This window comes from Arthrobacter sp. Soil_N43, assembly GCF_057655195.1.
The window spans coordinates 1-57,030 of record NZ_JBDGML010000107.1; the positions used below are offsets into that span (position 1 = coordinate 1).

At 66.3% G+C, this 57,030-nt stretch carries 53 protein-coding genes (1 of these 53 only partly in view); 31 read left to right on the forward strand and 22 right to left on the reverse strand.

Translation table 11 applies throughout. The features are described from left to right. On the forward strand, positions 1-612 hold a 612-nt coding region (locus AC3A3W_RS15320; RefSeq protein ID WP_487443881.1), incomplete at its 5' end, for a cytochrome c oxidase subunit I. A 70-nt stretch (positions 613-682) separates the two neighbouring features. Here the strand turns inward: AC3A3W_RS15320 and AC3A3W_RS15325 are convergent. After that, positions 683-1,024: a hypothetical protein gene (locus tag AC3A3W_RS15325; RefSeq protein ID WP_487443882.1), complete on the reverse strand. Its 342-nt coding sequence runs from the start codon at positions 1,022-1,024 to the stop codon at positions 683-685. A gap of 601 nt (positions 1,025-1,625) precedes the next feature. On the opposite strand from AC3A3W_RS15325, the gene AC3A3W_RS15330 reads away from it, so the two are divergent. Next, a complete protein-coding gene (locus AC3A3W_RS15330; protein ID WP_487443883.1) occupies positions 1,626-3,866 on the forward strand; it encodes a S9 family peptidase in 2,241 nt (746 codons plus the stop codon). A gap of 3 nt (positions 3,867-3,869) precedes the next feature. Here AC3A3W_RS15330 and AC3A3W_RS15335 read toward each other — a convergent pair whose 3' ends face one another. After that, positions 3,870-4,292 carry a YkvA family protein gene (locus AC3A3W_RS15335; protein ID WP_487443884.1) on the reverse strand — a complete coding sequence of 141 codons (423 nt, stop codon included), beginning with the start codon at positions 4,290-4,292 and terminating at the stop codon, positions 3,870-3,872. A 145-nt stretch (positions 4,293-4,437) separates the two neighbouring features. Here AC3A3W_RS15335 and AC3A3W_RS15340 point away from each other — a divergent pair, with 145 nt between their 5' ends. From AC3A3W_RS15340 to AC3A3W_RS15350, 3 genes are all read left to right on the forward strand, one after another. Next, on the forward strand, positions 4,438-5,115 hold the full coding sequence (locus AC3A3W_RS15340; RefSeq protein ID WP_487443939.1) for a peptidoglycan-binding protein: 678 nt from the start codon (positions 4,438-4,440) through the stop codon (positions 5,113-5,115). A 7-nt stretch (positions 5,116-5,122) separates the two neighbouring features. Beyond that, complete coding sequence (locus AC3A3W_RS15345) at positions 5,123-7,597, forward strand: hypothetical protein (protein ID WP_487443885.1); 2,475 nt, start codon at positions 5,123-5,125, stop codon at positions 7,595-7,597. A 71-nt stretch (positions 7,598-7,668) separates the two neighbouring features. Beyond that, a complete protein-coding gene (locus AC3A3W_RS15350; RefSeq protein WP_487443886.1) occupies positions 7,669-8,472 on the forward strand; it encodes a class I SAM-dependent methyltransferase in 804 nt (267 codons plus the stop codon). 16 nt (positions 8,473-8,488) lie between these two features. On the opposite strand, the gene AC3A3W_RS15355 is transcribed toward AC3A3W_RS15350, so the two are convergent. Continuing rightward, positions 8,489-8,863, reverse strand: a complete 375-nt coding sequence (locus tag AC3A3W_RS15355) for a DUF7793 family protein (RefSeq protein ID WP_487443887.1) — start codon at positions 8,861-8,863, stop codon at positions 8,489-8,491. A 137-nt stretch (positions 8,864-9,000) separates the two neighbouring features. On the opposite strand from AC3A3W_RS15355, the gene AC3A3W_RS15360 reads away from it, so the two are divergent. Beyond that, entirely contained in the window at positions 9,001-10,653 is a 1,653-nt protein-coding gene (locus AC3A3W_RS15360; RefSeq protein WP_487443888.1) for an ATP-binding response regulator, read from the forward strand. A 107-nt stretch (positions 10,654-10,760) separates the two neighbouring features. On the opposite strand, the gene AC3A3W_RS15365 is transcribed toward AC3A3W_RS15360, so the two are convergent. Then, positions 10,761-10,919 carry a hypothetical protein gene (locus AC3A3W_RS15365; protein ID WP_487443889.1) on the reverse strand — a complete coding sequence of 53 codons (159 nt, stop codon included), beginning with the start codon at positions 10,917-10,919 and terminating at the stop codon, positions 10,761-10,763. Positions 10,920-11,125: 206 nt separating this feature from the next. Here AC3A3W_RS15365 and AC3A3W_RS15370 point away from each other — a divergent pair, with 206 nt between their 5' ends. From AC3A3W_RS15370 to AC3A3W_RS15380, 3 genes are all read left to right on the forward strand, one after another. Continuing rightward, positions 11,126-12,175 carry a hypothetical protein gene (locus tag AC3A3W_RS15370; RefSeq protein ID WP_487443890.1) on the forward strand — a complete coding sequence of 350 codons (1,050 nt, stop codon included), beginning with the start codon at positions 11,126-11,128 and terminating at the stop codon, positions 12,173-12,175. Between the two features lie 105 nt (positions 12,176-12,280). Beyond that, positions 12,281-12,601: a DUF7793 family protein gene (locus AC3A3W_RS15375; RefSeq protein ID WP_487443891.1), complete on the forward strand. Its 321-nt coding sequence runs from the start codon at positions 12,281-12,283 to the stop codon at positions 12,599-12,601. A gap of 8 nt (positions 12,602-12,609) precedes the next feature. Beyond that, positions 12,610-14,145: a putative bifunctional diguanylate cyclase/phosphodiesterase gene (locus AC3A3W_RS15380; protein ID WP_487443892.1), complete on the forward strand. Its 1,536-nt coding sequence runs from the start codon at positions 12,610-12,612 to the stop codon at positions 14,143-14,145. Between the two features lie 80 nt (positions 14,146-14,225). On the opposite strand, the gene AC3A3W_RS15385 is transcribed toward AC3A3W_RS15380, so the two are convergent. Then, positions 14,226-15,392 (reverse strand): acetate kinase, encoded by a 1,167-nt coding sequence (locus AC3A3W_RS15385; RefSeq protein WP_487443893.1) that lies wholly within the window; start codon positions 15,390-15,392, stop codon positions 14,226-14,228. Between the two features lie 8 nt (positions 15,393-15,400). Next, on the reverse strand, positions 15,401-17,521 hold the full coding sequence (gene pta / locus AC3A3W_RS15390) for a phosphate acetyltransferase (protein WP_487443894.1): 2,121 nt from the start codon (positions 17,519-17,521) through the stop codon (positions 15,401-15,403). A gap of 175 nt (positions 17,522-17,696) precedes the next feature. Between pta and AC3A3W_RS15395 the strand changes: the two genes are divergently transcribed. The 5 genes from AC3A3W_RS15395 to AC3A3W_RS15415 all read left to right on the forward strand — a co-directional run bounded on the left by AC3A3W_RS15395 (position 17,697) and on the right by AC3A3W_RS15415 (position 22,154). Then, complete coding sequence (locus tag AC3A3W_RS15395) at positions 17,697-18,551, forward strand: CPBP family glutamic-type intramembrane protease (RefSeq protein ID WP_487443895.1); 855 nt, start codon at positions 17,697-17,699, stop codon at positions 18,549-18,551. Between the two features lie 36 nt (positions 18,552-18,587). Then, entirely contained in the window at positions 18,588-19,172 is a 585-nt protein-coding gene (locus AC3A3W_RS15400; protein WP_487443896.1) for a hotdog fold thioesterase, read from the forward strand. Beyond that, on the forward strand, positions 19,169-20,542 hold the full coding sequence (gene paaK, locus AC3A3W_RS15405) for a phenylacetate--CoA ligase PaaK (RefSeq protein WP_487443897.1): 1,374 nt from the start codon (positions 19,169-19,171) through the stop codon (positions 20,540-20,542). Before AC3A3W_RS15400 ends, paaK begins: the two co-directional genes overlap by 4 nt. A 106-nt stretch (positions 20,543-20,648) precedes the next feature. Continuing rightward, positions 20,649-21,266, forward strand: a complete 618-nt coding sequence (locus AC3A3W_RS15410; protein ID WP_487443898.1) for a TetR/AcrR family transcriptional regulator — start codon at positions 20,649-20,651, stop codon at positions 21,264-21,266. A 57-nt stretch (positions 21,267-21,323) separates the two neighbouring features. Further along, positions 21,324-22,154: a DUF427 domain-containing protein gene (locus tag AC3A3W_RS15415; protein ID WP_487443899.1), complete on the forward strand. Its 831-nt coding sequence runs from the start codon at positions 21,324-21,326 to the stop codon at positions 22,152-22,154. Positions 22,155-22,286: 132 nt separating this feature from the next. Here the strand turns inward: AC3A3W_RS15415 and AC3A3W_RS15420 are convergent, their stop codons facing one another. Next, positions 22,287-22,694 (reverse strand): VOC family protein, encoded by a 408-nt coding sequence (locus AC3A3W_RS15420; RefSeq protein ID WP_487443900.1) that lies wholly within the window; start codon positions 22,692-22,694, stop codon positions 22,287-22,289. Between the two features lie 223 nt (positions 22,695-22,917). Further along, positions 22,918-25,029 carry a phenylacetic acid degradation bifunctional protein PaaZ gene (gene paaZ, locus AC3A3W_RS15425; RefSeq protein ID WP_487443901.1) on the reverse strand — a complete coding sequence of 704 codons (2,112 nt, stop codon included), beginning with the start codon at positions 25,027-25,029 and terminating at the stop codon, positions 22,918-22,920. A gap of 183 nt (positions 25,030-25,212) precedes the next feature. Here paaZ and AC3A3W_RS15430 point away from each other — a divergent pair, with 183 nt between their 5' ends. Then, positions 25,213-25,659, forward strand: coding sequence for a PaaI family thioesterase (locus AC3A3W_RS15430; RefSeq protein WP_487443902.1), 447 nt, complete (start codon positions 25,213-25,215; stop codon positions 25,657-25,659). A gap of 41 nt (positions 25,660-25,700) precedes the next feature. Beyond that, positions 25,701-26,450, forward strand: a complete 750-nt coding sequence (locus AC3A3W_RS15435) for an ABC transporter permease (RefSeq protein ID WP_487443903.1) — start codon at positions 25,701-25,703, stop codon at positions 26,448-26,450. 39 nt (positions 26,451-26,489) lie between these two features. On the opposite strand, the gene AC3A3W_RS15440 is transcribed toward AC3A3W_RS15435, so the two are convergent. Continuing rightward, complete coding sequence (locus AC3A3W_RS15440) at positions 26,490-28,739, reverse strand: S1 family peptidase (protein ID WP_487443904.1); 2,250 nt, start codon at positions 28,737-28,739, stop codon at positions 26,490-26,492. Further along, positions 28,736-29,452 carry a tyrosine-protein phosphatase gene (locus AC3A3W_RS15445; protein WP_487443905.1) on the reverse strand — a complete coding sequence of 239 codons (717 nt, stop codon included), beginning with the start codon at positions 29,450-29,452 and terminating at the stop codon, positions 28,736-28,738. Before AC3A3W_RS15445 ends, AC3A3W_RS15440 begins: the two co-directional genes overlap by 4 nt. Before the next feature lie 252 nt (positions 29,453-29,704). On the opposite strand from AC3A3W_RS15445, the gene AC3A3W_RS15450 reads away from it, so the two are divergent. Both AC3A3W_RS15450 and AC3A3W_RS15455 read left to right on the forward strand, forming a co-directional pair. Beyond that, complete coding sequence (locus AC3A3W_RS15450) at positions 29,705-30,577, forward strand: SGNH/GDSL hydrolase family protein (protein ID WP_487443906.1); 873 nt, start codon at positions 29,705-29,707, stop codon at positions 30,575-30,577. Positions 30,578-30,726: 149 nt separating this feature from the next. After that, positions 30,727-31,158, forward strand: a complete 432-nt coding sequence (locus AC3A3W_RS15455) for an SRPBCC family protein (RefSeq protein WP_487443907.1) — start codon at positions 30,727-30,729, stop codon at positions 31,156-31,158. Positions 31,159-31,169: 11 nt separating this feature from the next. On the opposite strand, the gene AC3A3W_RS15460 is transcribed toward AC3A3W_RS15455, so the two are convergent. The 5 genes from AC3A3W_RS15460 to AC3A3W_RS15480 all read right to left on the reverse strand — a co-directional run bounded on the left by AC3A3W_RS15460 (position 31,170) and on the right by AC3A3W_RS15480 (position 35,331). Then, complete coding sequence (locus AC3A3W_RS15460) at positions 31,170-32,057, reverse strand: 3-hydroxyacyl-CoA dehydrogenase family protein (RefSeq protein WP_487443908.1); 888 nt, start codon at positions 32,055-32,057, stop codon at positions 31,170-31,172. Continuing rightward, positions 32,054-32,863, reverse strand: coding sequence for an enoyl-CoA hydratase/isomerase family protein (locus AC3A3W_RS15465; protein WP_487443909.1), 810 nt, complete (start codon positions 32,861-32,863; stop codon positions 32,054-32,056). The genes AC3A3W_RS15460 and AC3A3W_RS15465 overlap by 4 nt, the downstream gene beginning before the upstream one ends. Next, on the reverse strand, positions 32,863-34,074 hold the full coding sequence (locus AC3A3W_RS15470; RefSeq protein WP_487443910.1) for a thiolase family protein: 1,212 nt from the start codon (positions 34,072-34,074) through the stop codon (positions 32,863-32,865). The genes AC3A3W_RS15465 and AC3A3W_RS15470 overlap by 1 nt, the downstream gene beginning before the upstream one ends. Positions 34,075-34,192: 118 nt before the next feature. Next, complete coding sequence (locus tag AC3A3W_RS15475; RefSeq protein ID WP_487443940.1) at positions 34,193-34,840, reverse strand: pentapeptide repeat-containing protein; 648 nt, start codon at positions 34,838-34,840, stop codon at positions 34,193-34,195. A gap of 32 nt (positions 34,841-34,872) precedes the next feature. Continuing rightward, the gene (locus AC3A3W_RS15480) at positions 34,873-35,331 is read right to left on the reverse strand and encodes an SRPBCC family protein (RefSeq protein WP_487443911.1); all 459 of its coding nucleotides are present in this window, start codon (positions 35,329-35,331) and stop codon (positions 34,873-34,875) included. A gap of 129 nt (positions 35,332-35,460) precedes the next feature. Between AC3A3W_RS15480 and AC3A3W_RS15485 the strand changes: the two genes are divergently transcribed. Further along, complete coding sequence (locus AC3A3W_RS15485) at positions 35,461-35,637, forward strand: CsbD family protein (protein WP_487443912.1); 177 nt, start codon at positions 35,461-35,463, stop codon at positions 35,635-35,637. Positions 35,638-35,787: 150 nt separating this feature from the next. On the opposite strand, the gene AC3A3W_RS15490 is transcribed toward AC3A3W_RS15485, so the two are convergent. Then, the gene (locus tag AC3A3W_RS15490) at positions 35,788-37,248 is read right to left on the reverse strand and encodes an amino acid permease (RefSeq protein WP_205652874.1); all 1,461 of its coding nucleotides are present in this window, start codon (positions 37,246-37,248) and stop codon (positions 35,788-35,790) included. A gap of 541 nt (positions 37,249-37,789) precedes the next feature. On the opposite strand from AC3A3W_RS15490, the gene AC3A3W_RS15495 reads away from it, so the two are divergent. Together AC3A3W_RS15495 and AC3A3W_RS15500 are read left to right on the forward strand one after the other, a co-directional pair. Further along, positions 37,790-38,089, forward strand: a complete 300-nt coding sequence (locus AC3A3W_RS15495; protein WP_487443913.1) for a hypothetical protein — start codon at positions 37,790-37,792, stop codon at positions 38,087-38,089. After that, a complete protein-coding gene (locus AC3A3W_RS15500; protein WP_487443914.1) occupies positions 38,086-39,906 on the forward strand; it encodes a hypothetical protein in 1,821 nt (606 codons plus the stop codon). Before AC3A3W_RS15495 ends, AC3A3W_RS15500 begins: the two co-directional genes overlap by 4 nt. A gap of 136 nt (positions 39,907-40,042) precedes the next feature. Here the strand turns inward: AC3A3W_RS15500 and AC3A3W_RS15505 are convergent, their stop codons facing one another. From AC3A3W_RS15505 to AC3A3W_RS15520, 4 genes are all read right to left on the reverse strand, one after another. Continuing rightward, on the reverse strand, positions 40,043-41,833 hold the full coding sequence (locus AC3A3W_RS15505) for an ABC-F family ATP-binding cassette domain-containing protein (protein WP_487443915.1): 1,791 nt from the start codon (positions 41,831-41,833) through the stop codon (positions 40,043-40,045). A 208-nt stretch (positions 41,834-42,041) separates the two neighbouring features. Next, a complete protein-coding gene (locus AC3A3W_RS15510) occupies positions 42,042-42,917 on the reverse strand; it encodes a metal ABC transporter permease (protein ID WP_487443916.1) in 876 nt (291 codons plus the stop codon). Positions 42,918-42,919: 2 nt separating this feature from the next. Continuing rightward, positions 42,920-43,786, reverse strand: coding sequence for a metal ABC transporter ATP-binding protein (locus AC3A3W_RS15515; protein ID WP_487443917.1), 867 nt, complete (start codon positions 43,784-43,786; stop codon positions 42,920-42,922). Next, positions 43,783-44,838, reverse strand: coding sequence for a metal ABC transporter substrate-binding protein (locus tag AC3A3W_RS15520; protein ID WP_487443918.1), 1,056 nt, complete (start codon positions 44,836-44,838; stop codon positions 43,783-43,785). Before AC3A3W_RS15520 ends, AC3A3W_RS15515 begins: the two co-directional genes overlap by 4 nt. 114 nt (positions 44,839-44,952) lie before the next feature. Between AC3A3W_RS15520 and AC3A3W_RS15525 the strand changes: the two genes are divergently transcribed. The 5 genes from AC3A3W_RS15525 (at position 44,953) to AC3A3W_RS15545 (ending at position 49,452) form a co-directional block, all read left to right on the forward strand. Then, the gene (locus AC3A3W_RS15525) at positions 44,953-45,714 is read left to right on the forward strand and encodes a CPBP family intramembrane glutamic endopeptidase (protein ID WP_487443919.1); all 762 of its coding nucleotides are present in this window, start codon (positions 44,953-44,955) and stop codon (positions 45,712-45,714) included. Between the two features lie 63 nt (positions 45,715-45,777). Next, positions 45,778-46,218 (forward strand): VOC family protein, encoded by a 441-nt coding sequence (locus tag AC3A3W_RS15530; protein ID WP_487443920.1) that lies wholly within the window; start codon positions 45,778-45,780, stop codon positions 46,216-46,218. Positions 46,219-46,239: 21 nt separating this feature from the next. Next, positions 46,240-47,193, forward strand: a complete 954-nt coding sequence (locus tag AC3A3W_RS15535; RefSeq protein WP_487443921.1) for a 1,4-dihydroxy-2-naphthoyl-CoA synthase — start codon at positions 46,240-46,242, stop codon at positions 47,191-47,193. Between the two features lie 93 nt (positions 47,194-47,286). Then, positions 47,287-48,462, forward strand: coding sequence for an AMP-binding protein (locus tag AC3A3W_RS15540; RefSeq protein ID WP_487443922.1), 1,176 nt, complete (start codon positions 47,287-47,289; stop codon positions 48,460-48,462). A gap of 108 nt (positions 48,463-48,570) precedes the next feature. After that, the gene (locus tag AC3A3W_RS15545) at positions 48,571-49,452 is read left to right on the forward strand and encodes a 1,4-dihydroxy-2-naphthoate polyprenyltransferase (protein WP_487443923.1); all 882 of its coding nucleotides are present in this window, start codon (positions 48,571-48,573) and stop codon (positions 49,450-49,452) included. Between the two features lie 58 nt (positions 49,453-49,510). Here AC3A3W_RS15545 and AC3A3W_RS15550 read toward each other — a convergent pair whose 3' ends face one another. Next, the gene (locus AC3A3W_RS15550; protein WP_487443924.1) at positions 49,511-49,864 is read right to left on the reverse strand and encodes a DUF4229 domain-containing protein; all 354 of its coding nucleotides are present in this window, start codon (positions 49,862-49,864) and stop codon (positions 49,511-49,513) included. Positions 49,865-50,013: 149 nt separating this feature from the next. Here AC3A3W_RS15550 and AC3A3W_RS15555 point away from each other — a divergent pair, with 149 nt between their 5' ends. From AC3A3W_RS15555 to AC3A3W_RS15575, 5 genes are all read left to right on the forward strand, one after another. Beyond that, positions 50,014-50,427 carry a PLD nuclease N-terminal domain-containing protein gene (locus AC3A3W_RS15555; RefSeq protein WP_487443925.1) on the forward strand — a complete coding sequence of 138 codons (414 nt, stop codon included), beginning with the start codon at positions 50,014-50,016 and terminating at the stop codon, positions 50,425-50,427. A 186-nt stretch (positions 50,428-50,613) separates the two neighbouring features. After that, positions 50,614-52,212, forward strand: coding sequence for a PucR family transcriptional regulator (locus AC3A3W_RS15560; RefSeq protein ID WP_487443926.1), 1,599 nt, complete (start codon positions 50,614-50,616; stop codon positions 52,210-52,212). Then, on the forward strand, positions 52,209-53,153 hold the full coding sequence (locus AC3A3W_RS15565; RefSeq protein WP_487443927.1) for a glutaminase: 945 nt from the start codon (positions 52,209-52,211) through the stop codon (positions 53,151-53,153). Before AC3A3W_RS15560 ends, AC3A3W_RS15565 begins: the two co-directional genes overlap by 4 nt. A gap of 92 nt (positions 53,154-53,245) precedes the next feature. Beyond that, positions 53,246-54,790, forward strand: a complete 1,545-nt coding sequence (locus AC3A3W_RS15570; RefSeq protein ID WP_487443928.1) for an amino acid permease — start codon at positions 53,246-53,248, stop codon at positions 54,788-54,790. A 285-nt stretch (positions 54,791-55,075) separates the two neighbouring features. After that, a complete protein-coding gene (locus AC3A3W_RS15575; protein ID WP_487443929.1) occupies positions 55,076-56,860 on the forward strand; it encodes a thiamine pyrophosphate-dependent enzyme in 1,785 nt (594 codons plus the stop codon). A 102-nt stretch (positions 56,861-56,962) separates the two neighbouring features. Here AC3A3W_RS15575 and ccsB read toward each other — a convergent pair whose 3' ends face one another. Then, a protein-coding gene (gene ccsB, locus AC3A3W_RS15580; protein WP_487443930.1) for a c-type cytochrome biogenesis protein CcsB crosses the window boundary here: on the reverse strand, positions 56,963-57,030 show its end. 1,039 nt of this gene lie beyond the right edge of the window; 68 of the gene's 1,107 nt are visible here — the last part of the coding sequence; its start codon lies beyond the right edge, outside the window; its stop codon occupies positions 56,963-56,965.

Consider the following 57,030-nt stretch of genomic DNA (forward strand, 5'->3'; position numbering starts at 1 on the left):
TCCCCGCCGCTGGACTTCCACGTCTCCGACTCGTACTTCGTGGTGGCGCACTTCCACTACGTGGTGTTCGGCACGGTGGTGTTCGCGATGTTCGCCGGCTTCTACTTCTGGTGGCCGAAGTGGACCGGCAAGATGCTCAACGAGCGCCTCGGCAAGATCCACTTCTGGCTGCTGTTCCTGGGCTTCCACGGCACGTTCCTGATCCAGCACTGGCTGGGCGTGCTCGGCATGCCCCGCCGCTACGCGGACTACATGCCGGAGGACAACTTCACCGCGATGAACCAGTTTTCCACGATCTCCTCGTTCGTCCTCGGCGCGTCGCTGATCCCGTTCCTCTGGAACGTCTACATCACGGCGCGCAGCCGCGAGCGGGTGACGGTGGACGATCCCTGGGGCTTCGGCGCCTCGCTGGAATGGGCCACATCCTGCCCGCCGCCGCGCCACAACTTCACCTCCCTGCCCCGCATCCGCTCCGAGCGGCCGGCGCTGGACCTGCACCACCCGGAAATCCGGGTACGTGAACACGAGGCGACGCACTCCCCGGCCGCCGATGTGCTCGGGGCGGCGGACATTGGGTCCCGTGACGTACGGAGCCCAAGTCCCGACGAATAGTTAGCGGCCTAGTTCTAAGGCCCGCGCTTTAAGGCCCGCATCCGTGGGCCGCGACCCTTAAGCCGCGCCCTTAAGCCGCTACAGCCAGGGGCGACCTTCGCGCGGTGGTTTCCAGCAGTTCGGCGTCGGCCGGAGCCAGGACGCGGACGTTGCATTCGGACTGCTGCGGATCGATCGACAGCGGCAGGTGGTGCGATTCGGAGCATTTACGGAGCTGCTCCAGGGCCGAGGGTTCAACGTGTGCGTGGCTGACGTCCACTACGAGCTGCAGGCCTTCCCTCAGATGGTTGGCGCGCTTCATGACGACGTAAAGAGCCTGGATGCTTCGGGCGGTTACATTTCCCTGCGCGGCCACCTGGGCTTCACCGCATTCGAGATCGAGTCGGACCAAAACCTTAAGCTTGTCGTTCAAAGAACATCTCCCCTCATGCACGGCCGCGACGCTGCGACCGGAAACCACCATAGCCCGAATGTGATTCAGGTAACAGCCAAAGACCGAATGTTTCTGAATTGCCGCACAGCGCCCTGTTTCCGGTTATGAGAAACCACGACGGCGGCTGGGCGGGCTTGTCCTCAATGGTTGCGGCAAGCTCACCCAGCCGCCGTAGGGCGGACAGCGGGCAACAAACGGACGGACTCAGTCCCTGGTGGGGTCCGGACGCAGCGGGGCCGGACCGGGGTCCGGCACGGGGAGCGGTCCCGGCGGTTCGGGCGTCGGGAACGGACTGGGCGGCGGCGTCGGGCCGGAAGGATCCGGCCCGTTCGGATTGGGCCGCATGGGATCGGGACCCGGCTCTGGCGGGAATGGTTCGGGTTCGTGCACTGGCGGAATTGTCATGGCTCCCCCTCGGCTGCTCAATTGTTTCCGGTTTGCGGGTTCCGGTTTACGGACGCGAGTTCAGGATACGCCCGCCCCCGCGGCGGAGGACAGGGTTCGGGCCGGCCGCCTCGTTCCCGCTCCCCCGGTAGCGAACGGCCGCCCAATTGTCAGTGCAGATCTATATATTGAGGGAATGACCCAGACTCCACTGCAGCACCCCGCAGACAACCCCGCCGCGGCCACTCCTGCGCCTCCCGTCGCCAGGAAAGTGCCCGCCGAGCGCACCCACCACGGCGACACGTTCGTGGACAACTACGAATGGCTCCGGGAGAAGGAATCCGACGAGGTCGTGGCCCACCTAAAGGCCGAGAACGCCTACCAGGAAGCCGTCACCGCCCACCAGGAACCGCTGCGTGATGCCATCTTCCAGGAGATCAAGGGCCGCACCCAGGAGACAGACCTGTCCGTCCCCAACCGCAAGGACGGCTGGTGGTATTTCAGCCGCTCGGTGGAAAGCAAGGAGTACGGCATCCAGTGCCGCGTGCGCGCCCAGGACACCGGTGACAGGGTGGCCGACTGGACACCCCCGGCGGTGGAGGCCGGCGTCGAAATTCCGGGCGAGGAAGTCCTGCTGGACTGCAACGTGGAGGCCGAAGGCAAGCCCTTCTTCGCGGTGGGCGGCTCGGCCGTCACCGTGGACGGCAACCTGTACGCCTACGCCGTGGACAACTCGGGCGACGAACGCTTCACGCTGCGCATCAAGGACCTCCGCACCGGAGAATTGCTGCCGGACATCATCGAGAACACCTTCTACGGCGTCTCCTTCTCCCCGGACGGCACCCGCCTCTTCTACACCGTGGTGGATGATTCCTGGCGCCCGTACCAGGTCAAAGCCCACGTCCTGGGCACGCCGGTCACCGAGGATGAGGTGATCTACCAGGAGGACGACGTCGCCATGTGGCTGGGCTTTGAGCTTTCCTCCGACCGGCGCCACCTCGTGCTGGGGATCGGCTGCTCCGAGTACAGCGAAACGCGGATTCTGCGCTTTGACGACCCCTCTGCCACCCTCACCACCGTGATCCCCCGCGGCGAGCGCGTCCTCTACGAGGCCGAACCGTTCCTGCTCGAGGGTCCGGACGGGCAGAAGACTGAGCGCATCGTCGTCACCCACAACCGGAACGCAGTGAACTCGATGGTCTCACTGGTGGACCCGGCCGAACTCGCCAAGCCGCTGGCCGAGCAGCAGTGGACCACCGTCGTCGAGCATTCCGACGACGTCCGCATCAACGGCGCGGGGGTCACCTCCACGCATCTGGTGGTCTCGGTCCGGAAGGACACCATCGAGCGCGTGCAGGTGATTTCCCTCGCAGGACTCGGTACGGCCGCCCAGGAGCCCCCCGTTGAGCCGGCGTTTGACGAGGAGCTGTACACGGCCGGGGTTGGCGGCTCCGATTACGAGGCCCCGGTGATCCGGCTGGGCTATACGTCCTACTTCACCCCGTCACGGGTCTATGACTTCGTGCTGCCCACCCCGGAGCGGCCGGCCGGTGAACTGCTGCTCCGCAAGGAGAGCCCGGTGCTCGGCGGCTACAACGGGGACGACTATGTGGCATCGCGGGAATGGGCCGAGGCCGCGGACGGGACCAGGATTCCGCTCTCGGTCCTGCGGCACAAGTCGGTTGCCCGCGACTCCACCGCGGCGGGCCTGGTCTACGGCTACGGCTCCTACGAGCTGAGCATGGATCCGGGCTTTGGCATCGCCCGTCTGTCGCTGCTGGACCGCGGGATTGTCTTCGTCATCGCGCACATCCGCGGCGGCGGCGAACTCGGCCGGCACTGGTACGAGAACGGGAAGAAGCTCAGCAAGAAGAACACATTCACCGACTTCATCGCCGCCACCGACTGGCTGGCTGCCTCAGGCTGGGTTGCGCCAAACCGGATCGCTGCCCTTGGCGGCTCGGCCGGCGGGCTGCTCATGGGTGCCGTGGCCAACCTCGCCCCGGAGAAGTACGCCGCCATCGTGGCCGAAGTGCCGTTCGTGGATGCGCTGAACACCATTCTTGACCCGGAGCTGCCGCTGTCGGCGCTCGAATGGGAAGAATGGGGCAACCCCATCACCGACCCCGCGGTGTACCAGTACATGAAGTCGTACACCCCCTACGAGAACGTCCGCGAGGCCGCTTACCCGAAGATCGCCGCCGTGACGTCCTTCAACGACACCAGGGTGCTCTACGTGGAACCGGCCAAGTGGGTGCAGGAGCTCCGCAACAAGACCACCGGATCCGAGCCGATCGTCATGAAGATCGAAATGGACGGCGGCCACGGCGGCGCCTCCGGCCGGTACGTGCAGTGGCGCGAACGGGCCTGGGACTACGCTTTCATCGCCGACTCCCTCGGCGCCACCGAGCTCCTGCCGGGCGCCGGGCTGAAGTAAGCCTCAGGGCTGGCTGTCGCTTGTGCCGGCCAGGCGCTGGACCAGCGCCAGGCCGGACGGGCTGCCCGGCCAATGGCGTTCCAGCGGTTCGTTGCCGGCCCTGCGGATGACTGAGCGGAGCACCAAGGCCACGATGATGACATCGTCGGCATAGCCGATGACGGGCAGGAAGTCCGGGACCAGATCGATGGGCATCAGGAGGTACCCCAGCAGCAGAACGAGCCGCACGCGGATTCCCCGGTGCAGGGTCCGGTCCGCGGCCAGGCGGCGCAGCAGGGTGACCAGGTCCGGCAGCAGCCGCAGGGCGTCCTTCATGCCGACCGTTTCCGGGTGACGACGGGCGTAGAGGGCCAGCAGGACCAACAACGCGGCGTAGATCAGGGCGATCCCGCCGATGACGGCAATCAATGCCTCCCACCAGTTCATGGGGCGGCCTCCTCGCAGCACGTCGGGTTCACGGAGATACTCATCATGCTTACTATTGTGCAATGGGCATGTTCGGAGCACCTGTCCGCTGGGGGCAGGGAACCCGGTGCCGGAACTGGAGCATACCGTGAACAATGAACAGGGAATGACGCCGCTGTCCGATGACGAGCTCCTCGCTCAGGCAGGCACTCCCCTGCCTGACAAGGAAGTGGCATCCGTACTCGATCTCAATGCCGACCTCGACCTCGGCATCAGCGCGGCGGCGCCGATCGACCTCGCCGTCGCCGCGAACGCCAACGTCGCTGCCCCCATTGACGCGGCGGCTTCCGCCAACGTCCTCTCCTTCGGCTCCGAGTCGCAGGCCCTCGCCGACCAGGGGGTCATCATCAATCAGGGAATTACCGCCGACGCCACGGCCGAATCCACCCAGGACAGCACCATCAGCCAGGGCGGCAGCACTGCGGACGGCACGGCGGACGGCGGCGCCGGGGCAGTGGACGAGACACTGCCCGACGGCACTCTTCCTGACGGGACGCTGCCCGACGTCGGTGCGCTTCCCGTGGACCCGGCAGGCGCCCTGGACGGCGACCTCCTGAACGTGAACGTGGATCTCGCCGCCGACGCCGACATTGCCGCGCCGATCAATGGCGCCGTCGCAGCCAACGCAAACGTAGCCGCGCCGATCGATGCCGCAGTGGCAGCCAACATCGGATCCATCGACAGTGATGCCTTCGCCGTGGCACAGCAGGACGCCATCATCACGCAGAATATCGACGGCTCGGCCACGGCCACGGCCGACCAGCAGTCCGACCTCGAACAGTAAATCCCCAATGAGTATTGCGCCTGGCGGACCGTCCCACATGGACGGTCCGCCAGCTCCCTCTGCGTCCACAGGGACCTCGACAGCGCCTGTCCGCGCGGATGGCGTCCAGCTGATCGGCGAGGCCAAAGGCTCCGGCTACCGCGCCACCCCGTTCCTGGTCCGCCGCGCCGATGGGCAGACCATCCAGCTGACCCGGTTGCTCTTCCTCGTCCTGGAGGGCATTGACGGCGAGCGGGACGCCGCCGAAATCGCGGAATACGCCGGCATCCGCTACGGGAAGCTGGTCAGCGCCGACAATGTACAAACGCTGGTCGAGGGCCAGTTGATGCCGCTGGGGCTGCTGCGGCTGGCCGACGGCTCGCAGCCCGGCGTCCGGAAGTCGGATCCCTTGCTTGGCATGCGCTTCCGCTACACGGTCACTGATCCGGAGCGCACGCGGAAGCTGACGGCGCCTTTCGCCGGACTCTTCCATCCGCTGATCGTGGCGACCGTGACGGTAGCATTCCTGGCCTCGTGCTGGTGGGTCCTCATGGTCAAGGGACTGGGGTCGGCCACCCACGACGCCTTCGCCAACCCCGGCCTGCTGCTGCTCATCTTCGCCATCACTGTTCTCTCTGCGGGCTTCCACGAGTTCGGCCACGCTGCAGCTGCGCGCCGGGGAGGAGCCACGCCGGGCGCAATGGGAGCCGGCCTGTACCTTGTCTGGCCGGCCTTCTACACCGACGTCACCGACTCGTACCGCCTGGGACGCGGGGGCCGGCTGCGGACCGACCTCGGCGGCCTGTACTTCAACGCGATCGTCTCCGTCGCCATCATGGGCATCTGGTGGGCCAGCGGCTACGACGCGCTGCTGCTCGTGGTGCTCACCCAGATCCTGCAGATGGTTCGCCAGCTCCTGCCCCTGCTCCGCTTCGACGGCTACCACATCCTTGCCGACGCGACGGGCGTGCCGGACCTCTTCCAACGTATCCAACCCACGCTGCGTGGCCTCCTGCCGTGGAACTGGCGCAAGCCGGAACCCGAAGCGCGGGCCCTCAAGCCTTGGGCGAGAGTGGTCATCACGGCCTGGGTCCTGATCACCGTGCCGCTGCTGCTGGCCAGCCTGGTGCTGATGGTCCTCGCCCTCCCGCGGCTACTGGGCACCGCGTGGGCGAGCCTTGAGGAGCAACAGGGCATGCTCGCCGGCAGCCTCGCGGGCGGCAACTTCGCCGATGCCGCCGTGCGCGTCCTGGCAATTGCCGCCGTCCTCCTTCCGCTGCTGGGCATCGGCTACATGCTGGTGCGGCTGGCGCGCCAGGTGGCCGTGGGCCTCTGGAAGAAGACCCGCGGCGGGCCGCTGCAGCGCGGCACGGCCGTGGCCGCCACCGCCGCCATCCTGGCCGGGCTCGCCTGGGCGTGGTGGCCGTCGCCGGACACGTACCGGCCGGTGCAGCCCTACGAACGGGGGACGCTGTTCGATGCCACGGCCACCATCCACCCTGCCCTGTCAGGAGGTTCAGCCGGGGCAGTCCTGCAGGAAGGACGCGGGGGCCGGACGGTGGCATTGTGGCCCGAAGGCACGGAACTGCCTACCCGCGACAAGCCCCAGCTCAGCATGGTGCTCGTGCCCCGGCCGGTTGCAGCATCTCAGGCGGATGCCGGTGAACGGCAGGTCCCCGCTCCCGGGTCTCCCCTGCCGCCTTCGTGGGTTTTCCCGTTCGACAAGCCTCCGGCACCTGAGGAGGACGGCAACCAAGCCCTGGCGGTGAACACGGCGGACGGGTCTGTGACGTACGACGTCGCATTTGCCCTCGTCTGGGCCGAGGACGGGCCGGTGGATACGCGCAATGAGGCCTATGCCTTCGCCAGCTGTGCCGACTGCGCAGCGGTGGCTGTCGGCTTCCAGGTGGTGCTGATCATCGGCCAGGCCGACGTGGTGGTGCCGGAAAATCTCTCGGCCGCTGCCAACTACAACTGTCTCCGGTGCCTGACCTACGCCTTGGCCAGCCAACTGGTCCTGACCCTGGACGGCCCCCTGAGCACCGACGGCATGGCACGGCTCACCGCACTGTGGGAAGAGATTTCGGAATTCGGCCGCACGCTGCAGGGCGTCCCCCTGTCAGAGATCCAAGGGCGGATCGAGGCGTACAAGCAACAGATCATTGACATCATCCGGAGCGACCCCAGCGCCTCGCCCGGCACGGCCCCCGGCGCGAGCCCGACGCCGACGACGGGAAGCGGGCAGACGCAGGCGCCGCCGTCCGGAGCCGCCACTGCAATCCCAACCCCGAGGGGCTCTGGATCTGATCCGGCGGCCCCTGCCCCGGCGCCATCCGGCATAGCCCCCACTCCGCCAAACCCGGCTCCTGCGCCAATGCCCGCCGTCCCGGCACCAGCCCCCGCGCCGACGGACCCTGCCCCCACAGCGGCACCTAGTGAACCCGCGGAGTCCGAACCGACTCCGGCAGGTGCAGCCCCCGCGACCAACGAGCAGGCTCCATAGCCGCCACTGGATGGAGCAACGATTACGGCACATGACAACGGCCGCCGCCGTTCGCACCCTATATTTGGACGGTGCTCTCATCCCTGAAGAAATACTTGCTGGTCCCCAAGCTCGTGAGGCTGTCCTCCGAGGCGCCGAAGGATCCCCACACGGCCTGGGACCAGTACTGGGGCAACGTCAACAGCACCGGTGCCCAGGGAGACGTTTTGTGGGACGCGGGAGACGACCACGAACTGCTCGGCTACCTGGAACACCTGAAGCGGCAGATGCATCCGGACCTCCCCATCGTGGATATCGGCTGTGGCAGCGGGGCGTTCAGCCGGCGCCTGGCTGCCCATTTTCCCCACGTTCTGGGCGTGGACGTGGCCCCCAATGCCATTGCCCGGGCCCGCGCTGATTCCGAGGGGATTGAGGGCATCTCCTTCCTGGCTGCCGACATGACAGCCCCGGGAGCGGCACGCTCCGTTGCCGCAGCCCTGGCCTCCGCCGACATGCCCGGGGAAGCCAACATCTTCATCCGCGGCGTCCTCCACGTGCTGAAACCCCGTTCCCAGGCGGCTCTGGCCGAGCAGCTGCACCCTCTCGTGGGCAAACGCGGGCGCATCTTCCTGGCCGAAACAGATTTCCGGGGCAACGCCGTCGAGTATGTCAGCCATCTTGGCGCCACCCGCCACTTCATTCCGGCGCCCCTCGCGGCTGCGATCCGCGGTCTGCCCATGCCCGGCCGCTTCGGTGCCGCCCAGCGCGTGCGGGCCTTCCCCGAGGACCGCTGGGATGTGGTGGAGGACGGGCCGGCCGTCATCGAAGCCCGCCCGCTGACCTCCGCTGAGCCTGAACGGATTCCGGGATACTTCTCGGTGCTCCAGGCCCGCTGACGGAGGCAACCTGCAGTTACGTGGCCTTCAGCCAGGCCAGGGCGTCGTGCTCCGAGGTGAAGAACTTCGTGGGGCACGGGACCTTGTTGATGCCGAGAAAAAAGTTGGCGAGCACCCGATCCACGGGCGAAGAGCCGAGCAGTGCGATCCTCGATGCCTGGCAGGGGCGCCCGAAAACGGATCGCGCTCCCCGGCTCACATCGGCGGTAGTGGCCATGTCCACGAGCATGGGATGGCGGCTTGCGCCGCAAAGCGTATTCACCTCTCCCATGGCGGACTCCGCATCCGATTCCGTGATGCTGGCACCACGGGCCCAGGTCAGCCGAAGCAGGCCTTCGGCCTCCAGGGTGAGATCAAACAGCGTGTTCCGGCCGCTGACATCGGCATTCATTATCGAGACCTCCGGTGTTGACGAGACAGTTATCAAGCTACCGTTCCCCGCGGCCGCGGCCAATGCGGTCCAAGGGCTGATAATGTGAGTCCAAAATCACGGGTAGCCGCACGGCGACGCGCAACACGGGGGGCATAGTGGTACAGGCACCGGCGGAGAGTGTTTCGGCACCGCGGGTAGCTGTGGTTGCAATTCCCGAGGCGGACCGGTTGGCCGCAACGGGAGGCGTCCTCACGGCTGCCGGGTTTACCGTGCATTCAGCGTCCGACGGCGGGACGCTCGCGGTCGAGCTGGAACGGAACCACGCCGCCGTCGTACTTCTTGATGCGAGCATGGTCGACGGAATCCCGTGGGAGGGCACGCCCGTGCTGCTCCTCGTGGACCTCGCGGATGACATTGACCTGGCGCGGCTCGAGCCGCAGGGCGTCGCCGACTACGTCTCCCGTGACGCCTCCGCGCAGGAACTCGTCTACCGCGTGGAAACGCTGATTGCACGTGCCCGGGAGCGCCGCCGGCTCCGCGCGCACGCCGAATTCCTCCGCGAAAGCCTCCGAAACGTTTCCGCAGCCATCCGCGGCACCAACAGCCCCCAGCAGATGGCAGGGCACCTGGTCCGGGGCTTCGGAAAGTCACTCGGCGCGGACCATGTCTGGTTCACCACGTTCCAGGATTCACGCGTGCCGCGGATCAGCGCCCAGTGGTGCAGGCCGGGACTTTCTGCGCTGCCTGACGGGCTCGGGACCTATGAGGAAGCGGCCCGCGGACTGGCCACGTCCCTGTGGTCCGAGGCAGACGTCCTGGCGGTGGCCGACCACCAGGCGGAACCCGCCTCTCCCCTCACCGATGGACTCCAAGGCTGGTCCGGACTCACTGACGCCCGCTCCTCCGTGGTGGTCCCCGTAGGCGATGGAGAATCCGCGCTCGGGATTGTCTGGATCGCCAAGCTGGACACCCCCCACGAATGGACGCGGGCCGAGATCGCCCTCATCCAGCACGTTGCAGGAAACCTTGCCCACAGCCTCATCCAGGGCCACCTCATCAGCGCACAGGTCCAGGTGCTGCAGCAGCTCCGGGAACTGGACAAGGCCAAAACGGACTTCCTGGCCACCGTGAACCATGAGCTCCGCACCCCGCTGACCTCCATCACCGCTTACCTGGACATGATCCGCGACGGCGCCGGCGGTCCGGTGCCGGCAGGCATCGAGTCCATGATGGAGGTCATTTCGAGGAACTCGGACCGGCTGCGGCGGCTCATCGAGGACATGCTCACCGTTTCACAGCAGGACGGCTCCGGTAACCTGCACCTCAAACAGGTGGAGCTGGGGCAGGTCATGCGGATTGTGGTCGCCGCGCTGCGGCCGCTGGCTGAAGCCCGGAATGTCGCCATATCGGGCGCAGATTCCCACGAGGACGTCAAGATCCAGGCCGACGAGGCCCAACTCGAGCAGGTATTCACGAACATCGTGGCCAACGCCATCAAATTCACGCCCGACGGCGGCCGGATCAGCATCGAGGTCATGCTCGACCCCGCCGGGGACGGCAGCCAGTCGGCGGTCGTTAGGGTGGCGGACACGGGCGTCGGAATTCCCGAGCAGGAAATTGCCCAGGTATTTACCCGCTTCTACCGGGCGTCCAACGCGTCCTCGGCGGCGGTGCCGGGCAGCGGCCTTGGTTTGGCAATAGCCCATGACATTGTGCGGCGCCACAATGGCTCGCTGGAGATGAAGTCATCACTCGGCTCGGGCACCACGGTGTCGGTTTACCTGCCGGTGGCCGGGCCGCAGCAGTAGTACGGCGGGAGTGGGGGACCACAAACAGCATATTGGATGCAAATTAAAACTGCCCCGGGACCATTAGGCCCGGGGCAGTTTTGGGTCGTCTTACTCAGAGACCAGAATTAGTTGGGCCAGGAACCGACATATGAGTAGTTGACGGTTGTCTGGGAAGAGGAGGACGTGGTGGTGCTCTTGTCCTTCGGTGCGGCGTTGGCAGGAGCAGCGAATCCCGCTACCGCCAATATGCCGGTCATTAAGAGTGTTGCGGCAAATTTCTTCATCCGCTGATCCTTTCCTATAGTTAGGTGCATAACGGTTACGGGCCACAGTATACGGTTCTTTCCTCAAGTTTCTGCAAGGTTTTTACAAGGAATACCTGCTAGGGAAAATCCACCCTTTTTAGTTATCCGAAAAGCCGTAACAAGGCCTCAGCACCGGTGCCCGCAATGACCTATGGCGCAGTCCGTGGATAATTGTCATCATGCCGATGTCTCAAGATTTATCGCCCTTTGTGATTGCCGAGCTCGAGGCCCGTGAAAGCTGGAAACGGCGGGACTACAGGGCCGGCTACACGCAGGCAGGCCACGCCGCGGAACTTGCCATTGCAGCGGGCGACGAACACCGGTGGTGGAAGATGGTGTTGCTGCAGGCTGAATGCCTGCGGGACCAGGGATCCTTCGAGGAATGCCAGCAGCTCGCAGCCACGCTGGCCGCTCATCCGGTTTCTGCGTCTGCTCCGGATCTTGGCGCGCGCGCCCATATCTTGCATGCCCAGTCATTGCAGGCCTTGGGCAGACTCCCGGAAGCTGTCGACTCGGCGTCGGCAGCTGCGGACCTGGTGGCCGGTGACTTCGAAAACGTATACCTTCACATCCAGGCCCAGCAGGCCCTCATCGCCGCCCTCGCCGAAAGCGGCCGGTTGCCCGCGGCCTGGCGGGAGTGCCTGGTGCTGAAGTCCCTGCTCACCGACGTCATTGATGAGGACACGGCCGGCAAGGCTTACTGGGTGATCGGCAACGTCGCCTTCCTCACCCAACGGGCTGCCGAGGGCAGCCAATACCACGATCTGGCCGCAGAAAGGCTCTCCCCCTCCCGGGATGTGGACCTGTGGGCGCGCTTCAACCGCGGCTCGGCAGATATGCGGCTGCGGGCACAGCTCAGCGACGGCGCCACGCTCCGCTGCATCGAACGTGCGGAACTGGCCACCGAGGTGGTGGGCGGCAGTGAGCGCGACCTCCTGGAGATGGCTCTGGTCCGCGGCCACTGGTATTACATCACCGGAGACCTGGATGCTGCGATAAAAATCCTGGCACCCGTCCGCAGCAAGTTCCACATCCTCGCCAGCCAGACAGCGGCAGAGGCCGCCTTTGTCCTTGGCAAAGCCATGATGGAGCAGGGAAACGACACCGAATCACTGCAGATCCTTGAAGAGGCGGCTACGCTGTTCGATACGGCTGCCGCAACGGAGCGGAGCGCCACGGTGCGGGACTACCTCGCATCCGTCCAGCGTCAACAGCGGTTCCTTCAGGGGGGATAAGTGTCAGAAGCAACGACGGTTCCCGTCGCACGGTCCAGAACGCCGGACACATCAAATCATCCAATGCCTGCCGGCGTTACCTGCACAGTGCTGCCGAATCTGGCCGTGAGGGCCGTACTGCCCCTAGGTGTGGATCTCACGGCCACCACGATCGCCCAGCTGAGCCACGAGATCGGTGAACTGGTCGGAGATCGGAGGGCCGCCGTCGTACTTCATCTCACCGGCATTGCATCAGTGAGCCGCACGGCGCGTGCCGCCTTCGCGGCCATTGACAATGTATCCTCGTGGGCGCTCGTCGGCGAAAGCCCCGTGGACCGGTTGCTTGGGAATTTTCTCCTCGGCGCAGAATTCCGTTCAGCCCGGGCAGAATACTTCATGTCGGACCGAGAAGCCCTGGACTGGTTGGCCGGTCCGGACGCGGCTTAGTGACGAAAATGTTTGATGACCGCGATCCCCGGCTCGGGCAGCTCCTCGACGGCATTGTCCGGCTCGCGGCGGGTGAGCTGCATTCACGTATTGCAATCTCGGAAGCGAGGGACGAGCTCGACGCGGTGATCATGGGCACCAACCTGCTCGCCGAGGACCTCCAGATGATCTACCAGGAGCTGGAGCAGCGCGTGGAATCGCGGACCGAGATGCTCGAGGCGGCCCACCGGGAGCTGCAGCGGATGGCCCTCACCGATTCCCTGACGGGCCTCTACAACCGCTCCGCACTGGTCAGCGCAGTCAACGAGGCCCAGGCCCAGGCGGAGAACAGCGGGATGCCGCCGGCGCTGCTGCTGCTGGACCTGGACGCCTTCAAGAGCATCAATGATTCCCTGGGCCACTCGATCGGTGACCACGTATTGATCGAAGTGGGGAAGCGGATCCGTGCCTGCGTCCGCGAGGAGGACATGGTGGCCCGGCTGGGCGGGGACGAATTTGCCGTGCTGCTGCCCGCGAGCACTCCCGCCCAGGCAACGGTGGTGGGAACCCGGATCCTGGACGCCCTCCGCGGAACCATTGAGGTGGACGGCAAGACCATCCGGTGCGGGGCCAGCCTTGGCCTTCGCATAGCTGACCGCGGTGAGACGTCCGAGGCCCTGCTCATGGAAGCGGACATCGCGATGTACGCGTCGAAGGCGGACGGCCGCAGCAAACTGCGCGTCTTCGAACCGGCCATGCTCCACGCGCGGCAACTCCGGAACCAGCTGGTGGGGGAACTGCGCGAGGCCATCACCGGGTCGCAGCTGGTGCTGTTCTACCAGCCGGTCATTGAGCTCGCCACGGGCCGGATCGAGGGCGTGGAGGCGCTGGTCCGCTGGCAACATCCCACCCGCGGCCTCATCATGCCGGACGAGTTCATCCCCGTCGCCGAGGAAACCGGCCTCATCTCCGCACTGGGAAACTGGGTCCTTAACGCCGCCGTGGAGCAATTGCGGCGCTGGCGGACGGCCCCCGAAACCAGCAGGCACGACTTCTCCATGCGGATCAACATCTCGGCAGCCGACCTGCAGCGCCTTGAGTTCATCGAGGATGTCCGCGACGCCCTGACCGCCAGCGAACTGGACCCCGCGCTGCTGGTCCTGGAGCTGACCGAGGGTGCCATCATCCAGGGCAATGAGCTCGACCGCTACACGCTGGCGAGCCTGCGCAAACTCGGGGTGGGCCTGGAGATCGACGACTTCGGCACGGGATATTCGTCCATCAGCTACCTGCGGCGGCTGCCGGTGGACCGGGTCAAAGTGGACCGCACGCTCCTCTCCGCCCTGGGCAGCGACCCGGCCCAGCCTGCCCTGATTGCGGCCATCCTGCAGCTCATCCGGGCGTGCGGACTCGAGGCCGTATGGGAGGGCGTCGAAAATGCGGAACAGGCTGAGCACCTGAGGAGCACCGGGTGCATCAGCGGACAGGGCTACTACTTCAGCCGGCCCCTGCCCGAGGCCGAATTCACGAAGCGCCTGGCGCAGCAGGACGTCTGGCCCGGCTGACCGGCCAATCGATCCCGTGGACCGCTGATCGAGCCTTTGGACCGCTGATCGAGCCTGTCGAGATCCAGGTTTCGACAGGCTCAACCACCAGAGGCGGCGGAGACGACGGCGGCTGTTGCCTCGGCGATCGCACGTTCCTCGTCCGTGGGCACCACCAGCACCGGGATGAGCGAGGCCGCGGTGGAAATCACCCGGGGTTCCTTGGACCGCTCACTGTTCAGCCCGGCGTCGAGCTCAATGCCCAGGGCGCCGAGCCGCTCCCCCACCAGCGCACGGAACTGATGCGAGTTCTCGCCGATGCCGGCGGTGAACACCAGCGCCTTCGCCCCGCCCACGGCCACGTGGTAGCCGCCGATGTACTTGGCCAGCCGGTAGGAGGTCACGGCGAGCGCCGTGGCCGCACGCGCGTCGCCGGCCTCGGACGCCTCCACCACGGAGCGCATGTCGTTGTTGCCGGCCAGGCCCTTGAGCCCGGATTCGCGGTTCAGCATGGAGTCAAGGTCCTCGGCGTTCCAGCCGGTGCGGGCCAGGAACACGAGGATCGACGGGTCGAGGTCGCCGGAGCGGGTGCCCATCACCAGGCCTTCCAAGGGCGTAAAGCCCATCGACGTGTCCACGGACTTGCCGCCCCGGATCGCCGTGACTGAGGCGCCGTTCCCCAGGTGGGCGATCACGCCGTCGAACTCTTCAACGGGAATGTCCAGCAGCCCGGCCGCCTGATGGGTGACATATTCGTGGGAGGTGCCGTGGAAGCCGTAGCGGCGGATGCCGTGGTTCGTGTAAAGCTCGTCCGGGACGGCGTAGCGCCAGGCGTGCTCGGGCAGGCTGCGGTGGAAGGCGGTGTCGAACACCGCCACCTGCGGCATCTCCGGCCACTTCTTCGAAATCGCGCGGATGCCCAGCACGTTCGCGGGGTTGTGCAGCGGCGCCAGCGGGTTCAGCCGCTCAACGGCGCGGGTGATCTCGTTGTCGATCAGCACCGGCTCGCCGAACCGTTCACCGCCGTGCACCACGCGGTGTCCCACGGCGTCCAGCTCCCGGCCGCCCAGCACCTCGTGGATGGCAGCGTCCACCAGCTCGAGCGCCTCCGCATGGTCGGCGGGTCCGACCACTTCGCCGTCGCCCTGGCCGCCGGTGGACATGCCGATCCTCTCGATCAGCCCTTCGGTGACGATGCTGTGCGACGCCACATCGCGCACCTGGTACTTGAGCGAGGACGAGCCGGAGTTGATGACGAGCACGAGCATGGGGCCTCCTAAGCCGTGGCTTCTGCGGACGGGACGGGTGCTGCTGCTGGTTTGGTTTCGCTGGTTTGGGCCTGGATCGCGGTGATGGCCACGGTGTTGACGATGTCCTCCACCGTGCAGCCGCGGGAGAGGTCGTTGACCGGCTTGCGGAGCCCCTGCAGGACGGGCCCGACGGCGACAGCTCCGGAACTCTGCTGCACGGCCTTGTACGTGTTGTTGCCGGTGTTCAGGTCCGGGAAGATGAACACCGTGGCCTGCCCGGCGACGGACGACCCCGGCATCTTGGACTCGGCGATCGACGCGTCCACCGCGGCGTCGTACTGGATGGGACCTTCGACGGCGAGATCGGGGCGGCGGCTCCGGACCAGGTCGGTGGCCTGCCGGACTTCCTCCACGGCCTTACCCGAGCCGGAGCCTCCGGTGGAGTAGGAGAGCATGGCAACCCGCGGCTCAACGCCGAACTGGGCCGCCGTCTCCGCCGAGGCAAGGGCGATATCCGCGAGCTGTTCCACATTGGGGTCCGGGTTCACGGCGCAGTCACCGTACACCAGCACCCGGTCCGGCATGAGCATGAGGAAAACCGAGGAGACGATCTTCACGCCCTCCCGGGTCTTCACGAATTCCAGCGCCGGGCGGATGGTGTGGGCCGTGGTGTGCGCCGCACCGGAGACCATGCCGTCCACGACGCCCAGCTGGACCATCATGGTGCCGAAGTAGCTTTCGTCCTGCATGACCTCCAGCGCGCGGGCCAAATCCACGCCCTTGTGCGCCCGCAGCTCCGCGTACCTGGCGGCAAAGTCCCGGCGCAGCTCCGAAGTGGCGGGGTCCACGATGTTGATGCCGGCGAGGTCGATGCCCCGGCCTGCCGCAAGTTCCCTGATGTCCGCCTCGCGGCCCAGCAGGGTGAGGTCGCAGACGTCACGGCGGTGCAGGATCTCGGCGGCCCGCAGGATGCGGGGGTCCGTGCCCTCGGGGAGGACGATGTGGCGGCGCTGGGACCTGGCCCGTTCAATGAGGTCGTGCAGGAACCGCAGCGGGGTCATGCGTTCCGGCCGGGGAAGGTGCAGGCGCTCCAGGATCTCGGCCTCGTCCACCTGCCGGGACCACAGGCCAAGGGCCGAAGCCACCTTCCGGCGGTGCCCGCTCCAGATTTCGCTCCGCACCTCTGAGACCCGGCGGGCCGTGGTGTAGGTATCATCCGTGGTGGCGAACACGGGGAACGGGGCCGAGGCCAGCAGGGGGTAGATGTTGGCGTCCGGGGCCAGGCCGCCGGTCAGGATCAGGCCCGACGGCACCGGGAACTCCGGCGAGAACGACGACGCCAGGCAGGCCACCATCACGTCCGCCCGGTCACCCGGCACGATCACCAGGGCGCCGTCGTCGAGCACGTTCAAAAAGTTGCCCACGCTCATGGCCGCGACTTTGACGTCCCTGACGTCGCGCTCCATGTCGGCACGGCCGGCGATCTGCCCGATCCCCAGCGCCGTAACCACCTCACCGGTGGTGGGCCGCGCGATCTCCTCCAGCTCGGGGAAAATGTACACCGGGCGGCCGGACGCGCCCGGCTTCACGGCGGCGGCAATCGCGTCCACGTCCGCCGGATCGGCGCGGTTCACCATCATGGCCAGCAGGGAGCACTTCTCCGCGCTCAGCTCCTTGCGGGCGACGTCGACGGCGGCAGCGGCCTCGGCGACGCTGCGCCCCTTGGCTCCCACCACAGCAACCACGGGGGCGGCCAGGTTGTTCGCTAGACGGGCGTTGAGGTCGAACTCGACGGCGGCATCGTGGCCGGTCAGGTCTGTCCCCTCCACGATGATGACATCGCAGTGCCGGCCCATCTCGGCGAAGATCTCCACGCAGCGGGCGTCGATCTCCTCGCGCTTGCCCTCGGCCAGCAGTCCGCGCACCTCGGTGAACGTCAGGCCTCCGCGGCAACGCCGGTCATCAAGGTCGAAGCGGGATTTCATCAGGGCCACCATGGGATCCGCGCCGGGGTCGTCGCCGTGGACCACCGGCTTGAAGAATCCGATCCGGTCCGCGTGCCGGTGCAGCGTGTCCGCCAGACCGAGCGCTATGAGCGATTTCCCCGAACCCGGAGTGGTTGCACTGACATAAATCCCTTTGGCCATGTTCAAGTCCTCTGGTTGGAAGGTCCCCTCCATACTTTCACTTGTTCGCCGTCTTTCGGGAGCAGACAATGGTGTTGATTCCCACGTCAGCGGCTCAGCGCTCCAACGGGCACGTGGCGGGCAAGCGCCTCGATGCCCCGTCCCCCTACAGGCGCACCGGAACGACGGTATGCTGATGCACTTTCCAGGTTCCTCCGCCGCAGACCCGCCCGAACGGACACTTGAGCACCGCAGCCGTGCCTGGCCGGCCAGCCGGCGGCTCACGATGTTCTTCGTGCTGGCCTTCCTCATCTCCTGGCTGCTCTGGCCGCTGACCTTCCTCAACCCGGAAAGTTCTCCGCTGATCCCGATCGGGCCGGCCGTGGCCGCGGTCCTGGTCGCAGGCTTTTCCGGCGGAAAGGGCGCCATGCTGCGGCTGCTGCGACAGTTGGGCCGTTGGCGTGTCCCGGTGCCCTGGTACGCGCTAAGCCTGGGGCTGCCCTGCCTTCTGGTGCTGGCGTCCGCGGCATTGACTGTGGCCGGCGGTGCGCCCGCCCCGGACCTCGGCCCGAACCCGGGGTGGTTCATGCTGATCGGAACGTTCGCATCAACCCTTGTGGTGGTGGGCCTGTTCGAGGAGCTGGGTTGGCGCGGCTACGCCCTGCCCCTCCTGCAGCAGAACCATACCGCGCTGGCCGCCGCCCTGCTGCTCGGCGTCGTGTGGGGGCTGTGGCATCTTCCCGAACTGGTGTCGGACCCTAGCGGGCAGCGGCCGCCGGTTCCGTTCCTGCTCATGATCATCGCCCAGTCCGTGCTGCTGGCCTGGATCTACAACGGCACCGGAAGCGTGCCCCTCTGCATGATCTTCCACGCCGCGTTCAACACGTGCGGGGCCTTGATTTTTCCGGCGCTGGCGGGGCCCCACTACCTCACGCTCTGGTGGACCCTCGCGCTGCTCCATGTGCTGGCGGCCCTCGTGGTCATCGCCCATGCGGGGCCCTCCCGACTCGTCCGCACTCTTGACATGAGGGCCCTCCATGGGATTACCTAATGAACATTCGGTATATAAAGCTGGAGGCAATGACGCATGGCTGGAACGACAATTTCCGGGGTACCCCACCCGATCCTCGAGAACGACTACGCCTCCGAGTGGATGGGGATCGAGGTCCTGTCCCTCGGGGACGGCGAGGCCACCATCCGCATGACCCTCCGGCAGGAAATGCTCAACGGCTTCGGAATGGCGCACGGCGGAATGATCTTCGCCTTCGCTGACACCGCTTTCGCCCTCGCCTGCAACCCGGCCACACCGGCTGCCGGCCCGGGAACCTCCGGCTCCGGGACCTCCGGTTCCGCAACCCCGGGCCCGGGGACCCCCGGTTCCGCAGAGACAGCGGACGCCGACGGCGGCACGGGCGGCGCCGCGGGCGGCGCGACTGACAGCATCACGGTTGCGTCCGGCGTCGACATCAACTTCCTCAAGCCGGCCTTCCAGGGCCAGGTGATCACCGCCGTCGCCCACCGCCGTTCCAGCGCGGGCCGGAGCGGCCTGTACGACATCCAGATCTTCGCCGCCGACCCCGGTTCCCAGATCAGTTCCGGCAAGCCGGGCGAACTCATTGCCGAGTTCCGCGGGCGCAGCCGCACCATCCCCAAGAGTAGGAACAAGTCATGACCCTCCACGCCACTGAACCCAACGCCGCCTCCTCCCGAGCGACGGCGGCGCACGCCACCGACGCCGTGCTGGACCCCGAGGAGACCATGTCCCGGGACGAGCTGGAGGCGCTGCAGCTCAGCCGGCTTCAGCACACGCTGGCGTACGCCTACGAGCGCGTGCCGCTGTACAAGCGCAAGTTCGACGAGGCCGGGATCCACCCCGCGGATCTCCGCGAGCTGTCCGACCTCGGCAACTTCCCCTTCACCACCAAGGATGACCTGCGCCGGGAGTATCCGTTCGGCATGTTCGCCGTGCCGCAGAGCGAAGTAGCCCGGGTGCACGCCAGCTCAGGCACCACGGGCCGGCCCACCGTCGTCGGCTATACCAAGCAGGACCTGGCCGACTGGGCCAAGCTCGTGGCCCGCTGCCTCCGCGCGTCCGGCGTCCGCCCCGGAATGAAGGTCCACAACGCCTACGGCTACGGCCTCTTCACCGGCGGTCTGGGCGCCCACGCCGGCGCCGAAGCACTGGGCTGCACGGTCATCCCCATGTCCGGCGGGCAGACCGAGCGGCAGATCCAGCTGATCCAGGACTTCGAGCCGGACGCCATCCTGGCCACCCCAACGTACCTGCTGACCATCGCCGACGCCATGGCGCACATGGGCATCGATCCCACCTCCACCTCGCTGAAGTACGCGGTGCTCGGCGCCGAACCGTGGACGCAGGAGATGCGCCACGAACTCGAAGTCACCATGAACATCAAGGCCTGCGACATTTACGGCCTGTCTGAGGTCATGGGCCCGGGCGTAGCCGGCGAGTGCGTGGAGACCCAGGACGGCAGCCACATCTGGGAGGACCACTTCCGCCCGGAAATCATCGACCCCTTCAACCCCGCGCCCGGCAAGGAAAACGTCCTGGCCGACGGCGAGCACGGCGAACTGGTCTTCACCTCGCTCACCAAGGAAGCCCTGCCTATCATCAGGTACCGCACCAAGGACCTCACCCGCCTGCTCCCCGGCACCGCCCGACCTTCCCACCGCAGGATGGGCCGCATCACGGGCCGCAGCGACGACATGATCATCCTCCGCGGCGTGAACCTCTTCCCGTCCCAGATCGAGGAAATCGCCCTGCGCATCCCCGAGCTCAGCCCGCACTTCCAGCTGGTGCTCACCCGGCCCGAAGGCCAGCGCATGGACCAGCTGACTGTAAAGATCGAGCGCCGCGACAACGTCACCGCCGAGGACTGCGCGACGGCGGCCCGCACCCTGCGCGAGCAGATCAAGATCCACGTGGGTTCGTCCTGCACGGTGGATGTAGTGGAGCCCGGGTCGCTCGAGCGGTCCAGCGGCAAGCTCCGCCGGATCTACGACCTGCGGCCCAAGGGATAGACGCCGGCATTCTTGCCGGATATGCGGTGGGCTGCCCAAGGGCGGCCCACCGCTTTTGTTGACGCCCTTGCTTGGATTACCGAACGTTCATGAGAAAATGGCCAGTATGCCCAGCACAGCAGCAAGTACAGCAGCACCCACGAAACGCGGCCGCCCCGGATATGACCAGCAGTCCGTGCTGCTGATCGCCGTCGATGTCTTCAACCGGCACGGCTACGACGCCACATCCATGGGCATTCTTGCTGAGAACCTGGGCATTTCGAAGTCCGCAATCTACCATCACGTGCCTTCCAAGGGCGACCTGCTGAAGCTCGCCCTTGACCACGCGCTCGGCGGCCTGGAGGCAATTCTCGAGGAGCCGGGGGCGACGTCCGGCGCCGCGGATACCCGGTTGGAGTTTGTGCTGCGCCAGACCATCGCCGTCCTGGTGGACCGGCTCCCGTTCGTAACCCTGCTGCTGCGGCTGCGCGGCAACACGGACATCGAACGCAACGCCCTGGAACGCCGGCGCGCCTTCGACCACAAGGTGGCGGGCCTGATTTCTGCAGCCCGGGATGAGGGGTCGCTCCGTCAGGACATCGACCCCCGCACCGTGACCCGCCTCCTGTTCGGCACCATCAACTCGATCGTGGAGTGGTACAAGCCGGGCGGTTCGCTGTCACCCGAAAAGCTGGCCGACGACGTCATCACCATGGCCTTCGACGGCCTCCACGCGAAGCCCTGACCCGGGCGGCCCCTGTACCCGTTGACGCCGGATGGCCGCTGCGCCCACGCTGAATGCATGGCCACGAAACTGTCCGAACTTCTCTTCGGCGCATTTCCTGATCTCCGCTACCAGCCAACCGCCAAACGGGTCCGCGCGGACTGTGACGGAAGCCTCGTCGTCGACACCCAGGAGGCGCTCCTGGTCTGGGAGCCGAAACGGGTCACGCCGGTCTACGCCGTTCCGGAAAAGAAGCTCCTGGTCCGGCTCCGGCGCCCCGAAGCCGAAGGCGGCAGCACCGAGGAGCATCCGTTTGCCTGGTCGTCCAGCGGACAGACCGGGCTGGACCCGAGGACAGGCTTCCGGCGGCACACGACGCCCGGCGAGGAGCTGGATGTCGTCGGCTCGGCATTCTCGGCCCCGCAGGCTGCCTTCCGCCCCTCCGATCCTGACCTTGAGGGCTACGTGGTGCTGGATTTCAGGGCCTTCCACTGGCTGGAGGACGAGGAGGAAATCATCGGCCACCCCCGCGACCCGTTCCACCGCATCGACGTCCGGTCGACGCTGCGGCGCGTGGAGGTAATGCTCGACGGCGTGAAACTCGCCGACACCGTGGGCGCCCAGCTGCTGTACGAGACCATGCTGCCGGTCCGCTACTACATCCCGCCCCAGGACGTCCGGCTGGATCTGCTGGAGGCGAGCCCGCGCCGGACCGTCTGCCCGTACAAGGGTGAGGCGAGGTACTGGAGCCTCCCTGGTTCAGAACGCGGGAAGAACATCGCCTGGGCCTATGACTCCCGGCTCATCGACGCCCGGCAGATCCACGGGCTCGTCTGCTTCTTCGACGAGCGGGCGGACGTTGCCGTGGACGGCGAGCTCCAGCCGCACCCGGTCACCCCCTGGTCCTAACCCAAACCCTCCCTCACCTCCCGCCACCCAAAACCAAACCCTCCCTCACTTCCCGCCACCCAAAACCAAACCCTCCCTCACCTTTAGTGAGGAAGGGTTCGGAAAAGAACTGCCGCGGAAGCAGGTGAAGGGTCAGAGCTGATATTCGGCCTGCTGCCCCAGGGTCTCGTGGACGCAGAGAATGTTGTTTTCCGTGTCCATGAACCAGGCGCACTTCTCGGCGTCGGTTGTACAGATATGGTTCTCGGTCTTGAGATCCGGCCGGTCATAGTCCTGGAACCGGACGCCCTTGGACTCCATGTCCTGAACGGTCCGCTCGATGTCCCTGACCTCGAAACTCAACGTGGTGTGCTCAGAGTGCTTGCCATCCGTGACAGGCATCAGCTGCAGCATCGGGCCGCCTTCGCTGCCGAACAATTCGCTTCCGTCGTCTGCCACGCCACGATGAGGGAGTCCGAGTGTTTCCGCGTAAAAACGACGGGCGCGCTCTTTGTCATCCACGGGCAGGACAGTTGTGGCTGTGTTTAGTACTAGGGTCATTTCGCCACCTCCTACGGAGCACATTTTAAGCCCGCGGGCCTCCGAAAGATCAGGCAAAATTTGCTCCTCAGGCACCGCTCAAACACGGCGCGAAAACGCTCCCTCACATCCTGCAGCCCAAACCCGACGCCCGCCCACAGGAAGTGAGGAAGCGTTCGGGAAAAGCCGACGGGAAGTGAGGGAGCGTCCGGGAAAAGCCGACAGGAAGTGAGGGAGCGTCGGGTTACTTCTCCACGAGGGTGAGGACGTCGTAGGTAGCCACGATTTCGTCGTTCTGGTTGGTCAGGAGGGCGTCCCAGGCCACTTCTCCGTACTCGTCCGTTTCGCGCGGGGTGATCTTCTTGGCCGTCAGCGTCACGCGGATCGAGTCCCCCGCAGCAACCGGTGTGATGAAGCGCAGGTTCTCCAGGCCGGAGTTGGCCAGCACAGGACCCGGAGCCGGCTCCACGAACAGTCCCGCCGCCCAGCTGAGGAGCAGGTAGCCGTGCGCCACGATGCCGGGGAAGAACGGGTTGGCCTCCGCGGCTTCCTGGTTGGTGTGGGCGTAGAAGGTGTCGCCGGTGGAGTTGGCGAAGGCCGTGATGTCCTCCAAGGTAACCTCCCGCAGCCCGGAGCGGACGGCGTCGCCGATCCGCAGCGTCTCCAGCGACTTCCGGAACGGGTGGGTGCCTTCGGTGTCCACCGTGAAGTTGCGGTCCGAGCCCGGGTGCCAGACGCCGGTCACGGCCGTCAGCATGTTGGGCGAGCCCTGAATGGCGGTGCGCTGCATGTGGTGCATCACCGAGCGGATGCCGCCCAGTTCCTCGCCGCCGCCGGCGCGGCCGGGTCCGCCGTGGACCAAGTGCGGGACCGGGGAACCGTGGCCGGTGGAGCTGCGGGCGTCCTCGCGGTTGAGCATCAGCACGCGGCCATGGTGTGCGGCAATGCCCGTAACCAGCTCCTGGGCGACAGCGGGATCGTTGGTGCAGACCGAGGCGACGAGCGAGCCGCCGCCGCGGGCGGCGAGGCGGACGGCGTCGGGAATGTCCTTGTACCCGAGCACCGACGACACCGGGCCAAAGGCCTCCAGCGAGTGGACCTGTTCAGCCTCGGCGTCCGCCCAGCTGAGCAGCACCGGGGACATGAACGCGCCGCCGTCGACGACGCCGGTTGCGCCGTCCGCACTGGTGACCGACGGTGAATCGAGAGTTCCGTAGGCGAGCTCGCCGCCGGCGTCGAGCATGGACTGCACGGCGGCGCGGACGTCGGCGAGCTGCTCCAGGGAGGCGAGAGCGCCCATAGTGACCCCCTCGGCGCGCGGATCGCCGAGGACCACGCGCTGCTCAACCCGGGCGCCAATCGCAGAGATGACCGCGGGCACGAGCTCCTGCGGCACGATGGTGCGGCGGATCGAGGTGCACTTCTGGCCGGCCTTGACCGTCATTTCCGTGACCACGGACTTGATGAAGGCGTCGAACTCCGGGGTGCCTTCGACGGCGTCCGGGCCGAGGATGGCCGCGTTGAGGGAGTCCGTCTCGGACGTGAAGCGAACGCCGCCCTGCACCACGTTCGGGTGCGACTTGAGCGACTGCGCGGTGGACGCGGAACCCGTGAACGCCACGAGGTCGCGGTAATCCAGCACGTCCAGCAGCCCCCGGACGGAGCCGGAAATGAGCTGCAGCGAGCCCTTGGGCAGGATGTTGGATTCAACGATGGCCTTCACCACGGCGGCGGCAACATAGCCGGTAGGGGTGGCGGGCTTGACGATGGTGGGGACGCCGGCGATGAACGCGGGTGCGAGCTTTTCCAGCATGCCCCAGACCGGGAAGTTGAACGCGTTGATCTGCACCGCGACGCCCGGGATGCGCGTGTAGATGTGCTCGCCGACGAACGAGCCGTCCTTGGACAGCACCTCCATGGGCCCGTCCACCACCACCTGCGAGTTGGGGAGCTCGCGCCGGCCCTTGGAGCCGAACGTGAAGAGCACGCCAATGCCGCCGTCGATGTCGATCATCGAGTCAATCTTGGTGGCGCCAGTCTGGGCGGAGAACGTGTAGAAGTGCTCGCGCCGGGCGTTCAGGTACTGGGCCAGTTCCTTGAGCTTAAGGGCGCGCTGGTGGAACGTAAGCTTGCCGAGTTCCGTCTGACCGGTGGTGCGCCCGTAATCCACGACGGCGGCAAGGTCCAGCCCGTCGGTGCTCACCTTGGCGAGGATTTCGCCGGTGCTCGCATCGCGCACAGGGACAGCGGAAGCTGCAGAACCGGCGTCGGGAGTCCACCAGGAGTCCTGCACAAAACTGGGCACGGTCTCGACCGTGTCCAGTGAGGGCTTGGGAGCGGTAGCGGTTGTGGTCATCGTTGACGGGTCCTTCCAACGCGGAATAAGCAAGTCCGGGCAATCCGGTTAATTGGCCAGCGCATTACTGACCGTCCGTTCGGTAATATGTCTACAGTACATGAATGTCCCGTGCTGCACACTAGGTCGCAGCACACTGGCCCGGCCACCTGCCGGGTTCCGACACCGTTCTGAGGAGACCGCATGACGCCCCAGCCCCGCGACACTGATGTGCAGACCGCCGAACCGAATACGAAGGACCTGTGGAAGATCACCCTCGGCGAACTCGACGAAAAGATGGGCGTGAGGATCCTGGAGGAATCCGTGGACCGGGTGGTGGCCACGATGCCCGTGGAGGGGAACCGCCAGTCATTCGGCCTGCTGCACGGCGGCGCTTCGCTGGCTGTTGGCGAGGCGGTCGGATCCTGGGCCGCGGTGATCCACGCAAGCACCCTGGGCAAGACGGCCGTGGGCGTGGACGTCTCGGCCACGCACCACAGGTCGGCCCGCAGCGGTCAGATCACGATTACGGCGACGCCCATCCACCTCGGCGGAACGCTCACCACCCATGAGGTACTGATCACCAACGACGCCGGCCAGCGGCTCTGCACGATGCGGATCACCAACCTGCTGCTGCACCCCAGGAACTGAGCCTCCACCTCTCCCCCTTTGCCCGCGGATAGGCTGATCAGGTGACTGAACTGGCCAGCCTGACCCCTACGCTGCTGGCCGTTGCCCTCCTGATGGCAGTCTCTGCGGGCGTTCTCACGGGCTCCCGGGTACCGCACGCCTTGGCACCGGCACTGGCCATTCTCCGGGGCGCGGCACAACTGGCCGCGGTGAGCCTGATCCTGGGAGCCGTGATCACCAGCAGCGCCTGGGTGGCGGTGGCTCTCGGCGTCATGTTCCTTGTGGCCACGGCGACCGCCACCCTCCGCCTCGGCTGGAGCTGGATCCACCTGGCCATGGCCGGCTCGTCCATGGCAGCCGGCATCGTCGTGGCGCTGGCCGTCGTGTTCGCGACGGGGTCCATTGAACTGAACGCCCGCTACGTACTGGCTCTCGGCGGCATCGTCATCGGCAACTCGATGACCATAGCGGCGCTGGCGGGCCGCAGGTTCAACGAGGCAGTGATTGACCGGTGGGACCTCGTGGAGGGCTGGCTCGCACTGGGCGCGACCCCGCGACAGGCCACCCGTGACATGGCGCGCGGTGCGGCCTACTCCGCCCTCATACCGTCGATAGACCAGACGAAGACGACCGGCCTGGTCACCCTCCCCGGGGCTTTTGTCGGGGCCATCTTCGGCGGCCTGTCACCCCTGGAGGCAGGACGCTTCCAGATTGTGGTGCTGGCATCGATCATCGCAGCCGGATCGGTGACCGCGGTGGCGCTGGTGCACATGCTGGCCCCGGTCCGCCGCCGTCCGGCCCGGCTGACCTAGGCCGAGCCGGGCCGGCTGGCCTAGGCGATCCGGCCCGAGCTAGCGCCGGCCGCGGCGCCTGACGGCCACGAGGAGCAAACCGCCAATAACCAAGGCCGCCCCGGCGATGCCGGCAGCCAGCAGCAGTCCCGAAGCCCCCGTCGCCGCCAGACCGACAGCGGCGGGCGCCTCCCAGGAAGTGATGCCCCCGGCGGGCTGCACCGCCACAACGGACGGTTCGGGCGCCGGTGTGAGGACGGCCGGTGTAACCGGCCGGGCCGGTGTCGGCTTCGGCGTGGCGGGCGAGCCATCCGGCCCGGCCGTGGCGGCAGGATTGGACGGCCCCGGCGCCGGCTCCGGCGCCGGTTCAGCCGGTTTCTCCGGTTTGGCCGAGGTGCGGAAAGTACTGATGCCCGAGCGGCTGAAGCCATTGACCGCCTGCGCCGAGAACTGGGTCATGGACGCGGGCGCCGTGAAGGACCAGCTGCCGCCGGCGTCCGCGGGCACATCCAGCGGTTCATGACCGGGAATGGTGATCCGGACGCTGGAGCCAGCCGGAACAGCCGCCGCAGGAGCCGCGGGAATCCTGCCCACGACGCGCTGGCCGGCAGTGATCGGCCCGGCGGGCAGCGACCCTGCCAGCACGGGCTGATTGAGGAACAGCCTCAGCTGGGTCCCGGGAACCGCTGTGAGCGAATCCTGCAGCGTGGCAGCCACAGCGAAGTTCTGGGCTGACGTCCGGGGATTGCCCGCCGAATGTGTCCCCACAGCATAGTTTCCGCTGATCCAGGGACCGCCGGAGTCACCTCCCCGGGACTGCACGGAGGTGGACAGGAACCCGTTGAAGGACCGAAGATCGTCCGGGTCGCCGGAGGGGCCGCGGACAACGTAGATCCCCACCTCGTCCACCGTGCCGCACGACCAGCCTTCGGTCCGTCCGGAGCGGCAGACGGACTGGCCCACTATCGGCTTCGCGGTGCCAATGATCGGCACCGAGGCAGCGGCCAGGTTCACGGGATCCGCCCATGTGGTTGCGGCGGGGAGTAGGTTGAGGTCGGCGCGGATTGATTCGATAACGGCGATGTCCTTGCCCGGCTCGCCAGGATTTTCGACGTCGCCGGTGATCCGGGAGTTCCCGGGTCCGCCGAACTGGCTGAAGCCAAACGTCCCCAGTTCCCCGGTAACACCGCTGTCCGCCACGGAGCCCGCCGCCGGTTCACCTGCCGGAAGCGTGACCTCGGCTAGCCTGGCCGCGCCGTTGTCCGCGCAGTGTCCGGCCGTGAGCACCAGTGGCTCCCCCGCCGGGCTGAACGCGCTGAACCCTGCCGAGCAGACCACCCCGCCGCCGTCGACCCTGTATCCCTGACCGCCGAGGAAATCCTCTTCGCTGACCAGCGGCGCGCCCTGCTGCAGCACGACGTTTGCGTACTGGGCCACGAACTCAGACGGCGACATGCCCTGCCCGCCGTGGGGCTCCGCGCCGACGTCCGTGGGCTGCCCACCGGCGGGCTGCCCACTGGCTGGCGCAGTGGCCGAAGCATCGGCCGGCTCATTGGCCGACGCTGCATTCTCGGGTGAGTTGTCGCCGCCTGCGCGGATGATGAATGTCCCGTCGGCCCCGGCGGCCACGGACTGAAGTCCGGCCGGCCCGACGTGGCGCAGGTAGGCCTGGTAGAGCTGTTCGACGCTGGACGCCCTGAGGTCCTTGTCCTCAGCAGTTGCAGCAGCGGGTTCTGGTGCGGCCTTGGGTGCAACAGGTTCTGGTGCGGCCGGTGTAGTCCCGGCCGGAGGGTTGGTGCCGGCCACAGGTGCAGGTGTAGTCGCGGGTGCAGGTGTGGTCCCGGGCGCGACCAGGACGAATTCGTTCCTGTCCGCGTCGTCGGCCGCGTTGATTCCGGCCAGGCCCTTCTGCAGTTCAGCGCCGGAGCCTTCGACCAGAATCTGGCCGCCGTGCAGCCGGACCGCCACAAAACCCGGCAGATTCCTTAGAGCGGGCAACGCGTCGGCCGCGCGCTTTCCCTGCGCACCCGCAGCGTTAAACTCCTCAAGGCTCATGCCCAGATCCCTTGCCACGGCCTCTGCGAGACCGCCGTCGTCCGGACCGCCGTCACCGGGACTGTCTTCGCCGGGACCGCCATCACCAAGGTTGCTGGCCGCGGCGGTGACCGCCGGCGTCGGACTTTCCCCTGCAGCGTAAGCCGGCACAGAAACGGCGGTGGACCCAAAGACTGCCATTGCTGCCACGCCCAGGGCAGCCACCCGCAGGCACAGCCCGCGGCGGGCTGCGGCGCCGCCCCCGAACGCTGTCACAGGCTGACTCTGGCGCCAAGGACGGACAGGATCGCTTCCAGCTCCGGAGCAGTGACGCCGTGCCGCAGGAGGTACTCCCGGGTGTTGAGTGATCTGACGAACTCCAGGACGACGGCGCCGCGGCTTTCCAGCAGCGGCGACAGTGCTTCGTCGTCCAGGTACCGCTCGTGAGGATGCGGCGTGGCGAGCGTGCGGTGGCGCTCGTTGATGCCGCGCATGGCTGCCTGGTAGGACTTCACGATGTGGTCATCGGTGGCGCCCGCCAGGTCCTGGAGCATCGCCGCGACCATGCCGCTTCGGTCACGCCCCGCCGAGCAGTGGATCACGACGCCGCCGGGCGACGCGGCGGCCACGGCCTTGAATACGGCGGCCAGCTTGTCCGGAAAGAACCGGGCATTGGCCGCATAGTAGGCCGGATCGTTGAGGTAGGGAACGCAGAGCGCCTTGAACTCGCGGTGTTCCGGGTCCTCGGTGGGCGCATGCACCACGGCGAAGGCAGCGAGCGCTTCGCCCACCTCGGGGTCGGTGGCGCGGGGCTGGCGTTCGCCGGGGTTGCGGAGGTCGATGACGGTACGGACGCCGTCGCGGTACGCCTCCTGCCAGCCGGCAGCAGTGAGCCATTCGCGGCGGCCCATCCGGTAGACCGACCCGGCCACGCGCCAGGCATTTACGGCTCCGTCCCAGCTGACGGGTACCTGTTCGCTCGCGTTCACGGTGACAGCTAACCACATCTTCCCCACCAGCCGCAGGGGGTCCAGACCAAGTAGTCCCCCGCCGCGCGGCAAAAAACGAGTACCGCGAGGTCGGACAGTTACGCCCGGCGCGGGCATACCCTAGGGCAATGAGCGCCGCACCGCGCCGACACTTTCAATGCCCGCCATGCGACGGGCATTCGTCATCGCTTGCCGATTTCCTGCAGCGTCCGCTGCGCCTGTGCCTGGTTTCCCTGAATGAGGGGCTTCATCGTGATAACCAAACAACTGATCCAACGCCGTACCGCCCGCCTCACCGGCCTCGTCGCCGTATTGGCCCTAACGGCAGGCCTGACCGCTGCTCCGGTATCCGCCGACGGGCCTGACACCTATGTGGCACTGGGCGATTCCTTCGCCGCAGGCCAGGGTGCCAGCCCATATGCCGATACCTGCCTGCGAAGCGCCCAAGGCTATCCGGCCATTTTGGACACCGAACCGTCCGTGTCGTTGCTGGCAAGCAGGGCATGTACCGGCGCCACCACCAGCGTCGTCCGGCAGACCCAATTGGCCTCCTTGGACAAGAAAGTCGACCTGGTGACCGTCACTGCAGGCGGCAACGATCTGGACGCCATCGGGGCATTGGTGACGTGCACGCAGGATTCGGCCGAGGCATGCACGAATGCACTGGGTCAAAAGGCCTTCATCCTCCAGCAGGCCACGAACAATCCCGCTGCGAGCCCGTTCTTCCAGGGCCTCCTGGCAATGCTGCGCGAAATCCAGGCCAAGGCGCCCCATGCGGACATCTATGTGACCGGATACCCGCTGCTCTTCAAATCCGGCGTGGATCAAATGTTTGAGACCGTCAACGGACTAACGCTTCAACTCAACCAGGTCATAGCCAGTGCGGTCACAACGGCCGCAGCCGATAAGGTGCGCGGCCGCTCCGGGGCCAGCATTCACTATGTGGATGTCTCGCAGGCATTTGCCGGGCACGGGATCGGATCAGCCCAGCCCTGGATTGTCGGTCCGCCGCCCGTCTGCCTCTCCTCGGCCACCTGCGGCACGGAGACGGAAATTTTCCACCCGACAGCAACGGGCTACTCCCAAGGCTACGCAGAGTCCATCAAGGCAGCGTTGGCCCGGTAACTGCCGGACCGGCCCGGCTTTGAGACCTGCCGCCGCCCTGCTGGCCCGGTTTTCCGCCCCTCACGACGGAAAACCGGGCCAGTTCGCAGAAGTACAGAATTCACGCCCAGGCAGGTGTGCTGTTCCGGTTGTCTCGCTAGGCTGATGCCATGATCAAGGTCGCGGGTACAGTCAGCGCTCCCCTGCCGGCAAGAACGGCCTTCGCCTACCTCTCGGCGTTTGAGCACACGAGCGAATGGGACCCCGGCACCGCGGTAATGGAGAAGCTCACGGAGGGGCCTGTCGCCGTCGGGCACCGCTACCACGCGGAGACGCTCTTCCGCGGCAAGCGCCAGTCCCTGGAGTACGAGGTCATCGAACTGTTCGACAACCACATCAAGCTGCGCGGCGAAAACGACGATGTGGTGTCCTTTGACTCCATCGACGTCAAATCCACCGGTCCCGGCTGTGACGTCCTCTACACCGCTGAGTTCATCATCAAGGGGCCGTTCAAACTGCTTCAGCCCTTCCTCAAACCGGCATTCATGTCATTGCGTGATCCGGCGTTGGAAGGGTTGCGGCAAAAGCTCCACTCCCTCTGACAGCAGCCCTCTCAGTCGGCCCAGTCGAAGAATCCCCTGCCCGTCTTCCGGCCCAGTTCGCCTCGCGCCACCTTGTCCCGCAGGATCTGCGGCGGTGCGAAGCGCTCCCCCAGCGTTGACTGAAGGTATTCGGCGATGCCCAGCCGCACATCCAGGCCCACGATGTCCGTGGTCCGCAGCGGCCCCGTTGGGTGCTTGTAGCCGAGCACCATCGCGTTGTCGATGTCCTCCGCGGACGCGACGCCTTCCTCCACCATGCGCATGGCTTCCAGCGCGATCGCGACGCCCAGCCGTGAGGAAGCGAAACCGGGAGCGTCATTGACGACGACGGCGGTCTTGCCGAGTGCCCTGACCCACCTTTTCGCCGCGGCAGCCAGGTCCTGGGACGTCTGCTCGCCGAGCACCACTTCAATGAGGGTGGAGGCGGGAACGGGGTTAAAGAAGTGCAGGCCCAGGAAGTTCTGCGGGCGCTTCAGCTCGCGGGCCAGCCCGTTGACCGACAGCGACGAGGTGTTGGAGGCGAGGTAGGCGTCGTCAGCCAGGCGTTCCTCAATGCCCCGCAGGGACCTGACTTTCAGGTCCCAGTCCTCCGGAACGGCCTCCACGACCAGCTGGCGGTCTGCGAAGTCGTCGTAGTCTGCAGTCACGGAGAGCCGGGACGCCATTTCGCTCAGGCTGCCCTGCGCCGCACCGCGTTCGATGCTCTTGGCAGCGGCAGACTCCACGCGCGCCCGGGCGGCTTCGGCGGATTCGTCATCACGCTCCACCACCAGGACGTTGGCGCCGTTGATAAGGAACGCGTGGGCGATTCCCGCACCCATCCGGCCGCCCCCGAGAACGCCGACGAAACCGGGAAGATCCGCGGACGGAGGGCTGGCGGGCTGTGTCGAGTTGCTCATGACTGGTTCTTCTTCTCTGTTTTCTTGTCAGCTGCCTTCTTATCCAAGAACGCCTGCATCCTGTCGAACTTCGCCTGTGACTCGAAGAGGATGCCCTGGGCCAGCTGGTCAATCAGCGGGTGGGCCTCGGCGGGCGCGTGGAACACGGATTTGGTGATCCGTACGGCCAGCGGGTCCTGCCGGGCGATGCGGTCGGCGAGGCTGTGGGCGCCGTCCATCAGCACCGGAGCTTCATGGATTTCGGTAATCAGGTTCACGCTCAGCGCCTCTTCGGCACGCAGGACGCGTCCTGCCAGGAGGATCTCCTTCGCCACCGGTTCCCCCACCAGCTCCTTCAGCCGCCAGCTGGCTCCTGCCGCGGCAAGGATTCCGAGACCGGTTTCGGGATTGCCGATCCGGACGCTCGGGGTCCCGATCCGGAAGTCGGCGGCATACGCCAGTTCTGCGCCGCCGCCCAGGCAGTAGCCGTCCAGCGCCGCGATCACCGGCATGGGCAGCCTGGCGATCCGGACAAAGATCGTCGAGTTGATGCCCTGCAGCGCGTCATCCCGTCGCCGTTCCCGCAGCTGTGCAATGTCCGCGCCGGAGGCAAACACCCCTTCGACGCCGGCAAGGATCAGGATCTTGGGGTTCCGCTCCAGGGCAGTGCAGACCGTGTGGAGTTCGTCCACCATCTGCTGGTCGATCGCGTTGCGGACCTCGGGACGGTTGAGCAGCACCACCACCCGGTCGTCGCGCTCTTCGACCAGGAGGGTGCTGAAGTGGTGGGTGCTTAAGTGTCCGTTCGCGCTGTCCGGAGCCGGCATTACACGCGCTCCAGCAGCATGGCGGTGCCCTGGCCGACGCCGATGCACATGGTGGCCAGGCCGATCCGTGCATCCTCGCGTTCCATCCGGCCTAGCAGGGTGATGGCGATCCGTGACCCGCTGGAACCCAGCGGGTGCCCCAAGGCGATGGCGCCGCCGTCGTTGTTCACGATGTCCGGGTCCAGACCCAGGCGCCGCATGCTGGCCAGCGACTGGGTGGCGAAGGCTTCATTAAGTTCGACGGCGCCAAGGTCGCCGACGCTGATCCCGCTCCGCTTGAGCACCTTCTGGGTGGCCGGAACCGGGCCGATGCCCATGATTTCGGGCTCGCAGCCGGCAGAGGCGCCGTCGATGATGCGCGCCCGGGGCGTCAGGCCGAGCCGGTCGATGGCGGACTGGGAGGCTACGATGATGGCTGAGGCGCCATCGTTGAGCGTGGACGAGTTGCCGGCGGTCACCACGGAGCCGCCCGGGATCACCGGGCGGAGGCCGGCCAGGACGTCCATGGTGGTGCCGGGCCGGGGGCCCTCGTCCGTGTCCACGACGGTCTCAGACTTCCGGGTCTTCACGGTGACCGGAACGATCTCGTCCTTGAACCGGCCCGCATCGATGGCCGCCAGGGACCTCTCGTGCGAGCGCACCGCGAAGGCGTCGGCATCCTCGCGGGAGATGCCGTCGACCCGGCCCACCTCTTCCGCGGTTTCCGGCATCGAGAAGGTCATCTTGCCGTCACGCGACAGCTCGCCCTTCTTGAACGCGGGGTTGACGAAGCGCCAGCCAATGGAGGTGTCGAAGATTTCCCCGGGCTTCGCGAAGGCCGTCTGCGGCTTCTCCTGGACCCAGGGTGCGCGGCTCATGGATTCCACGCCGCCAGCCACCACGATGTCCGCGGCCCCGGACTTGATCATCTGGCTGGCCATGATGATGGCGCTCAGGCCTGAGGAGCAGAGCCGGTTTACGGTGATTCCCGGGATATGCAGCGGAAGCCCGGCGAGGATGGTGGCCATGCGCGCCACGTTGCGGTTCTCCTCGCCGGCTCCGTTGGCGTTCCCGAGGATGACCTCATCGATGGCATCCGGGTCCACACCGGCGCGGGCTACGGCTTCGCGGACCACGAGCGCTGCAAGGTCATCGGGGCGGACCCCCGAGAGTGCACCGCCGTATCGCCCTACCGGGGTACGCGCGCCGCCAACCAGAAAAGCCTCGACCATGAGAACATCCTTTTCGCAGGGAGTTGGGCCGGAACCGAATAAATTACCGACCGTTCGTTCTATAAAGATTACACGGCAGGCTCCGACGGTCAACCACACCCCCGCTCGGCCCCCGCGCTTACGCCACCACGAGGCCAAGGTGCGCTGCCAGCAGTGGGGCGATGAGGCCCAGCTGGTGGTCGTCAATCACCACGCCGGCAAGGTTTCCCAGGCCGCTGATGCTCCGGAGGTCCGTGCCGCGCAGGTCGAAGTCCTGCAGCGTGGCGCCGCTGAGGTCCAGGCTTCCTATGGTGCAGTTCCGCAGGGCAACGCGGGCGGCAGTGGCGGAGCCCAGGTCCAGCTCATTGATGATGCAGTCGCTGACCAGGACGTCAGCGAGCCGGGAGCCGCGGAGGTTCACGTAGTCCAGCTTGCCGCCGTCGATCCTTACGGACTGCCAGCCGCTGCCGTACAGCTCAGCCGATCCCCAGCGGGGGTTGCTGAACTCGACATCGTGCAGCGTGGACCTGGCAGCTGTCAGCACGGGCGCGTAGGCCTCGTCCACCCGGCAGTCGCGGAAGCTGGCACCGCGCAGTTGGGTTTCGTTGAAGGAGACGCCGGAGAATGCGCACTCCGCAAAGACGATCCCGCCCAGCTCCAGGCCGTCGGCAGCCGCCCTGCTGTACCGCACGGCGTCGTACCTTTCTCCGGCACGGAAATCAGGAGTAGCATCGTCCCGCAACCCCTCGAGCCGGACCGGAGCCAGGCGCGGCGGCCTCACCTTCAGCGTCTTCCCGGGAACGGCCCTTCGCTCCGCCACTACAGCGACTCGGCTTTCGCGGCTATCTCCGCGAGGTCCTTGGCCAGTGCTTTCCGTGTGACGTTCATGCCGATCTTGCCGAACAGCGCCATCGCGATCTTGCTGACAACCGTGGGATGGAGGACTTCGGCGCCGAAGGTCAACGTCAGGTCCGTTCCCCCGCCGCGCTCGGCCAGCGTAAAGCGGGAGGTGTAGTCCGCCCCGCCCTGGAGTGCCTTGACTGTGGTGCTGTGGGGCGGATCGGCCTGGGCCACCCACATTTCCACAGTCTCGCGGCGGCCCATCATGGACCTTGTTTCCTTCCAGCGGGTTCCCTCGCCGTATGGACCCTCGCTGATCATCTGGATGGACTCCACACCGGAAAGAGTCCCGGCCGAGCCGGGAATGTCGGAGATCACCGCCCAGACTTTCTCCGGGCCGGCGTTCACGTGCTGCGTCAGGCTTGTGCTGTGATCCATGGTCCGAGCCTAGCCCCGGGGCCCGACATTGGCACTCGACCCTGCCCTGCCCTTGAATTAGTAAGCATGCTTTGTGTTAGGCTGAAATGGCTTTGTCAGATCAACCGGCAACGGAAGGTGGCTAACACCATGGGTATCGGAGACAAGATTTCCAACGCAGCAGAAGACTTCGGCGGCAAGGCCAAGGAAGCTGCGGGCAACGCTACAGACAATGACAGCCTGAAGGCCGAGGGCCAGAAGGACCAGGTCGTTGCCGACGCCAAAAAGGTCGGCGAAGGCGTCAAGGACGAGTTCAAGAAGGACTAATCCCCAGCGACTCACACACGACGACGGCGGACTCTCCTTGGGGGGTGTCCGCCGTCGTCGTTTGTGCATCCCGCGCCAAGCGCGAACGGACACTTAAGCCCCGTTGGAAAGGGGCTTAAGTGTCCGTTCGCGCTTTAAAGGGCGGGGAAGCTAGCTGTACAGCTCGCTCTTCGGCTCGTTGTTCTTGACCTTCTGCCAGCCCAGCCACAGCACCACCGCGAAGAACGGGATGGTTGCCAGGGTCCAGAGGCCAAGGTAGAAGACCTCGCCGCTCTTGCTGGTCATGGTGTCGAACCCGATCAGCACAGTGATGGCGAGGAGACCCAACAGCCCGGCCCAGCTGGTCCACGGCGAACCGGGCATCGGCAGGCTGGAGGTCACGCCCTTCCGGTGGCGCAGGGCGATCTGGCTGGCGAAGATGGCGCCCCAGGTGAAGATCACGCCGATCGAGGCGGTGTTCAGCGCCAGGTCAAAGGCGTGCGAACCGCCGAGCCAGATGTTCAGCAGGATGCCCACCAGGTAGAACGCGGCAATGGCCAGGATGGCTGCGTACGGCACGTGACGCGAGGACATCTTGGTGAGCCACTGCGGGGCGTGGCCGTTGTTGGCCATGGTGCGGAAGACGCGGCCGATCGAGTACAGGCCCGAATTACACGAGGACAAAGCGGCGGTGATGACGATCATGTTCATGACGTCGCCCACCCAGCCGAGGCCCATCTGGCCGAATACGGTGACGAACGGGGATACACCGGCCTTGTACTGGTCGGACGGCAGGAGCATTGCGAGCAGCGTCACCGAACCGACGTAGAAGACCACGATGCGGAGCACGACGGCGCGGATCGCCTTGGGCACTTCGCGTTCCGGGTTCTGCATTTCGCCGGCGGTGATGCCGACGAGTTCGATGCCGTTGTAGGCGAAAATCACGGCGTTGAGGACCAGGACCATGACGAGGGCGCCCTTGGGGAACATCCCGCCGTCCCCTGCGAAGAGGTTGGCCACGGAGGCGTTGCCGTCGCCCACCTGGGCGTTGGTGAGCACCATGAAGGTGCCGACTGCCAGGAAGATCAGGATGGCGCCGACCTTGAGGCAGGACGCCCAGAATTCAAACTCGCCGAACGCCTTGACGCTGAGCAGGTTCACTGCCACGAGAAGCGCCAGGGCGGCGATGGCGGATGCCTCAACCGGCACGTTGGGGAAGAAGAACTGGAAGTACAGGCCGATCGCGATCAGTTCCGCGATGCCCGTCATGCCCCAGTTGATGAAGTACATCCAGCCGGACAGGAAGGCACCCTTCTTGCCGAACATTTCGCCGGCGTAGCTGACGAAGGAGCCGGATGTCTGGCGGTACATGATGAGTTCGCCCAGTGCCCGCATGAGGAGGTAGGCGATGACGCCGGCGATGGCGTAGGAGAAGATCAGTGCCGGGCCCGTGGAGGCAAGGCGTCCGCCGGCTCCCATGAAGAGGCCGACGCCGATGGCGCCGCCCATCGCGATCATGGTGACGTGGCGTCTGCCCAGGGTCTTTTTGTAGCCCTCGGCGCTGAGGGTCGAGTCGACGGCGACGGATGGGGCCGTCCGGCTCTCAAGTTCGGTGGGGGTGATTTGAGGCACAGCTGTTCCTTGTAGGTCGTGGTGTTGCCGCAGGTCGGTATATTGCCGGTTGGGGAACCTGGAGTTCTTGCACAGATAATTCGCGTTCTAACCCCTTATGAGGGTCATATGCGTGCAAAACTCACGAAGCATCGAAGGTTCGCGCGACGCATCCATCGTACAAGATCTCGGCGGCCCTCCGTGACGCGGGCAACATTTTCCGCATCCGGCACCCGACCGGGACGCCCATGGCCTTCGAAGTATTTCGAATGGATAAAAACATTCCTGATCAGCGGCAATTGCCGCTACCCTGAGCAACATGGGGGTGACGCGCGTCACGCCCCGCCTACGGCACTCGTGCCATTCCTCAGGGGGGACTATGAGAAAGAGAGCACTACTGCCTGCAGCTCTGCTGCTTGCAGTTGCTGGGTGTTCGGGCGGCGGCTCCGGTCCTGCCGGACCGGGCACAAGCCAAACGGCGCCTGCGCCATCGGCAACAACGGGTTCAACAGAAGTGTCAGAGACACCGCTGATACCCCCGCCGCCAACCACCGCACCATCCTTGCCCACGGACGTATCCACCACACTGAACGCGATCAAGGACCTGCAGGAGCACACATGCACCGCAGGCGCCGACGGGTCGTGGAGCTTCACGGGGAACCTGGTCAATACCTCGGATATGGCCAAGACCTATACCGTTGCCGTTGCGGTGACCGTGGGGGCCGCCGTTCAGGGCCATACCCTCATAACGGAAACTGTCCCGGCGGGGAAATCGGCTGAAGTGTCAGCCAAGAACTTCGCGAAGACCACTGGCTCAACAGGCCAGTGCGAACCGGTCGTCTCGGCAAAGGATGCTTCGTGAAGAAAACTCTCCTGACGGCTGCCCTGCTCCTGAGCTTCGCGGCCGGGTCTCTTGCTGCCACGCCGGCCCTCGCCGAAGAATCCGCCACCGCCACACCGTCCTCCCAGTCCACGGAGGCGGCAGGCGCCGCCACGGCCAGCGCCACGGCCGAGGCCACGCCGACTCCGACACCGACCGGCACTGATTCGGAGGCACCGCTGCCTTCGGAGTCCATGCCGCCGTCGACCTCGGTTACGCCCACTCCGTCGGACCCCGCACCAACCACCACGTCTGGCGGCGCACCCCCTTCGGGCACCACCACGACTGCAGAGGTTGCCGATCCCGCCGTCACGCCTGAACCGGCCGTCACCACCCCGGCCCCCGCTCCGCCTCCTGCCATCACCGTCCGTGGTGCGATTGGCACGAAGTGGCGCGCCATGAACGGCGCGGCCGGCGTCCTGGGTGCGCCGCTCGCCAACGAAGTGTGCAGCGCAGGCGTCTGCGGTCAGACGTTCAAGGGCGGAACCATGTACTGGACCTCGGCAAGCGGGGCGCATCCCGTCCTGCTGACCGCCGGACGCACAGGACCGCACTGGCATGCAAACGGAGGCCGCGCCCTCTTCGGCTATCCCGTCACCGACGAAGTCGCCGTCACGGGAGGGACTATCCAGAAGTTCTCCACCGGCCGGACGCTGGCCTCCTCCACCAAGGGTGTTTTCCAGATTTGGCTGAAGGGAGCGATCGGTAGCCGCTGGACCGCGCTCGGAGGTGCCGCTGTTGTTGGCGTTCCGCTGTCCAAGGAGACCTGCGGCCTCCGCGAGGGCGGCTGCAACCAGGTGTTCTCCAAGGGCTATATCTACTGGAGCCCGAGCACCTGGGCCCGCATGGTGCGCGGCATTTACTACACCCGGTGGGTGGGCATGGGCGGCCTGAACGGCGTCATGGGCTACCCTACGAGTGATCTTTCCTGTGGAAAACCGGCCGGCGGGTGCGTCCAGACCTGGCAGCGCGCCATCATCAGCTGGTCGCCAGCGAGCGGGGCGTGGGTCACCAAGGGCGCCATCGGCGGCCGGTATGTCAGCGTAGGCGGAGTGCGGAGCGGCCTCGGGTATCCCACCGCGAACGAGAAATGCATCCCCGGGCAGTGCGTCCAGTCGTTCCAGGGCGGCTACATCGGCTGGACACCGGCGGCAGGCACGCGGATCTACGCCATGACCGAGTGCGCCAAGCTCAACAATGGGCGGACCAAGTACTCGACGAACGGCGCTAACCGGGTCCTGCTGACGTACACCGGGGGCTACAAGCAGTCCTATGCCACCAACGTCTACTGCGTCCGGGTGGCCGGTGTGTATGTCGCCGACTGGAAGACCGACGGCTACGTGGGCGCCTCCGGGTTCAAGCCGCCGGGAGTGCCCTCCGGCCCGACCCGCTACCTCTACTCGCCCACCGGCTCCTACTCGGTGACGGAGGCATTCGGACTGGGCAACCCCGGAACGAAGCTGGCCTACCGGACGCTGAACCCGAACTCCCGCTGGGGCGGAAACCCCTGGACCCCGACGTACAACAAGTACTTCGAGTCGTCCTCATGGGTGGGGTGGGACGAGAACATGTGGTACTTCGCCACACGCGCCTCGCACGACTACCGCCAGGGTGTGGTGGTCAACTACAACCGCCCGAACATCGTGCAGGACGCCGGGTTCGCCATTTTCCTGCACATGAACAAAGTCCCGACGGCGGGCTGCATCTCGCTCGATGACTGGGCAGTTGTCGACTACATCCGGAAGTCGACCCCCGGCGACCGGATCATCATGGGAACGTACAACGACATCTTCCGGTAACCCGGCAGGAGTCACCTTTTAGGACCTATCCACGTTGGCGCCAGTGCCGGCGGCCCCAGGCCGCCAGCACTGGCGCTGGCCGTTTCCGGGCCGCCCGCCCCGCCAGGCAGCTGGCGCGCCAGTTGGTTGGCGCGCGCTAGTCGGTTGGCCCTGCGGGAGCGAGCACTCCGCGGTCCATCGTGTATCGCAGCCAGGTGCCGGCGATCCCCGAGGGACCACGCGCGCCGTCGGTGACACCCTTCGCGCAGCCACGGAACCACTGCCGCAGGGCGCGGTCGTGGCTCACCATGACCACAGTCCCGCTGAACCCGGCGAGGGCGCTTTCGAGTTCCTCCACGAGTACCGGCGCCAGGTGGTTGGTCGGCTCGTCAAGCAGCAGGATGTCATGATCGCCCAGAAGCAGCCGCGCCAGCGCAAGCCGCCTCTGCTGGCCGGCAGACAATCCGCCCAAGGGAACGTGGAACTCGGTGGTGCGGAACAGGCCAAGCCGGAGCAGGGCCTCTGCATGGTCGTCGATATTGCCGCCCAGGCCGGCAGCGAATGCGGGAAGCAGCCGCAGGGATGGCTGGCGCGGCAGTTCAAGCTCCTGCTGCAGGTACCCCACCCTTCCTTGGCGCTCCACCACGCCAACGCCCGGCGCCAGCGTTCCCGCCAGCACGGACAGCAGCGTTGATTTCCCCGCCCCGTTGGGTCCCGTGATCAGGATCTTCTGTCCGGCATCCACGCGGAACCCTGGCACGTCCAGTCGGCCCGGGATACGCACACCGTGTACCCGGAAGACCGCGCCGTACAGTTCCTCGGCGTCCCGGCCTGCGCCGCCAGAGCCGGCCACGCCACCGCCCCCGCCGGGGCCGCCGTCCGCAGCCAGCCGCGCATCCAGCTTCAGCCGTTCGGGAGGCCTCTGGACCGGACTCGCTTCGAGGCGCCGGAGCCGCTCCTGGGCGTTGCGGATCTTACTCGTGGCGGCGCTCTCCCAGGTTCCGGCCTTAAAGTCGAAGCCCATTTTGTCTCCGTCGCGCCGGCGGCCGTAGCCCATCTTGGTGGCCACCGTGTCCGCCTGCTTGCGCTCCGCGGCCATGGCGTCGATCCAGCCGTGGTACTGCTGCACCCAGCGCTGGCGCTCGGCCCGCTTCTCCTTGAGGTAGCCGTCGTAGCCGTTGCCGTACCGGTTCACCGCGCAGCGTTCGGCATCCACTTCGATCACTGTGGATGCGATCTTCCGGAGCAGGACACGGTCGTTGGAAACAACCACCACCGTCCCGCGGTGGGCGGCAAGGCGTGCTTCCAGCCAGGCCACGCCGTTCGCGTCCAGATGGTTGGTGGGCTCGTCAAGAAGCAGGATTTCCGCGGGGTCCGCCAACAGGCAGGCGAGGGCCACGCGTTCCTGCTCCCCACCGGACAGCGAGCCCATGGTCCGGTTCCGGTCCACGCCGCCCAGGCCCAGCCGGTCCAGGGCCGCTTCCACCCGCGATTCTGCGGCGTAGCCTTCACGCAGCTGGTACTGGGTCTGCAGGCTGCCGTACGCCTCCAGCCCGGAGTCGTCGGCGGTGGCAAGGCCCCTTTCAAGCCGCTCAAGTTCGGCTTCGATGTCACGCAGCGGTCGCAGTGCGTCGTCGATGGCGTCGGCCACGGTCAGCCCCGCCGGCAGTCCTGCTGTCTGCGCCAGATAGCCCACACGTCCGTGGCGGGCAGCCGTGCCTGCCTCCGGCCTCTCGAGTCCTGCCAGGATTTTCAGCAGGGTGGATTTGCCGGCGCCGTTTTCTCCGACGATCGCGACGTGCTCGCCCGGGGAGATCACCAGATCGACGCCGTCAAACAGTTCGCGGTCCCCGTAGCTGTGCCCGACGCCGGAAAGGTGCAGCTGATCGGCCCGGAGGGTTTGCGCAGCGGAGGACGTCTGCGTAACGCGGGAAGTTTGGTCAGTCATGGGAAGTCCTTGCAGTCCGAAGGGTGGCCCGGATCGGTCCCGTCAAGCGGGATGTGATCTGCGGAGCCCGGGTAACGGGATGCGACCCGGCCGAATGCCATCGCCGCTGATTAGGACTTCATGCCCTCCAGACTGCCCGGCGGCGCCCACCTCCGTCAAGGTTCGCGCTCGCGCCCCAGGGCGCGTCCCGCCGTCGGCCGCTTTAACCTCAGACGGCGAGCGCAGCAGCCTTCCTGCGGCGGGCCTTCGCCAGCCGGGTGCCGATGAGCCCCTGGCGGGGGCTGAACAGATAGACGAGAGCGAAGACGGCGCCTTGCGTGAGCACCACCATGGCACCCGATGCCGTATCCAGGTAGTAGCTGAAGTAGATGCCGGCAATCGAGCATGCCGCCGAAACCACGGGAGCAATCACCAGCATGCGCGAAAAGCGGTCGGTGAGCAGGTACGCCGTGGCCCCCGGGATGATGAGCATGGCCACCACCAGCACCACGCCCACGGTCTGCAGCGCCACCACCGACGTCAACGCCAGCAGCCCCAGCAGCAGTGCGCCGAGGCGCTTCGGTGAGAGCCCGATGGCGTGCGCATGGGTGGGGTCGAATGCGTAGAGGGTGAGGTCGCGACGCTTCAGGATCAGAATGGCGAACGCCACGACGCCCAGCACCAGCACCTGGATGAGGTCCGGGATGCTGACGCCCAGCAGGTTGCCGAAAATGATGTGGTTCAGGTCCGTTTGGCTCGGCGTGACGGAGATCAGCACCAGTCCCAGGGCGAACAGGGAAGTGAACACGATGCCGATCGCGGCGTCCTCCTTCACCCGGCTCGTGTTGCGGACCACCCCGATCAAGGTCACTGCGATCAGCGCGAACACCAGCGCACCGAGGGCGAACGGCGCCCCCACGATGTAGGCAAGGACGACGCCGGGAAGCACGGCATGGGAGACGGCGTCGCCCATGAGCGACCAGCCGATCAGGACGAGCCAGCAGCTCAGGACCGCGCATACGACGGCGGCGAGCGCCGTGGTGACGATGGCGCGGACCATGAAGTCGTAGCCGAGGGGTTCCATGAGGAGAGTGATGAGGTCCATGATCAGATTCCCCGCTCGTGGTCAGTGGCCTGGGCGGGTTGCCGGTCGCCCGCGCCGTCGCGGTGGCCTGCGCCCTCCCGCTCGCCCGCGCCGTCCCGGTTCAGGACGTCCAGTCCGAACGCCATCGCTAGGTTCTCAGGCTGCAGCACCACGTCCGGAGCTCCGTGCATCAGCACCTTGTGCATCAGCAGCACGGCTTCGTCACACAGCTGCGGGAGGGCGTGCAGGTCATGGGTGGAGATCAGGATGGTGCAGCCGTCGGCGGCGAGCTCGCGCAGCAGACGCGTGATGGTGGCCTCCGAGCGCTTGTCCACGCCTGCGAAGGGCTCGTCAAGCAGCATTATCGTGGCCCCCTGGGCAATGCCCCGGGCCACAAAGGCACGCTTTTTCTGCCCGCCCGAGAGCTGGCCGATCTGCCGGCCCGCAAACTGTGAGAGTTCCACCCGGTCCAGTGCCTCGTCGACAGCAGCCCGGTCAGCCTTGGAGGGGCGGCGGGTAAAGCCCTGGTGTCCGTAGCGGCCCATCATCACCACGTCCCGCACGGACAGCGGGAACTGCCAGTCGACGTCCTCACTCTGCGGGACGTAGCCGATCCCGCCCTCCTTGCGTGCCTTGGCCGGCGGTGCGCCGTTGATCAGCACGCGCCCGGCGTCGGGCCTGATCATGCCCATGATGGCCTTGAACAGCGTGGACTTCCCGGAGCCGTTCATGCCGATCAGGCCGCAGATTCTGGCGTGGTCGAGGCTCAGTGAAGCGGAATCCAGGGCGAGCACTTCGCCGTAGTGCACGGTGACGCCCTCCACCTGGATGGCTGGTTGCGGCGCGGACTGCCCCAAGGGCGCCTGCCCGCGGGCTGCGTGCGTGCTCACGACGCCCCGCCGGTCAGTGCGGCAGTGATGACCTTGGAGTCGTGCCTGATGAGGTCCAAGTACGTGGGGACGGGGCCGTCGGCTTCGGACAGGGAGTCCACGTAGAGCACGCCGCCGAACTTTGCGCCGGTGGCTTCCACCACCTGCTGCATCGGGGCGTCGGAGACCGTGGACTCGCAGAAGACGGCGGGAACCTTGTTCTTCCGCACGAAGCCGATGGCCTCGGTGATCTGCTGGGGAGTGGCCTGCTGTTCGGCGTTGACCGCCCAGATGTACACCTCTTGGAGGCCGGCATCGCGCGTGAGGTAGGAGAAGGCTCCTTCGCAGGTCACCAGCGCCCGCTGGTTCTTGGGGACAGCGGCCAGCTTCGCCTTCATCTCATCCTGTACGGCCTGCAGCTTTGCCTTGTAGGCCTTGCCGTTGGCCTCGAACACGGCAGCGTTGCCGGGGTCCAGCTCGGAGAAGGCCTTGACCATGTTGTCCACGTAGATCTGGACGTTGACCGGCGACATCCACGCATGGGGGTTGGGCTTGCCCTTGTAGGCGTCCTCGCTGATGTTCATGACGTCCACGCCCTCGCTCACCACCGCGTGCGGCACGTCCATGCCCTCCACGAACTGCGCGAACCAGGCTTCAAGGTTGAGTCCGTTGTCCAGGATGAGGTCGGCCTGCGACGCCTTCCGGATGTCCCCCGGTGTTGGCTCGTAGCCGTGAATCTCCGCCCCGGCCTTGGTGATGGACTCCACCCGGAGTTTGTCACCGGCCACGTTCTTCGCCACGTCGGCGAGCACCGTGAACGTGGTCAGCACGACCGGCCGGCCGTCGTCGCCGTTTCCGGTCGCATTGCCGGCGCACGCGGTAAGCGAGAGGGAAAGGAGCACGACGGCGGCCGCGCACTTCAGTCTGCCGGCCCGCGTGGCGCGGGCAGTCGCGGCTGCGGTGCGGGCATGTGGACGGTGATCAGAGGTGCCGGAACCGGAGCGCGTGGCTGCACTCCGGAAGGCAACGGTTCGGCGGACTACTTTGGCGCACCGAAACAGAAAGTTAGGCATGCCGAATATTCTAACGGGAGGGTCATGGCCACTGCAACGCAGGCTACGCGGGAAGGCGTTCCCGCAGTCCCGGCCGGAGGGCCCGAAGCGCCGACGCAGGACTAGGCTGGAGGCATGGTGACAACCCGACGCCCCCTCCCCGCTCCGCGCCCGGAACTTTACCGGTTTTCGCCGCTCGACTACACCACCGTGGCGCTGTACGTGGCCATTGCCGTCTTCTTCGCAGTAGCCGGGGAACTGCTCCTGCCGCTGCTCCGGATGCTGGCTCCGACACCAGCCGTCGCGTCTTACGCAGTGAACCTGCTGTTCTACGGCGGCGTCGGCATCCTGGCGCTCTTCGCCGCGCGGCAGGTCGTGGCGCGCGACCTCAAGGTGCTGGCCACCAGGCCCTGGTTTACAGCCGCGATGGTGCCGCTGGCTGTCATCGCCATGATGATTTTCACCGCGATCCTCGTGGTCCTGGGCGGCACCACGGAGACCTCCGTCAACCAGGCCGGGCTCCAGGCGCTCATGCAGCAGGTTCCGGCGTGGCTCATGGTGCCGCTCATCGTGGTGGTGGGCCCGTTCGTGGAGGAATACATCTTCCGGCACCTGCTCATCGGCAAGCTCAGCCGCCGCGTCAACATCTGGGTCTGCTGCGCCCTGTCCGTCGTGCTGTTCGCCGCCCTCCACATCGTCGGCCAGGAGGCGCTCACGCTGACGGCCCTGATGCCGTACCTGGCCATGGGCGCAACGCTCGTGTTCGTCTACGTGTGGACAGGGCGGAACCTGATGTTCTCCTACTTCGTCCACGCGGCCAAGAACCTGCTGGCCGCCATCTTCCTGTACACCATTCCACCGGAACTCCTCGACCAGATGCAGCAGGTGCAGGGCTAGGAACCCGCGGCGCTGCCGCCGCCACCCTGTTCAGGGAGACCGCCGTCGTCGTAGTTTTGTCCCATGGGACTCAACATTCAGATCGTCGTCGACTGCAAGAATCCACATGATCTCGCCGACTGGTGGGCAGAAACGCTGGAGTGGTCGGTGGAGCCGCAGGACGAGGCGTTCATCCGGTCCATGATCGATCAGGGGTTTGCCACCGACGCGGAGACGCAGGTGCACAACGGCAAGCTGGTCTGGCGGGAGGGTTGCGCGATCCGCCCGACCGAAGAAATCGACGCCAAGAAACCCCAGCGCCGCCTGCTGTTCCAGACCGCGCCGGAGGGGAAAACCGTCAAGAACCGTGTGCACTGGGATGTGGCCCTGGACGGACGGGACAAGGACGAGGTCCGCACGCAGCTCGAAGCCCGGGGCGCCACGTTCCTGTGGACGGCCAGCCAGGGGCCTCACGAATGGCACACCATGGCGGACCCCGAAGGCAACGAGTTCTGCATCAGCTGACGCGATTACTAGACTTGGACGGTGAGCAACGAAATCCCCGCCAAGGTATCCGATGTGTTCGACCCGTCGCGCTGGCGCACCGTGTCAGGTTTCGACGACTTCCAGGACATGACGTACCACCGGCAGGTGGAGCGCTCCGAGGACGGCGCGGTGGTGCGGGACCTGCCCACCGTCCGGATCGCCTTCGACCGCCCCGAGGTCCGCAACGCCTTCCGGCCCGGCACGGTTGACGAACTCTACCGGGCCATGGACCACGCCCGGATGACCCCGGACGTCGCCACGGTCCTGCTCACGGGCAACGGCCCCTCCCCCAAGGACGGCGGGCACTCGTTCTGCTCCGGCGGGGACCAGCGGATCCGCGGCAGGGACGGGTACCGCTATGCCGACGGCGAGACCCAGGAGACCATCGACCCCGCCCGCGCCGGCCGCCTCCACATCCTGGAGGTCCAGCGGCTGATGCGGACCATGCCCAAGGTGGTCATCGCCGTCGTCAACGGCTGGGCCGCCGGGGGCGGGCACTCCCTGCATGTGGTCTCGGACCTCACCATCGCCTCGCGCCAGTACGGCAAGTTTAAGCAGACCGACGCCACGGTGGGCAGTTTCGACGCCGGTTACGGCTCCGCGCTGCTGGCCCGCCAGATCGGGCAGAAGGGTGCCCGTGAGATCTTCTTCCTGGCCCGGGAGTACTCCGCCGACGACATGGTCCGCATGGGCGCCGTGAACGAGGCCGTGGACCACGAACGGCTCGAGGACGTGGCGCTCGAATACGCCGCGGATATCGCCCGGCAGTCGCCGCAGGCCATCCGCATGCTCAAGTTCGCGTTCAACCTCGCCGACGACGGCCTGGCCGGCCAGCAGGTCTTCGCGGGTGAAGCCACACGCCTGGCCTACATGACCGATGAAGCCGTGGAGGGCAAAGAGGCGTTCCTCGAGAAGCGGGACCCGGAATGGTCCAGGTTCCCGTACTACTTCTAAGCCCGGCACGACTTCTAACCGGCGCGACGCAAAGGCAGCCCCCATGACTCCAAGGAAACCAGCCCCCAAGCACACTTCTCCTAGGAGGACCACGTGAACATCGAGCCAGCCCTGAAGGCGCTTGCTGCGGCCCTCCACGGTGAGGGCCCCGCCGTCGAACTTTCCGCCGGCCCAAACGGTGAGCCTGTGGTGACGCTGGTGGAGAGCGCCGGGATCGACGACGCCGCCGTGGTGGTGCGCACGTCCGGTTCCACAGGGACGCCCAAAGCCACGGTGCTGACGGTGGACGCCCTCGCCGCCTCGTCGATGGCCACCGCCTTCGCGCTCAAAGGCGAAGGCCAATGGCTCCTGGCCCTGCCCGTGCAGTACGTCGCAGGCGTGCAGGTGCTGGTGCGTTCGCTGTTCGCCGGGACGAGGCCGTGGGCCATGGACCTGTCCAACGGGTTCACCGTGGACGGATTCACGGCCGCGGCACTGGAACTGACGGACAAAATCCGCTTCACGTCCCTGGTGCCCTCGCAGCTGCAGCGACTGCTGGCCAACCCGTCCGCGGACACGCTCGCGGTGCTGCGCCGTTTCAACGGCATCCTGCTCGGCGGCGGACCGGCTCCGGCGGCCCTCCTTGAGTCTGCCCGCGACGCCGGCATCCGTATCATCACCACCTACGGCGCGGCCGAAACCTGCGGCGGCTGCGTGTATGACGGTTTTCCGCTCGAGGGCGTGGCCGTCCGGCTGTCCGACGACGGGCGCATCCACCTCGGCGGTGCCACGCTGGCGGCTGGCTACCTTCATGCTCCCGGGCTGACTGCGGAGGCCTTCACCGAGGAGGACGGCGTCCGCTGGTACCGGACCAACGATCTCGGGGAGCTGGATTCCGACGGCCGGCTGACCGTGCTGGGCCGCGCCGACGACGTCATAATCACCGGCGGCATCAAGATCTCCGCGGCCCATGTGCAGGAAGAGCTGGAGAAGTTCGACGGCGTGACGGCGGCTTTTGTCGCAGGCGTCCAGTCCGCGAAGTGGGGACAGGCCGTGGCTGCCTATGTTGCGGTGTCCGGTTCTCGCCCGGCCCCGTCCGGGGACGCATCCGGCGACTCGTCCGCCGACGGCGCGGACGGCGCGGCCTTGGCTGAAGAATGGCACCGGACGCTGGGCCTGCTGGCGCCCAAGACCGTCCTGCCGGCCAGCTCCCTGATCATGCTGCCCAACGGTAAACCCGACAGGCTGGCCATGATTGAACGGCTGCACGCCCTGCATCAGGGAAAATAGACTAGTTCCGCTCCGGCGCGGGCTCATCTGCGCCGGGCGGTTCTGCACCACTACTGCCGCGCTGCCTGCGCGCGCAACGCTCCACCGAACCAACACGAGGTACTCACCGTGGCCACAGCCGCACAATGGATCCAAGGCGCCCGGCTCCGCACCCTGCCGGCAGCGATCGCCCCTGTCCTGATCGGCACGGCGGCGGCTTTTGAGATGGACGCCTTCCGCCCCCTCAATGCCATTCTCGCGGCCCTTGTGGCGCTGCTCCTGCAGATCGGCGTCAACTATGCCAACGACTACTCTGACGGGGTCCGCGGCACGGACGAAAACCGTGTGGGACCGCTGCGGCTGGTCGGGTCAGGCGCAGCCCGCCCGGAGCAGGTCAAGTACGCGGCATTCGGCGCGTTTGCCGTGGCCATGCTGTTTGGCCTGGCCCTGATCATCATCACCCAGACGTGGTGGCTGCTGCTGGTGGGCGTTGGCTGCGTGATGGCGGCGTGGGGCTACACCGGGGGCAAGAACCCGTATGGCTACATGGGCCTGGGCGATGTGTTCGTGTTCGTCTTCTTCGGGCTCGTGGCGACCCTCGGCACGACCTACACCCAGGCCGGCCAGTTGAGTCTTCCGGCGGTCATTGGCTCCATCGGCACCGGTCTCATTGCCTGCGCCCTGCTGATGGCCAACAACGTCCGCGACATCCCGTCCGACATCCAGGCCGGAAAACGCACCCTTGCCGTGCGGCTGGGCGACAAGCATGCCCGTGAGAGCTACGTGCTGATGCTCGCCGTGGCCATCCTGCTGGTGGTGATTCTCGCGCCCACACGGCCCTGGATGCTGATTGTCCTGCTCCTCATCCCCGCCAGCCTGATGCCCGCCTGGCTGATGATCAACGGCCGAAATCGCAAGGCCCTCATTCCCGTCCTGAAGCAGACCGGCCTGATCAATCTTGGCTACGCCGCGCTGTTCTCGCTGGGGCTGGTGCTGAGCCACGGGCAGTAGGCGGTAGCGCCGGCGGCCGCACCGCTCGGCAGGCCGCGGCCGGAGAGGAAAGCGGGTTCTACGCTTCCTGGTTCCGGGGCTTGCCGTTCGGGTTTTCCCTGTTCGGGGCTTCGCTGTTCCGGATCTCGTTGCGGACTGTCACGTCAGGGTGGGCATCGGTCAGCCGGTCCTCAGCCTCGGCGTCGGCCACTTCACCGGCGGTGCGCAGGGGCTTGGCCCTGCCGGAGAACCGCGCATGCAGGGAGGCCGTTGCAGCATCCCGCTGTTTCTGGAAGAAAAGGTAGCTGATGGCAAAGGAAATGAGTCCAGCGCAGATCACGGCAAGGAGCCAGCCCAACTGCAGGAACACGAAGAGTGCAAACAGCGGCACAAAGAGGGCGAGACGGATCAGGGAGTATTTCACAAAAGCCACGATCCAAGTTTAGCCGCCAACCCTGGACGGAGCCTGCGGCCGGGCGTCAGCTGCCTCAAAACAGCCTCGTCCGAGGGCCGGAAATCTCTGGCACTGGCTGTGCACATACTGTAATCTCCGCCGGGTCATGTGACGGCTAGACTGAATGCATGCTCCGTGTTGCCATTGCAGTCGCCGTTCTTGCCATATACGTCTACGGACTGGTGGACGTGATCCGGACTGATGCGACCCTGACCCGAGGGTTCTCCAAAACGACGTGGATCATCATCGTTGTCTTCCTTCCCATCGTGGGCGCAGCCCTGTGGTTCCTCATCGGCCGCCCGCGCTATGAGGCACCGGTCCGGCGGGCCTACGCCCACCCCACCGCCCCTGACGACGACCCCGATTTCCTCCGCAACCTGGAACAGCGCCGCCGCAACCAGGCCGAGGCGGAGCGTCTGCGCAAGCTGAAGGACGACCTCGAGACCAAGCGCAAGAACGACGATGCCTCCCGCGGCACAGGCGAGTCGGGCGCGTCAGGCGCCGGCGACGCGAGCGCCGAAGGAAACCCCGAGGTCAAGTAGGGCAGGCACCCTCCCTTCGACTCCTGCCCGGCACTGACTCCCGCCCGGGCCGGCCCGCATTGGTTCCCGGACCGAAAACCCACCGCCGGATTTAGGTTTTGATCCATATTTTCCGGGATCCGCTGTGGATAGCATTGGGTGTCCGGACAGAGCCGTCCGGGCGGCAGTCAATGTCAAAGGACGCACATGGGCACAGCTACGGTGGACGACATCCTGTTGGATCTCCCTCTGGGTTTCGCGAGCCTGATTCTTCGACCCGAGCACGCCGAATCTCCTATTGAACGCTTTCTGATCGTTGACGCCGACGACGAGACGTCCGACGGCGGGGCCGCGTTCGTCCTGCTCATCGGGGTTCGCGGACGCTCCGCTTTGCCGGCGCTGCGGCGCCTTCTGAAGAACCCTCCGCTGGTGCTTGCCGTCAAGGGCGGGCCCGGGGAACTTGGAGAAGCCGAAGAGCTGCTCCGGGCTGCCGGAACCGGCCTCCTCCTGGTGGATCCGGCTGCGGACTGGGACCGGCTGCTCTCCATTGCCAAGGACCGGATCCAGCCACGCAGCTACCAGAGCGAGGTACTGACGCTGCTTGAAGAGGACCTGTTCGCCATCGCGCAGACCACGGCCCGCCTGACCTCCAGTCACGTGGTGATCGAAGATGCCGCGAACAAGGTCCTGGCCTACTCCACGGTGACCAACGACATCGATGAGCTGCGGAAGGCGTCTATCCTTGCCCGCCGCGGTCCGCGGAAATACGAACTCCTCCTCAAGGACCTCGGCGCCTACCGGGAACTGCACCGGACTCGCCTGCCCGTCAGGGTTCCGGCCCGCCCCCAGGACGGCCTGCGGGAGCGCGTCGCCACCACCCTGTTCGCCGGAGAACGCATCATGGGGTACATCTGGCTGCAGGAAACCGGCGGCGGGTTCGGCGACGACGTCGACTATGTCCTGACCGGATCGGCCGCGCGGGCGTCAGCCGAGCTGATCCGCTACCGCAACGAGCAGTCGGTGCACATGCGAGAGGACCGGATTGCGCGAATCCTGTCGGGTCCGGCAGAAGCCGCCGCGAGTGCCCACAGCGAAAAGATCCCAGCGGACCTCCCCTCGGCACTGATCCTGCTGGGAATGTCGGAGGCTGAGGCGCAGGCAGACGATGCAGCCCTCAAACACGGCGAACTCGCCAGCCTGGCGTCCATTCATGCGGCGGCCTACAAACCCTCAGCCATCGTGGGGCAGTTCAACGGCGATACCGCAGTGGTCGTCCCGGCGCTGCAGTCCGCCAACGCCGAAGCCGGACTCCGGAGCCTCGCCGAGGCCATCGTCCGGGACGCCGGTAAGCATCTGGGCATCAGACCGTTTGCGGCAGTGGGACCCGTCGCCCCCGACCTGTTGTCAATCCACTCCGTGACCGCCAAAACGGAGGCCCTGCTCGGCTGTATGCGGCGGTCGGGCACCGCCTCAGTGGCCACCGTAGACGACTTCGAAGTGGACATCCTGTTCCACGAGGCCGTTGAGAACTTCACCGCCTCCGACTTCCGCCATCACAGCCTGTGGACCCTTCTCCGCGACGACAGCGAGCTGGCCGAAACTCTCCGCGTGTTTTTCGAAGCGTCGCTGGACGTGGCCGAATGCGCCCAGCGGATGAAGCTGCACAAGAACACCGTCTACTACAGGATCAGCAAGGTAGGCCGGGTCACCGGCCTGAACTTCAGCAATCCCCGTCATTCACTGGTGGCGCTGCTCCACATCCAGGAGTGGGCCGGTAAGCATAAGGAGCATCTGGACAAGAAATGATGACAGCACTCGATTCACCGCCTCTTGGCCTGGTCCTGGCTGACATTGTCCGGTCCCACCGGCCCCGGAGTGAAGCGGGATCGATCCCCGCCAGCATCCCCCATTTGGCATCCCCGCCCTTCGACCGTTTCGGAATTGCGGTGGCCACTACGGCCGGGGACGTGTTCAGCGCCGGCGACGCCGACGTCCCTTTCTCGATCCAGAGCATCTCTAAGGTCTTCACCCTGGCCATGGCCCTCAGCGCCGATGACCCTGGGACGCTGTGGTCCCGGGTGCTCCGCGAACCGTCGGGAACCTCGTTCAACTCCCTGGTGCAGCTGGAAGTGGAGCACGGCATCCCCCGGAATCCGTTCATCAACTCGGGCGCCCTGGTGGTGACCGACCACCTGACGGAAAGGTTCCCTGACTCCGCAGGGCATGTCCTGCAGTTCCTCCGCGACCAAGCTGGGCCGCACGGCGGCCGGCAGGGTCCGTTCATCGATGAGGCGGCCGCAAAGAGCGAGCTGGCCAACAGCAGCCGCAACCTGGCCCTGGCCCACTTCCTGAAGGACTTCGGCAACCTGCACCGGCCCGCCGAGGCCGTGGTGGAGAACTACGTCAGGCAGTGCTCCATCATGATGAGCTGCGTCGAAGTGGCGAAGGCCGGCCTCTTCCTTGCCCGCGGCGGGCGCGGAACAAACGGCACCGTGCTCTCCCGGAGCGAAGCCAAACGCATCGGATCCATCATGCTCACCTGCGGCATGTATGACGCCGCCGGTGAGTTCGCCTACCGCGTCGGCCTGCCCGGAAAGAGCGGGGTGGGCGGCGGAATCCTCGTGGTCGTACCCGGGGAGTGCTCCATCTGCGTCTGGAGCCCGCGGCTGGACTCCAAGGGAAATTCCCTGGCAGGAACGGCGGCCCTCGCCGATCTCTCCGACCGTACCGGATGGTCCGTTTTCTGATCCGGCTCCGCGGGTCCCCGCGCTTCCTGCTCCCCCCACACTTTCCTGTTCCACCCCTCATGTAGATCTTCAACCGGTCGAAAGGATCACCCATGCCCTACAACCCCAATGACGAGGTTGGTCAGTACGAGGCCGTCACGGACCATACCGTCCCGGCCCAGGCGCATGCCACCGAATCGCTCCTTCACGCGGAGGATAAGGGCTACCACAAGAGCCTGAAGCCGCGGCAGATCCAGATGATCGCGATCGGCGGTGCGATCGGCACCGGCCTGTTCCTCGGCGCCGGCGGCCGGCTCAACGCCGCAGGCCCCTCCCTCGTGATCGCCTACGCCGTCTGCGGCTTCTTCGCCTTCCTCATCCTGCGCGCCCTGGGCGAACTCGTCCTGCACCGCCCCTCCTCCGGCTCCTTCGTCTCCTACGCCCGGGAGTTCTACGGCGAAAAGGCCGCCTTCATCTCCGGCTGGTTCTACTGGATCAACTGGGCCACCACCACCATCGTGGACATCACCGCCGCCGCCCTCTACATGAACTTCTTCGGCAAATACATCCCCTGGATGGCCGACGTCCCCCAATGGGCCTGGGCACTGATCGCCCTGGTCGTCGTGCTCTGCCTGAACCTCGTCTCCGTCAAAGTCTTCGGCGAAATGGAATTCTGGTTCGCCCTCATCAAAGTCGCCGCCCTCGTCGCGTTCCTCATCGTGGGCACCTACTTCGTCATCTTCGGCACCCCCGTGGACGGCCAGGAAGTCGGCTTCAGCCTCATCGCCGACAACGGCGGCATCTTCCCCAACGGCCTGCTGCCCATGATCATCCTCATGCAGGGCGTCCTGTTCGCCTACGCCTCCATCGAACTCGTCGGCACCGCCGCCGGCGAAACCGAAAACCCCGAAAAAATCATGCCCAAGGCCATCAACTCCGTCGTCTTCCGCATCGCCGTGTTCTACGTCGGCTCCGTCATCCTGCTGGCCCTGCTGCTGCCCTTCACCTCCTACGAAAAAGGCGTCAGCCCCTTCGTGACGTTCTTCGGCTCCATCGGCATCCAGGGCGTGGACGTCATCATGAACCTCGTCGTCCTCACCGCCGCCCTGTCCTCCCTGAACGCCGGGCTCTACTCCACCGGCCGGATCCTGCGCTCCATGTCCGTCGCCGGCTCCGCCCCGAAATTCGCCCAGCGCATGAACAAAGCCGGCGTCCCCTACGGCGGCATCGCCATCACCGCCGGCGTCTCCCTCCTCGGCGTCCCGCTGAACTACCTCGTCCCCGCCCAGGCCTTCGAAATCGTCCTGAACGTCGCCTCCGTCGGCATCATCGTCACCTGGGCCACCATCGTGCTCTGCCAGATGCAACTCAAACGCTGGTCCGACAAGGGCTGGCTCAAACGCCCCTCCTTCCGGATGTTCGGCGCCCCCTACACCGGCTACCTCTCCCTGCTGTTCCTCCTCGGCGTGCTCGTCATGGTCTTCATCGAATCCCCCCTCACCCTGCTCGTGACCCTCGTCGCCTGTGGCTTGATGGTGGGCGGCTGGTACGCCTGCCGCAAGCAGATCCACGAGATCGCCGAAACCCGCGACGGCTTCACCGGCATGTCCCCCGTCATCGCCAACCGCCCCGGCCCCGGCGCCGCCGACCGCATCTAACCCCCACCACCCAGCGCGAACGGACACTTAAGGCCCCAAAACCAAGGGCCCCAAGTGTACGTTCGCGCCTCCAGACCCCGACCACAAGAACAGAATGAAAGCCCGCCATGAACCGACGAACCCTGCTGAGCCACCAGCCCGACCGGCCGCCAAAGGAAAGCCAGGCGAACGACAGCTGCGAGGACGGCTGTTTCTTCTGCACCGGGCCGGAGACCGACTAGGCATCCACCGGCGCTTCCACCCAATGAACATAACCAACACCCCAAGCCAAGAAGACAAGCAGTGATGACAACGGAGTCCGCACACACCATGACCGCAACCCACACGCAACCGTTCGAAGGCCACACCCCCAACCACGGCGCGGCACAAACGCTCCCGCCTGCTGCTCCGGCCAGCCCGGCGCCCAACAAGACCGCCGGCAAGACCGCCGGCAGCAACGCCCTGAAATCCGCCGGGCACGTGATTGTTGACTCCCTCGTGGCCCACGGAGTCGAACGCACCTACGTCGTTCCCGGCGAGAGCTTCCTGGACGTGCTGGACGGGCTGCACGGCTCCGACATCGATACCGTGGTCTGCAGACATGAGGGCGGCGCCGCCTACATGGCCGAGGCCGACGGCAAGATGAACCAGCGTCCGGGCGTGGCCATGGTCACCCGGGGGCCTGGCGCGGCCAACGCCCACGTCGGGCTGCACACCGCCTGGCAGGACTCCACACCGATGTTGCTCTTCGTCGGGCTGATCCCCTTTGCCCACCGTGACCGGGAGGCGTTCCAGGAATTCGACATCAAGGCCTGGTTCGACACGGGTGCCAAGCGCGTCATGGTCCTTGACCATGCCGAGCGGGCGTCCGAGATCGTGGCCGAAGCGATGTTCGCAGCCATGAGCGGACGGCCGGGGCCCGTAGTGGTGGGCTTGCCGGAAGACATCATCCGCCAGCAGATTGATCCGGCCCTGCACCCCGCCATCCCGGTGGCGGCGGGCGGCATGAGCACCGCCGACGCCGAAGCGCTGGCCACCGCACTGGCCAACTCCACGAAGCCGCTCTTTGTCACCGGCGGCAACGACTGGACCCAGGCAGCGGCCAGCCAGCTCACCGAGTGGCTGGAAAAACATCACATCCCGGCTGCCGCGGAATGGCGCACGCAGGGAACAGTCTCCTTCGATTCGCCGTCCTACGTCGGTCCGATCGGCTATGGCCGCCCCCGCCCCACGTACGACCTTCTTGAGGAAACCGATCTGCTCGTGTTCATCGGCACGGTTCCGGGGGATGTCATCACGGACGGTTTTGTCTGCAGGCAGGACTGGAACAAGAAGAATTTCCTGGTGACCATAGATCCTTCGTTGCGCGGCCGCTCGGGCCCGGTCTCGCGGCAGATCGTGGCGAAACCGGACGCATTCGTTCGGGACCTCGCCCGCATCGAGCTGCCCGTGAAGGAGGAGTGGAAGGCCTGGACGGGCAGGATGCGGGCCGAGCAGGTGTCTTTCGCCGGCCTGCCGTCAGCTACGCCCTGCGACGCACCAGCAAGGATGGACACACTGATGGCGAACCTCGTCCCGCGGCTGCCCGAGGACGCCATGGTGACTTTCGGGGCGGGCGAGCACACCAACTGGGCTCACCGATACTTCCCCACCCGGCGCTACGCCTCGATGATCAGCGCCAGAAACGGGTCCATGGGCTATTCCGTACCCTCTGCCATCGCCGCATCGCTGGCCGACCCGCAGCGCAAGGTGGTCACCATTGCCGGCGACGGGGAATTCCTCATGAACGGCCAGGAGTTGGCCACCGCGGCCCAGTATGGCGCCACGCCGCTGATCATCGTGATGGACAACCAGGAGTACGGCACCATCCGCACCCATCAGGAACGCCACTATCCCTCCCGAGTCTCCGGCACACAGCTGAAGAACCCCGACTTCGGCCTCATGGCCCGGGCCTTCGGCGGTTTCGGCGTCACAGTCACCAACGACAAGGACGTGCCGGCCGCCCTCGACTCCGCATTCGAGGCCATCGATCGGCATGGGGTGTTTGCCCTGATCCACCTCATCGTCGAACAGCGCGTCAAAGCCTACTGACTGGGTCAAAGCCTACTGACTGGCCAGAAAGGGCCGCCCAGCAAGCATGCTGAGCGGCCCTTTGGGGCACACGGCAAATCGCAAACGGCGAAGGGAACGTCCCTACAGCCCCGAGTAGGAGTGCAGGCCGTTGAAGAACTGGTTCACGATGGTGAAGTTGAAAACCACGC

Coding starts and splice junctions, on each gene's coding strand:
- AC3A3W_RS15330 (WP_487443883.1), top strand. CDS start 1,626: ATGACCCAGACTCCACTGCAGCACCCCGCAGACAACCCCGCCGCGGCC.
- AC3A3W_RS15335 (WP_487443884.1), bottom strand. CDS start 4,292: ATGAACTGGTGGGAGGCATTGATTGCCGTCATCGGCGGGATCGCCCTG.
- AC3A3W_RS15340 (WP_487443939.1), top strand. CDS start 4,438: ATGACGCCGCTGTCCGATGACGAGCTCCTCGCTCAGGCAGGCACTCCC.
- AC3A3W_RS15345 (WP_487443885.1), top strand. CDS start 5,123: ATGAGTATTGCGCCTGGCGGACCGTCCCACATGGACGGTCCGCCAGCT.
- AC3A3W_RS15355 (WP_487443887.1), bottom strand. CDS start 8,863: ATGAATGCCGATGTCAGCGGCCGGAACACGCTGTTTGATCTCACCCTG.
- AC3A3W_RS15365 (WP_487443889.1), bottom strand. CDS start 10,919: ATGAAGAAATTTGCCGCAACACTCTTAATGACCGGCATATTGGCGGTA.
- AC3A3W_RS15370 (WP_487443890.1), top strand. CDS start 11,126: ATGTCTCAAGATTTATCGCCCTTTGTGATTGCCGAGCTCGAGGCCCGT.
- AC3A3W_RS15380 (WP_487443892.1), top strand. CDS start 12,610: ATGTTTGATGACCGCGATCCCCGGCTCGGGCAGCTCCTCGACGGCATT.
- AC3A3W_RS15385 (WP_487443893.1), bottom strand. CDS start 15,392: ATGCTCGTGCTCGTCATCAACTCCGGCTCGTCCTCGCTCAAGTACCAG.
- pta (WP_487443894.1), bottom strand. CDS start 17,521: ATGGCCAAAGGGATTTATGTCAGTGCAACCACTCCGGGTTCGGGGAAA.
- AC3A3W_RS15395 (WP_487443895.1), top strand. CDS start 17,697: ATGCACTTTCCAGGTTCCTCCGCCGCAGACCCGCCCGAACGGACACTT.
- AC3A3W_RS15400 (WP_487443896.1), top strand. CDS start 18,588: ATGGCTGGAACGACAATTTCCGGGGTACCCCACCCGATCCTCGAGAAC.
- paaK (WP_487443897.1), top strand. CDS start 19,169: ATGACCCTCCACGCCACTGAACCCAACGCCGCCTCCTCCCGAGCGACG.
- AC3A3W_RS15410 (WP_487443898.1), top strand. CDS start 20,649: ATGCCCAGCACAGCAGCAAGTACAGCAGCACCCACGAAACGCGGCCGC.
- AC3A3W_RS15415 (WP_487443899.1), top strand. CDS start 21,324: ATGGCCACGAAACTGTCCGAACTTCTCTTCGGCGCATTTCCTGATCTC.
- AC3A3W_RS15420 (WP_487443900.1), bottom strand. CDS start 22,694: ATGACCCTAGTACTAAACACAGCCACAACTGTCCTGCCCGTGGATGAC.
- paaZ (WP_487443901.1), bottom strand. CDS start 25,029: ATGACCACAACCGCTACCGCTCCCAAGCCCTCACTGGACACGGTCGAG.
- AC3A3W_RS15430 (WP_487443902.1), top strand. CDS start 25,213: ATGACGCCCCAGCCCCGCGACACTGATGTGCAGACCGCCGAACCGAAT.
- AC3A3W_RS15455 (WP_487443907.1), top strand. CDS start 30,727: ATGATCAAGGTCGCGGGTACAGTCAGCGCTCCCCTGCCGGCAAGAACG.
- AC3A3W_RS15460 (WP_487443908.1), bottom strand. CDS start 32,057: ATGAGCAACTCGACACAGCCCGCCAGCCCTCCGTCCGCGGATCTTCCC.
- AC3A3W_RS15465 (WP_487443909.1), bottom strand. CDS start 32,863: ATGCCGGCTCCGGACAGCGCGAACGGACACTTAAGCACCCACCACTTC.
- AC3A3W_RS15470 (WP_487443910.1), bottom strand. CDS start 34,074: ATGGTCGAGGCTTTTCTGGTTGGCGGCGCGCGTACCCCGGTAGGGCGA.
- AC3A3W_RS15480 (WP_487443911.1), bottom strand. CDS start 35,331: ATGGATCACAGCACAAGCCTGACGCAGCACGTGAACGCCGGCCCGGAG.
- AC3A3W_RS15485 (WP_487443912.1), top strand. CDS start 35,461: ATGGGTATCGGAGACAAGATTTCCAACGCAGCAGAAGACTTCGGCGGC.
- AC3A3W_RS15505 (WP_487443915.1), bottom strand. CDS start 41,833: ATGACTGACCAAACTTCCCGCGTTACGCAGACGTCCTCCGCTGCGCAA.
- AC3A3W_RS15510 (WP_487443916.1), bottom strand. CDS start 42,917: ATGGACCTCATCACTCTCCTCATGGAACCCCTCGGCTACGACTTCATG.
- AC3A3W_RS15520 (WP_487443918.1), bottom strand. CDS start 44,838: ATGCCTAACTTTCTGTTTCGGTGCGCCAAAGTAGTCCGCCGAACCGTT.
- AC3A3W_RS15525 (WP_487443919.1), top strand. CDS start 44,953: ATGGTGACAACCCGACGCCCCCTCCCCGCTCCGCGCCCGGAACTTTAC.
- AC3A3W_RS15530 (WP_487443920.1), top strand. CDS start 45,778: ATGGGACTCAACATTCAGATCGTCGTCGACTGCAAGAATCCACATGAT.
- AC3A3W_RS15555 (WP_487443925.1), top strand. CDS start 50,014: ATGCTCCGTGTTGCCATTGCAGTCGCCGTTCTTGCCATATACGTCTAC.
- AC3A3W_RS15560 (WP_487443926.1), top strand. CDS start 50,614: ATGGGCACAGCTACGGTGGACGACATCCTGTTGGATCTCCCTCTGGGT.
- AC3A3W_RS15565 (WP_487443927.1), top strand. CDS start 52,209: ATGATGACAGCACTCGATTCACCGCCTCTTGGCCTGGTCCTGGCTGAC.
- AC3A3W_RS15570 (WP_487443928.1), top strand. CDS start 53,246: ATGCCCTACAACCCCAATGACGAGGTTGGTCAGTACGAGGCCGTCACG.
- AC3A3W_RS15575 (WP_487443929.1), top strand. CDS start 55,076: ATGACAACGGAGTCCGCACACACCATGACCGCAACCCACACGCAACCG.